Raw genomic sequence first — 57,671 nt, forward strand, 5'->3', positions numbered from 1 at the left:
TTCGCGAGCATCGGTGCTTATGGCGTAACCGTAAGTGCTACAAAGGTGCGGGCTTGCTGCCGGTGGCGCTGAAGATGAGCGCGCGGTGCTCGGTGCAGAGCTCGAGTCCGTATTCGAGGCCGAGCTCGAAGATGATTTTCTTCAAGTCCCGGAAGGTGGTGAAGGAGTCTGGATACACGTAGATGGTCAGGTAGCGATCCTTGCCGAGGAGATGCGGCAGGAGCTCGCGCAGGCGGCGGGCATCTTTGGCGGGGTTCAGACCCTGGCCCTGCTGGACCATGGCGGTGAAGGTGCCGTCCGCCGCCGTCGCCTGCTTCACGTAGGGGGAGGGGCTGCCGTCTGGATTGTAGAGCGGGAAGACCTGACCGTAGCGCAGGATGACCGGGGCCGGAGGCTTGTTGACCTCACGCTCACGCGGGAAGCGCAGCTTCTCAACCTTCAGGTCGTTCACGCTTTCGAGCTCCAGCTGGAGATCTGCGAGCTCCTTTTCCAGCGCGGCGTGGCGCTGGCGCGCGGCCTCGGTGTCCTTGTTCATGATGCCGAGTTTTCTTTCCAACTCCTGATCCTGCTCTCGCAGACGGGCGATCTCACTGCCGGAATCCCGCAATTTTTGTTCGGCCATCTTTCCTGCCAGCTCGTCCTGCCGCGCGCGCTCCTGGCGCTTCACCTCGGCGGTCTTTCTGAGCGCGAGCAGCTCTGTGATCAAGGGGCGCGTGGATGGATCGTCCTCGCTCTGAAGCTGGGCGCGCAGCTTCTGCAGACCGTCCAGCTCCGCGCGTGCGTGCTCGAGACGCTTCTCTTCCAGGATGCCGGCCTCGGGCTCGACCGGGCCGGTGCTTTTCTTGACATCGCCCTCGCCATCTTCCTGCATGGTGACGACCAGCAGGCAGGCGATGAGCACCAGGGTGCCCAGGAGGTCACACAGGGTATCCAGAAGGAGATCCATGTTATCGGAGGACAGCTGCTGGAACTTCCTCATGGCTTTTTGATGACAGGTGGAAGGTTGCTGAACTCGATGTCGGCGTCCTCAGGGACGACATCATAACCGATCTGAAAGCCCTCTGTGCGGGCGCGCTTGGTGAGCATCTCAAAGTGCGTCGTGCCGGAGGGTTTGAAGTAGAGCACGACGTAGTGCGTAGCCGGTGAGACCGCGCGGATGTATTTCACGAAGTCATTGATGGACCCTGAGGCTGCCGGCGCGCCATCTGAACGCTGCATGCGGATGAGGGAGCCCTGGACGAGCACGAGCACGGGCTCCTTGCCGCTGCCGTCTTTCTCAGGGATCAGTGAGATGACGTTCCTGCGGTTGTTCTGACGCTGCAGTGAACTCTGCGCGTCCACCAGCTTCTTCTCCATGTCCAGGATGTCCTTGTTGATGCCGGAGGAGAGTTTTTCGCCGTTGTGCATGGAGGCGCTCATTTTCTCCAGGCGTGAGAGCAGCTTGTTCTTTTCCGCGCGCAGCTCGCGGTCGCGGCCGGTCGCGTCCGCATCACGGTCCAGTCCTGGCAGAGGCTTCGCATCAAGCTCGGCGATGGTGCTGGTGAGCTGGCCGATCATGCGGCGCAGGGTGGCCTCGTCATCCGAGGGACGGCTTTGATAGTCCGCCACTTCGTTTTTGAGAGATTCGATGGTGGACAGCATCGATTTCAAATCACCATCGCGCTTCGGATTCGGTTGCGGTGAGGTGGCCTCTTTCGGAATGATGTCCTTCACACACAGCGCCAGGAACAGCGTGAGCACGATGATGAAGCCCACGGTGCCCGTGATCACGGACTGGAAGCCGAAGAAGCTCACGCCTCCCGTTCCGTGGTTGCCGAATCGCTCTCTCATGAAACGTGTTAGTGGGCGGCGAGGCGCAGTTTGCCAGCCACGTTCTTATGGCAGATTTCGTTGCAGGCATCGAGGAACTCCGACTCGCGTGTCTGCAGCCAGCTGATGATGAGCTGCAGGACGAGGGCGCAGAGGAGGGCCACAAGCGTGGTTTCAAAGGAGGTGGCGAGACCGGCGGTGACGGACTCAAGAGATTTGCGCAGCGCCACCATGTCACCTCCGGCACGCAGCGTGGCACCGAAGGCGCCGATGGCCTGGCCGAGACCAAGCACGGTGCCGATGAAGCCGAGCACCGGGATGGCCCAGAGGAAGCCCTGAGTGAGCGCGTAGCTGGAGGAGATCTGCGCCTCGTCATTCTCCGCCTGGATCTTCAGGATGGCGGCGACATCCGCCGTGTGGCCGATGTTGTGGAGATTGGCGAGCGCGAGGTCGATGCGGTTCAGCAGGATGAAGTGGTTCGGATTGTCCACGATGCCGCTCATGCGCTCACGCAGAGCGCGGGCGGTGGCCGGAGTGAGCTCGAAGTCCGGCTGCTGAGGCATCAGTGGAAGCGCCAGGGCCTGCTGCTGGACGGCGAGCTTCCGCCATTTGAAGAACATCATGGAGAGCGCCCAGAAGAAGAAAAACATGGTGGGGTAGGGGCAGGGGCCGCGCTTGGTGAACATGTCCAGCAGCCACTGCAGGTCCGCGGAAATGGTGACCGACAGGTAGAGCCCCGCGTAAAAGACCACCGTGGCCACCACGCCGATGATCATGGAGAGAAGTTTGTTAGGTGCGGTGAAGCGCCCTGGGGAAAAGCCGATCCGGCGCTCCGGGTCCTGGCGTGACCAGTTCAGGAGCAGCATGGGGGATGAGGCAAAGGGGTTGGCGGACGGCATTTCAGGCATGTTGCGGCGGAGGAAAAAGGGTGGCCCAGACTAGGAGTCTCCGATGGGGAAGACACGATAAAAAAGCGCGGGGGCAAAAAGCGAGCTGAAGGCGGCCAGGGCGATCAGGGCATAACCAATGATCAGGGCACCGATGGCCAGGCCCCGGCCTTCCAGCGAAGGCTGACGCCGGATCTGCCGCAGCGCGAGGTGGCCCAGGATGATGCTGGGCAGCCAGCTCACCAGGTTCAGATAGGGGACGAAGCTGGCGCAGCTGATGACAAAGGCCACGACGGCGAGCCAGCAGGTGAGCGGTGTGTTTTCGGCCGGCAGGTCAGCGCTGAGCTCCACGCGGCCTGGGGTGGCGCCTTTGACGAAGACGGGCGGCGGCCTGCCGAAGAGGTTCGGCTTCTGCACCTGGATCTCGAAACCGAGCGTGCGCTTCTGCGCCAGGGGCACGAACTCGGCAGGCTTCTGCGCTTCCTTCTGGCGCAGGCTGGTGCCGAGCTCCGCCGCGCGGCGTGCCAGGTCCGCAGCATCCACTTCCTCCAGGTAGTCGCGCAGAGACATCCACTCACCCTCCACGCAGATGCGGTAGAGGGAGTGAATGGTTCCGGCCTCGAGCGCCTCGCGGATCTGTGCGAGAGACCACGGGCCGACTGCGCGTCCCCGCCATTGAAGCTGATGCTGGGTTTCGCTCATGGCTTCATGAAGGGGGCCTCGATGACTGCGGATGGAGCCTGGGCTGGAGCGGTGGCGGTGCTGGAGAGTGTGCTGTGGTAGGTGCTCAGGAGCTGCTCGCGGTCCAGGGGCAAATACAGCACCGGGCTGAGGGGCAGGGCCTCGGCTGGCGCTGTCTTGGTGGCGGCGGGAACGAGCACCGGACCGGCCTTCCCCAGCAGCCAGAACTCTTTCGCGCTGCGTGAGTTCGTATTCAGCGTGAGGGTGCGGTCCACCTCCACGTAACCGCCGAATCTCACGCCTCCGGCCACCACCTGGGAGATCAGCACACGGCGTGCCTGCGCCTCTTTTTCATAGGTCCGGTCGTGACGTGACTGGAAGAAGGCCTCCAGGCTTGCACCCAGCGAGCCGCGAACTTTGGGGATCATCCAGTCCTCGCCGCGCAGGGGATAGGCGCCTACCAAACGATGCAGCTCCATGAGGTCGGCGCGCAAGGTCGGCGCGAGGTGCATGCCCCAGGCGAACGGGCGGTCCCGGGTGAGACGCTCCAGCTCGAGCATGACATAAGCCTTGGCCAGCGCGGGGGAGGTGGTGTCCGCCATCAAGCGGTCAAACACGGAGAGGATGTTGCGCTCGAAGCGCTCGCCATTCGCGTCCGTCATGCGGTCGATCTGCAGGTTCTGGATGAGCGTGCTCACGGCAGCGGGTTTGGAGGAGACAACACTCTGGCCCTGCGCGCTGCCACCGCCGATCACGAGGCGCTTGTATTCACCACTCACGAAGGCGGCTCCCGTGTCCTGCGGATGAGCATCATAGACCTTGCCGTTCCAGCGGTGCTGCGTGTCACCCACGCGGCTTTCACTGAGCTGCCCGATGGACCAGACGCTGCGCCTGCCACGGCCGGTCGAGTGATCCTGCACGATGTGTTCCCACACGTTATTGAAGCTGCGGTCATCCCGCAGGCTGAGCAGGACCTTCAGATCGTTCTCCTCAGGTGTGTCAGGGTGGAGCCGGGCTCCGGCCACGTCTTCCACGCCTGCCTTCCAGGTGGCAAGATCACCGCCGGTGAGCAGGTTCGCCAGGAACTGCTCCTCGGTCGGCAGCGCGGTGTGCGTGCTGGCCGCAGGTGCTGCCTCGACAAAGCGGATGGACTGCCATTTGCCGAGTTCACGGCCGAAGTCTGCCAGCGTGGCGGAAGCCAGGGTGGCCTCACGGAGGCTGGCAAAGTTGCTGACCTCTGCCTTGAAGTCATCCACCCGCTGACGTGCGGACTTGAGCTGGGCCAGGAGGTCCGCAGGAAGCCGTGTAGTGGTCTCCGTGGCGGCCTGGGATTCCAGCTCGGCGATCTGGGTGTCCAGTGTCTGAACGGCTGTGGCGACCTCGGCCGAGGGGCGCTCATAGCTGAGTTCTTTCTTGGACATGGTGGCGATGGTTTCGAGCTTGCGGCGCGCATCCGTGCTGCGTGTCTCACCCAGATTCACGACCATCAGCTCAGCCTTCGTCTTCAGCGTGGTGAGTCTCTGGCTGGCGGTGACGGCGAGATCTCCGGGAAGCTGGCCGATGAGCTCACGTGCGGCTTCGAGACGCTTCAGCACCTCTGCGGGCTGGAGGCCGGAAAAGTTCTGCGCGGCAGCCTTTTCCAGTTCGGAGATGGTTTGATCGGCATGGGAGGCCACGCCCTGGGACTGCCCGACCCAGGCTTCCGTTTCCTCGATCTGGGTCTTGAGATAAGGCCAGTGCAGAAGCGTGGGATGATCCTGCTTCAGGCTGGTGGAGAGCTTGGCCGCAGGCCCGGCCAGCTGGCGCACACGGTAGCTGATCAGGTCCAGCGCATAGGCGCGGGCCTGCCAGCCATGCCATGCCAGGGCTCCGATGCCTAACAAGAAGGTGAGTAATGCGGCGGTGGAGAGCAGGGTGCGGTTCCGGCGGCCTTTCTGGGCGCGCTCCAGAGAGGTGCGGATGCCCTGGCCTGTCTGGCGCAGCTTGGTGAGAACATCATCAGAGACCGGCAGCGCATAGCTCTCCAGCTCACGCCAGCGGCGGATGAAGTTCTCATCCAGCTTCGAGGCTTCTCCGAGTCCAGGCTGTGTGCCGGTCATGAGGCGTGTGCCGGCCTCCTGGGCAAAGCTGACAAAGCTGTTCAGCGTGCGGTTGAAGGCGCGCTGGCGCTCGGCGGCGGCGCTTTCACGGCGCGCATAGGCGGCGGCGGTCTCCATCTCGGTCTTCTGGCCGGTGGTGAGCTCCAGTCCGTGGGCCTCGATGAGCTCCTGCAGTCTCTCGCAGGTTTCCTTGGTGGCCTGCCAGTCACTCGCCTGCCGATGCTGCTCTACCTCTTCGAGCAAGGCTGGCACCTTCTCCCCGGCCTGACGTTTGCGCAGGGCGCGGCGGATGCCTTCTGCCTGCGCGATCTCGGAAGAGACGGTGTGTTTCTCCGGCGGGAAGGTGGCGGTGATTTTCTCTGCCAGCGTGGCGATGCGTTCCTCATCATCCGTCTTCAAGGCGGAGCGCAGCAGTTCCAGCGTGTCCTGCCAGTTTTTGTTCTCCAGACGCTGCAGCTCGGAGCGCGCATTTTCGTCACCGGGATTGAGCCTGAGAATGGTGCGGATGATGCGCAGGGCCTTGTCATCCTCACGGGAAAGCACGGCGGCGCGGAAGTCCTTGTAAAGGGGATGGTTGGCCGTGACTCCCTGGGCATAAAGGCGGTCCAGGGCCTGCACTGTTTTGGAGTCCAGCTTCGGAGCGATGGGGAGCTGATGCGCCTGGCAGAAATCCATCCACGCCTTTTCGCTGCCAAAGCTGAGCACGGCGATGAGGTCCAGCAGGGGCGGTTCCTCCTCGGCAGCCTGGATGGCCTGATAGTCACTGCCTTTCTCCAGCATGGCAGAGATGCGGTGGAGGCGGGTGGAGGCCTCTGTGCAGAGACGCGCATAGGCTCCGGCAGCATTTTCCACAGCGCTGGAGACGATGCCCGTCTGCAGGGTGGAACGCAGAATGTCGATGATGTCAGAGGGAAGCTTCACGGCTGGTAGGGGGAAGAAAAGGGGGCTGGACCATCATGGCGGGGCTGGTGCTAGGGGCCGGAGAGGATCTTGATCTCACAGAGGCGGCGCCTGCCCACGGAGAGGGAGTAGATGCCCGCAGGCACACCCAGGAATGAGGTGTCCTCAGGCGCGGCGGCCTTGCGGTCTTCCTCCAGCTGGAGGAGGCGCTGCTGGCGCGCGGTGAGGGAGTCATCGAGACGGCGGAGAGAGTCTTCCTTCTGCTGTTTGGCGAGGTTGCCTGAGTCGATCATGGCGCGGCGCTGATCATCAATGCGGATGCCCTGGCGGAGGGACTCGATCTCCCTGTCCAGCTCAACCAACTTTGTGTTTACGGCGCCGTTTGGCGCGGTCGCGGCCTCGGATTCGACGGCCACGTTCCGGCCGTCATCCCTCAGCTGGAAGCGGCGGGTGGGATCCTCCACATGCTGGATGCGCAGGGGCGCGCCGCCCGCGATGATGATGCGCTGCAGCCAGCGGGAGGAGGCCTCATCCAGCAAGGTGCGGGTGCCTTCACGGCGGTCACGGAAGGTGAGCTCGGGTGAGGAAGGCCAGGCATCCACCAGTGGTGAGGCCATGGGGAAGGCGATGACCTCGAAGAGCACCCTGACACCGCGGCCGTCCCTGGCGATGAAGCGCGTGGCGGTGGTTTCATCCGGCAGCTTGCTGAGGCGGAACTGCCGGAACTCCAGGGTGCTGGAGTCATTGAAGCTCTTCCGGAAGACTCCAGGAGCTCCCAGCTGCTTCCAGCGAACGAGCTCTGACTCGGCGCTGCCTGCCGGGCCGATGTGAATCTGCATGTCTGGCAGGATGGGCAGCGTGGGCAGGGCATCCAGCGCCTTGGCCAGAGGCATGGAAGGGGTCTCGATCACGATGTAGCGGATGTGGGTGGAGGCCAGGCCATCCGCAGGCTGCGCGGGTTCCTCTGGTTTCGCCGGCGCGGGTTCGGCGGCGGGCATGACAGGCGCGGGTGCAGGGGCCTTGGCAGCCGCCAGCGCGGCATCCAGCTGCTTCTGCGTGAGCTGGCGGAACCACACGGGTGCATCTGCGGACTTGGTGGCACGTTCGAGAAGGTCGCGGTCACTTTGGACCAGGGCGGCGGGCAGCTTGGAAACGGCGCGCCAATGTTCGACCCAGGCGGCGTTCTCACCCGTGCGGGTGAAGTCGATCAGCTCCAGCCAGTCATGGGCCTCACCTTCAGGCGCAGCGGGATGGGCCAGGGTCCTCAGCACCTGCTCATGGATTTCCCGACGCAGCACGTCAGGCTGCTCCGGTCTCATGGCGAAGGCGGGGGTGAGCTTTTGCCAGTGCTGGTCCAGTGCGACGGATGCAGCCTGAGCCGCATGGAGGATCTCAAGCGGCTGCCTGCCTGACCAGGCGCTGTCACGCACGGCGCGCTGGAGCTCACGCTGCCAGGAGGTGAAATTCTGGAGCATGTCCATGAACTCGTCCTGGGTGTTTTCAGGGCGGGGAATGTCCAGCATGCGCAGCGGCTCGCGGATGGCGATGGTGAGCTGCTGGAGAGCCTTGGTATGGGAATCCAGCAAGGCGGCACTGCCCTCGGCCTTCAGCCAGTTCCGGGTGACGGAGAGGTTGAGCCTGTGCTTCTGCCAAAGCTCATCCACGGATCGGGCGACGCTGACGGCGTCTCCCCCCTGGGCGCCGGAAGGCGATGAGCTCAGCGAGGGCAGCTGCGGCACCAGAATAAAGGCGGCGATGCCTGCCGCGGCGATGAGCACTGCCGTGACCACGAACGGCCACGGCGAGCGTGATGGACGTGCTTTTGGTTCGGCAAAGATGGGCGGCAGGGGACTGGCGGGAGCCGCGGTGGCGGACGCAGGGGCGGCGGCTGATGCCATGACTGGCCGCAAGGTGCTCGCGGCGGAAAAAGCGGTGCTGGCCCTGGCCTCGGAGAGCTTCGGCGCGGGCAGGCTCTGCGGGTCCGTGAGATCAAAGGTGGTGCGCACTGCCCCCTCCGCCTGCTGCCTCAGAGGCGAGGCCGAGCTCAAGGCCACCCAGCGCAGTTCCGCGAGGTCATCCGTGGGTTCGAGATGGGTGGTGAAGGTGACGAGCCAGGCGGCGGTGCCGCCGATGGTGGCGAGGGATTCCTGGTAGAGGTCCAGCGCGCCATCCTCACCGGGAAGCAGCAGGCAGCAGCGCTGGGCCTGCGCGGGGAGGAGAGCGTTGGAAGCATCCTTGGTTAGGTTTTGCCAGGCTCCGGTGGCAGGGCTGCGGCGGAAGCTGGTGAGGGGGACCTCCTCATCGGGCTCGAAAAAGCGCGGTGCGTCACTCCAGGCGGTGCGCCAGCGCATCTGGCGCAGGATGTCTACCGGTGTGAGGCCTGCCTCTGCGGCGGCGCGGGCCTCACGCGCATCGGCGATGAGGTGATGCGCCAGATGATTCGTCCGCCCGGTGTAGTCAGAGCCCGCATCCCGGATGCAGCTGAAGACATGATAAGAAGCTGCGCCGGCATTGATGATGCGATGACTCAGCACCACACGGCGGGCGCTCAGGCCGGAAAGCCGCGCAAACTGCGAGACACGCTCCACCGCCGCCATCAGCAGGCCGCTCACCGCGCGATGCCGCGCCACCGTGCCGAAGCCGGTGCGGCCAGCCTCGATCAAACGAGGCGCGCTGGTGTAGATGAGCTGGGAGGCCATGGGGAAGTTAACGGTGGTTTACAGTGGTTGACGATTGTTTACGGTTGTTGGCAGAGGCTGAGAAAGGTCGTGGTGGTGATTTTGGTTAGGCTTCAGGGGCTTGGAAAACTACTGTCAACCATCGTCAACAACCGTAAACCATTGTAAACTTCTCTACTTCTTGGTCACCACCTCAGGCGCGAGCTGGGAGAGGACCCAGAGGGAGGGGACCTCGACCTGCTTCGGCTGGATGGAGCTGGGATCTGGGCCGATGCGGACGTGGCCTTCACTGTCCGTGAACTGAACGGGGGAGCAGCCGAGCGGACTCACCGCGAAGTAGGCGACGTTTGATGAAATGGCCTCGGCATTCGCGACGATGGCCGGGCAGAGGTCTAACAAAAGATCACGCAGACGGTTGGAGTTCTGCTGGACGTTTTCAAGCAGCAGGGCGCCTTTTTCCACGGAGGGCAGGAGGGGGGCTTCACCGAGCAGGTGCTCCCAGGTGTCGCTCTTGCCGATCATGACCGCGAAGGGAGTGTCGATGGTCTGGCGCGAGTCGAGGCCTAACACGTTTTTGATGCGCACTTCCGTCTCGGCAAGGATGACGTCCTGCTGGTCGAGCCGGCGGCTCTGGATCTGCGGGTCACGGATGCCGCGCAAGCGCTGGCGGAACTCGGTGTTATGCAGCGGATCAAAGAGGAAGAAGATGCCCGATGCCACGGCGATGTGCTGCGCGCCGGGGGAGTCGGCGCTGTTGCGCGTGGGCTCGAAGTGCTCACCGGCATTGTCATAGAAGACGAGGGCGAAATCCGTGTCGTGAGCGCGGCTGCGGGTCAGCTTGAAGACGAAGGGTTTCGGCAAACGAACTTTGCGTCCCTGGCGCGGCAGTGTCTCATAGAGCATGCCTTCCAGTTCGGTCTTGGCCAGGAAGGCATCTTCCGGCGTGGAGGCGGAGAAGAGCTGCGTCCGCATCTGGGTGAGGATGACATTTTCGGAAGGGTCCGCATCCCGGAAGGTCACGCCGAAGTTCTGGTAAAGGCTGGTCTGCAGGGTGCGGGTGAGCACGCTGAGGTAGTAGCTTTTGCCCGAGGAAGGTGCGCCGACGATGGAGAAGATGTGGTGCGGCGTGTCCATGAAACCGGGAGGCAGCTTCCGGCGGCAGTGAGGGCAGGCGAGATCGGGGGCGGAGAGGCCCATGGCATCCAGAGCCTGTCCTCGGTCATTGAAACGGGTGGCATGGAAGCGCTGCATCGCATCCTCTCCCAACAGCGGATCTCCGCGCAGGGTGGCATGCACGGCGATGTTCATGGCGTCTCCACGGTCGAATTTGAACCAGCAGACAGGGCAGGTGAACTCACCATACTCCATGTTCACTGGCTCGGAGTGCACGGCCTGCACGAGTTCCTCCTGCTGGACGGGGGCGCTGTTTGCCGGGAAGACGTGGCGGATGTCCTTGACGAAGAAACCCACGTCATGGAGGCCGCCAGGCATGGCGATGTTGTCCTCCGCCTGCTCATCGGACTGGCGGCGGATGTGCTGGCCCATCTGGTCATGATCAAAGGGGCCATACCACTGGCGCGCCTGAGAATCGTAAAAATGCCAGAAGGGGTCGATCCCGAGATCACTCCACTCCGAGGCATCTGCAAGCGCCTTGAAGGCCAGGGCCTCACCGCAGGAGAGGAGGGTGTGCTCCTCCCCGAGGTGAAGGGTGAACTGGGTTCCGGGAGCACCATCCACCAGGGAGGTGCCTGCCGAGTCGGCATGGAGGGTGATCTCAAAGATGTCTCCACGCTGCTGCACGGTGCCGAGCACGGGAGGGCAGGCCGGGGCGTGGGTGCGGAAGTCTGCGGCGGCACTGGCCCCGAGAATGAAAGGCGTGGTGGCGACGACCGTCCGCTCCCCCGTGGCGCAGTTAAGAATCCCAACACGGGGCGTGAGCGAGCGTGGACGAAGGCTGGTCATGACTTGGGGGAAAGGTTGTCAGGAGGGAAGCCTGAGAGGGGCTCAAACTCACCGAATTTATTCACATCCTATTTTCGCCGAGGGCAGCCGGTTGTCTGCCCTGGAAGTGTTAAGGGAAGGTAAAGGTTGGCTTACAAAAGTGGCGCGGAGCGCTACCTGGGAGGCTTTTGAATAGCTAGAACGAGTGAAAAAGACTTGAAGAAGGACCTGTTTCAGGGAATTATTTAACTTATCTGAATTATTAACATCAGGCTAGAATCCCCATGAAAATCACTTCGCTGCTCGTCTTCCTGGCTCTCGGTATCACCACCGCGACCTCCTTTGGGCAGTGGGGTGCACCTGCGGCGGGCTCCGGTCTGAGCGGTGCGCCGACGATGCCTGCGCCCCCCACGCCGCCGACTCCGCCTCCAGGCATGGATGGCGGTGCTTATGGTGGCATGTCTCCCACGCTTTCCGCTCCCACCATGGGCTCCCCCTATGCCGGGCCGACCATGGCTGACCCGTATGCGAACTACAATGGCTACCAGCAGCCGGCCCAGACAAACAGCTGGGGCAGCACGGTGCAGCAGAGCATGGGTGGCAATGGTTCCTCGATCCTGAACTACCAGTATGCTGAGGCCTTCTACCGCTATGTGTCTCCGAAGGAAGACAAATACAACGGTAGCCATGGTCTGGGTGTGGCTCTCGTGATGCCGCTGCCGACCATCTTCTTCCTCAAGGGCACCTTTGCCTGGACCAGCGGCAGTGGCGAAAAAACGGCCAAGGCTGCAGCGAACGCCGACTATGAACTGTCAACGATCACCATCGGTGGTGGTGCCTACATGCCGATCACGCAGAAGCTGCACTTCGTGGGTGAAGTGGGTCTCGTGTATGCCAACTTCCAGGCTGATGGCGTGAACGCGAGTTACACCGACGGCGGCATCTATGTGCGCCCGAGCATTCGCTACCAGGTGGTGGACTGGATGGAGTTGCAGGCCGGTGTGACGGTCTCGAGCACGGATGACTATGACTCGAAGGTCTTTGATGTGCTGGGTTACTTCCGTGTCTTCCCCATGCTGGACCTGAACATCGGCGCTGACTTTGGCGATGTCACCCGAGGCTTCCGTGCCGGTGCCCGTCTCCGCTGGTAAACAAACTTTCCGTTCTGAGTTTTCTCCCGACTCACCTCAAGAACAAAGTGGCCCGCCTGGTGCATCCCAGGCGGGTTTTTTGTTGGGGTGTTGGTTAGGGATGGAGCGAGTTACGCCATACGCCTCTTACCGCGCCACTGCCTGCATCCGCTTGTCAGGCGTTTCGTTTGTGGATGCCAATTCTATTGCCATCTGGATCGAGAATGAAGGCTCCGCGACAGATAGGACTCTGAAACGGCTCTCCTAGAAAGGTGACATGGTGCTGTTTCAGATGAGCGATGGCCTCGTCAAAATCCGCTACTTCCAAGGCGAGTGCGGGGCCGTCACTCGACGGCTTTAGCATGGGTCCGCAGCCGAGAAGGAGCGTGTGTGGGCCGACTTCAAACTCGCATGACATCTGACGCTGCGTTACACATGTGAGTCCCAGAACTCCCTCATAGAAAGCTCGGGCTCGGTTCATATCCGTGACGGGGTATCCGATGAAGGCAAATTCTGTGATCTTCATAATGGTGCATGGTTTAAAACGACTGCTGTTTATACGACCAGCGAGGCTTCTCGGCTGTGGGTCCAGCATGAGGCCACCAAGTCACTGCTGCATTCCTTGCCCAACGTTCCAATCACCCCAGACCTCGGCAGTCTGACGACATGCCGCTACCTCACCAGTTTCGTGGGTTGATAGTGACTGTCATGGCGTAGATGAATTTACGGGTAGCTCAATTTCCGGAAGTTTGTCAGAAAGCTTTCGACGAACATTGGGCAACAGTGTGGCAAGTGAGTATTGAGCGATTACCTCGGTGTCACGAATAATAGCAATATGGCCGCTAATGCCGTAGTGCCCTCGTTTGACGAATAGACTTTTATGACCTCCAGCAGGAAACATTCCTCTTAAAACAACACGACCTTCATGATCCGTAATCGCAGAGAGACGGTCGGTTTCTGCAGATTCGAGCAACACCCTCCGACTGTTATTGTCCTGTGCCAGGAAACTCTCGAAGTTGTTGTTCATCATCAACATCACGCGCACGCCTGACTTGGCGGATCCGCCTGGGAAGGTCACAACACGAATTGGAACATCCTTCCAAATCGCTCCATCCCAAATTAGGACAGTTCCGAAAGAACCAAGCCACACTAGGAAGGCCAGGCTTAGTAGGCAAAGAATTGTGCTGATGGGGTGTTTCATGGAGCGTCATGTGATGACACGCTCACGTCGTTAGTTTCGCCCCACCAATCGTCTTCGGAGCGAGCCGAGCTCGCCAGATGTAACGTTGGAAGAGGACCTTCACGCTGGCGGTCATGGGGACGGCGAGGATGGCGCCTAACAAACCACCTAACAACAGGCCCCAGACGAGGACGCTGGCGATGACGGTCATGGGGTGCAGGCCCACGGCCTCACCGACGATGCGCGGGGTGATGAAAAAGCCATCAATCTGCTGCACGACGATGAAAATGACGGTCACCGCGAGCGGGAGTGCCCACCAGGGATCTCCGGGGATGAGGGCGCTGCCGCCCTGCACGGCGCCGATGATGACAGCGGGGATCCAGCAGATGGCGATGCCGAGATAGGGGATGATACCGAGAACACACAAGGCCAGGCCGATGAGCAGGCCAAAGTCGAGCCCGATGACCATGAGTCCCAGGCCGGTGGCGATGCCATTGATCACACTGACAAAGAGCTGCCCGCGGAAGAAGGCGATGAGGTAGCGATTGATCTCCGTGAGACAGGCCACGACCTCGTCTTTAAAAGCACTGGCCCGCAGTGGCAGGTAGTCCGACCACTGGCGCTTGATCTTCGCGCTCTCGATCAGGAAGTAATAAAGATAAAGCGGCACGATGATGAAACCGAGCATGAAGCCGAAGATGCCGAGGAAACCACCCACGCTGCTGCTGACAAAGCGCCAAATATTTCGAAGCACGGTGGGCAGGGTGGTCTTCACCCACTCGCCGGTGAGCAGCGTTTTGAAGTCGATGTCAAACCCCGCGATGGCACTGTCTTCGGGGGTGGATGCAGGCTCGGCTGGTGATGCCGTGGCGGCAGCAGCGAGGGTGGCTTCAGGAACTGTCGGCGTCGTGGTCGATGCCGGAACGATGGGCGGCGGAGTGGTCGTGTCCGTGGAGATGTGTGGAAGCTCGATGCCATACTCCTTCTCGAGTTTGGTGGCGAAGCTCAGCGCTGCCTCACGCGCCTTGACCGTGTAAGCCGGAATCTTTTTGGCGAGATTCGAGGTCTGCTCGCCGATCTTCGGCAGGATCCACAGTCCCAGGCCCACGATGGCCGAGGTGAATAGGATGAAGACCAGCAGCACAGCATTGTGACGCTTCACGCGCTTCCGTTCCAGCCAGGCCACTCCGGGCTCCAGCAGATAGGCCAGCACACCGGCCACGGCGAAGGGCACAAGGATGGGCTGAAGAAAGGCCAGCACCTGGGTGCTGAGGTAGATGAAACCGATCGCGAGTGCGCCGATGATGGCGATGGAGAGGGCCGTGACGGCCGTCCAGAGCATGTTTCTTTGAAAAGCCGTCGGGATATTTTTCATGCGGGGAGAGTGCGCTGCAAATAACGTGCCCGTTCTACGTGACCAGTGGGCGGAGGCCCATTACAATTTCAAGCTCTTCTTGCACCCGACTCATCCCCGGGTCACGTCTCATCACCCTCCATGCTTCAAGTTCCTGACCAACCCTTCAGCGGCCTCATCTTCGACTGTGACGGCACTCTCGTGGACTCCATGCCCTTGCACTACAAGGCCTGGGTGGCCTCGCTGGATCATCATGGCGCCACCTTTCCATTCACGGAGGACTACTTCTACTCGAAGGCCGGCATGCGTGAGCAGGATGTGGTGACGCTGCTGAATGCGGAGCATGGCACGAATGTGGATGCCGAGGCCGTGGCGAACCATAAGGCCAGGCTGTTTGAAGAAATCATCCCGCAGGTGGAGGCCATCCGCCCCGTGGCTGAGTTTGCCCGCTACATGCATGGCAAAGTGCCGATGTCCGTGGCCTCTGGCAGTGAGGAGCACATCGTGCGCGGCTGCCTGAAGGCGAACGACCTGCTGCATCTCTTTGATGAGATCATCATCACCCCGCGCCTCGTCGCAAAGGGCAAGCCAGCACCGGACATGTTCCTGCTCGCCGCCGAGCGCATGGGCGTGCCTGCGAAAGACTGCCTCGTGATTGAAGACGGCCAGTCTGGCATCGACGCCGCGAAGGCCGCCGGGATGAAGTGGGTGTTCGTGCCGCGGACGCTGAGGTGAAGGTGGGGCAACCATCCTGGTTGCCGGCTTGTCTCTGCCAGCTGGAAGCTTGCACCACCTTCTGAAAAGGCTTTACCTCGGTGGTTCGACTGTTCTTTAAGTCTTCAGTGCTTTCGTTCGCCCTCATCAATCCACTCGCGCATGTCAATCCGCTGGGCGTGCTGGCTGTTATCACGAGCTGTGTCGTCTTCGTGGTTCTCTACCGAAAGGTGAGGCATCTTCCCGAGAAGGTGCGCATGCTCTGGCTGGCGGTGCTGGCACCGCTTTCGCTGCCAGCGATCAGCTTTGCTGTGTATTACAGTCACAAGCTGCCTGAGTGGGAGTGGTTCTACACTCTGCGCTCGTATCCCGGCACGGAATTGCTCGCGGTCTTTCTCGGAGGTGCTGCCGGTGTTGTTGCAACGTTGGTTGGGCGACGGTTGCGTCTCGTATTCCTGCCGTTGCTTCTCATTGTTACCGCCGTGCCTTACATCAAGCCGCTGATCGGCCCCATTCCGGAAGCCATGTTTCAGGAGCGTTCGTTGAAGGGCGCTGCACTTCAAAGCACACCTTCCACCTGTGGTCCGACCAGTGTGGTGAACATCTTGAACCGTCTCGATATGGCCGCCAGCGAGCGTGATATCGCCCGCGCAGCCTTCAGCTACATGGGCGGGACAGAGGCGTGGTATCTCGCCCGTTATGTAAGGCAGCGTGGACTGACACCACGCTTTGTGTTTGAGCCAACGTTCACTTTGGAAGCTGGGTTGCCGGCCATGATGGGTGTCCGCTTCCCGGGAGGAGCGGGGCATTTCATTGCGGTCCTAGATCTTGAGAATGATCACATCACTTATGTGGATCCGCTGAATGGTGAAGCCAGACTGCCGTTGGAAGAATTCCTGCGCAGCTATGAGTTCACCGGGTTTCACATGGTGGTGAGACGTGAGTGAGCAGAGCGGGCTCGTCCTTTTCAGGGATGCCTGACGAGTCGATATTTCTGCTGCGGACTGTTAGGCTTGTCCGGCAGCGTGGGCTCGACGAGCCTGGCCGCGATCGCGGGTTGCAGATAGTTTTGGCGGAAAGTGGGACGATGAGAAAGCTCCAGATGCTTCATGCATTGCTGGGTTGTCATCGGACCCTTGGCCAGGCATTTGAGCAGTGCCTTGACTTGATCGGTAACTTGATCGGTAACTTGGTCGGTTGAGGTAAGTTCTTCGAGGGCCTGAAGCAGCGCGGACAGCAGGAACTCGATGAAGATGGTGGAATTGCCTGTCTTGTCCGAAGCCGCAAGAGCCGCATAATAAGCGGATTGACGTTCCCGGATGACTGTCTCGACTGGAAGCCAGGCGAGCAGAGGCTTCCATCGGCTCAGGATCAGAGTCTGCCAAAGACGGCCCATGCGGCCATTGCCGTCTTCAAAGGGGTGGATAAACTCGAGTTCGTAGTGAAAAACGCAACTGGCGATCAGCGGATGCTCGTCCGTTTGCTTTAGCCAAGAAAGCAGATCATTCATCAGTCCGCGCACTCGATCAGCCGGTGGAGCCATGTGAACCAATTGGTCCCCCTGGGCGATAGCCACACCTTTCCGCCGGTAGGCTCCTGGATGGTCCACCAAACCGCGGGTCAGCAAACCATGCGCGGCCAGCAGGTCCTTTGAGGACCATGGCTTCCAGGTTTCCATCGCTTCGTAGGTGGTGAAGGCGTTGCGCACCTCCTGGATGTCTTTTGGAGGACCCAGCACCCTTTTACCAGCCAGGACGGACGTTACCTGATCAAGAGTGAGCGAGTTATTTTCGATGGCCAGCGAGGCATGGATCGTCTTGAGGCGATTTGCCCGTCGAAGAGCAGGTGGCACAGGCTGCCCATGCCGCTCGGCCAGTTGCCCCATTTTCTCGCCGATCTCAGCCACCAGCGCCAGCACGCGTGTATTCAGGGTGTAGGGAGGCTGGTATGTCTGGCTCATTCAGTCAGAAGAAATGTTGGGCACACGTTGGTCTTTGCAAGCTCACCACACAGACGGTCTTTGGACACACGAACTGTGGCAGCTCAAACACATCCATACAATTCGTTATACGAATCCTTGATCATGCCCAGCCACTCGCCCTGGTCCATGGACCAGTAGCGGTTGGAGAAGATCTCCACCTCGCGGTGACCGGTGAAGCCGGTGGCGTCCACCCAGTCAGAGATCTGGCGGATGGGGATGCAGCCTTCACCCATGAGACCGCGATCATTGAGGAGATCGGTGGTCGGGGTCTTCCAGTCACAGATGTGGAAGGCGAAGAGACGGTCGTTTGCGGCGGTGAACTGAATCTGGTGCTGAAGCTCCGGGTCCCACCAGATGTGATACACATCCGCGGCGATGCCCACCTGGGCAGGGGAGCCGAGCGCATCACAGATGTCATTCGCCTGGCGCATGGTGTTCACGGCGCTGCGGTCGTCCGCATACATGGGGTGCAGGGGTTCGATGCCCAGTTTCACCCCTGCAGCCTCAGCGTCTGGCAGCACGGCGGCGAGACCGTCCGTGATCTGTTTACGCGATTCCTCCAGCGACTGTCCGGGCACGGCGCCGCAGACTAGCACGATGAGCGGAGCGCCGAGCTTATGCGCCTGTTCGATGCAGCGGCGGTTGTCATCGATGGCTTCCTGGCGGGAGGCGGCGGTTTTGGCCGGGAAAAAGCCTCCGCGACAAAGGCTCACGATGTCCAGCCCTGCATCCTTGGCCTGCTTGCCCACGGCAGCGGGATCGCGACCGTCCAGATTGTAACGCCAGAAAGTGATGCCTCCGGCTCCAGCTTCGGCATAACGACGAATGCAATCCTCCGTGCTCCAGGGTTTGGTCGTGATGGTGTGGATGCAGAGGCGCTTCATGGGAGAAAGAGGTTGGGGGAAGGGAACCGAAGCGTCGGCGGGACGGGGTGGAGTTTAAAGTTTAAAGTTACAGGTTCCAAGTTTTGCCGGGAGTCATGCCGCATGAGCGGCTCCCTCCGGGAACTTGAAACTTTCAACCTGAAGCTTGTAACCCCCCGTCCTATTTACCCACCGGGTTCTGACTTCTTCCCCGGCGCCAGCCTTGGCGATGTTTGCCCACCCACTCGGTGAGAGCGCGCTCGAAGCCGATGTCCTGTCCTTCCTTCTCACTCACCAGCCACTTGTGGCGGTGGATCTCGGCCAGTTCGGCCTGAAATTCAGAGTAGGGGGAGGATTCTCGGTTCGCGTTCGAGTGGGGCATGAGGGCTGGGGGGCTTAACAAGAAAACGTCTGGTCGGCGAAAGTCATGCGCAAGTTTCCTCATCCGCCCCGCCAAAAATTCTCCCCTTCCTGGAGAGAAAGAAAATGACAAGCCTCTGCGTGCCGCTATATCGTTTGGCTCGTGTTCCCCTCGCACGGGCCGAAGTAGCTCAGCGGTAGAGCAGCGCATTCGTAATGCGCGGGTCGCGGGTTCGATTCCCGCCTTCGGCTCCATTTTCGAGAAGAGAGCCATGTCCGACCGTCCAGCACCGTCCCGATCCAGCCGCCTGCGGCAGAGAGAGGCTTTGCTCAACGGCATCGCCAAATTGATCGGTTGCGTGGCTCTGGTGGTCACAGTGGCTGTGGTTTTTTATGTGACGGTTACCCAGTTGGACCGGCAAAGCCCGAAGATTGATCCGGCCTATCTGGATCAGACCGATCCCGTGACGGAGCATTCCTGGTCAGGGACAGGGCAGCCGCCGTCGGCTCAACAGAGCAGCCTGTCCCGCCCGGTGCTTTCCAGTCCTGAGCCCCTCTCCGTGGGGAGGTCGGCGGAGCCTTCGGGCATGGCCGTTCCAGCCCCGGTGCGCGGGCCGAGTCTGACGGATGCTCTCCCAGGTCCGCAGGCCAGCCCGTCCCCGGCGGGGCTGATGGACATTGAGAAGAAGCGTTCCAAGATCGAGGCGGCCACCCATCGCTTTTTCGCCGCCACCACGGTGACGGAGAAGGCGGCAAGCTCCCGTGACACCGCCCGTGTGGCACCCTTGATGGAGGTCTACTACCAGAAGCATATCCTCAGCGTGGGCAAATGGCAGAGCCTAGGCTGGGTGACTCCCATGGATGAGCCCGGTCACCGCCTGGCCTATGCCCAGACCCTCTTTACAGACACGGAACCTGTCTGTGTCATCATTGAGGAAACGGAGGACGGCACGGTGCTGGTCGACTGGGAAAGCAGCGTGCGCTACGGTGAACTGGAGTGGAAGGACTTCCTCTCCAAGAAGCCCGGGCAGCCCACCCTTTTCCGCGTCATCGCCTCCAGGCCCGCTCCCAATTCTGAGGCCCAGCCACAGGGCAAAGAGGAGGTCATCGAGCTGAAGCACCCGGCCGGGCAGGGCACCGTGGATGCGTATTTTAACCGCGACGACCCGCAATTTCATTCACTTCTGGAGCAATTGAGGCTTGGCAACTGGACGAACGTCCCGCTAACCTTGCGACTTTGTTACCCAGGACCGACTTCCAGCGCGAGGGCCGTCCGGATTGCAAGCATCGAAGGAAAAGGCTGGTTGATACTTCAAAACAGAAGGAGCTAATGTGAGCAAGACACCACTCAAAAAGTCGTCCAAGGCCGCCAAGCCGGCCCCAAAGAAGCCATCGTCCAAAGCTCCCCCCGCCAAATCTGCCGTCAAAAAGCCCGCGCCGAAAAAGCCTGCACCCAAGAAACCTGTCCAAGTGGCTAAAAAACCGCAGCCAGCTCCGAAAAAGCCGGTGAAAAAGGCCGTGCCGGCCCCGGCGAAGAAGAAGCCCGCGCCAGCCCCTGTGGCTAAAAAGGCCCCCAAGGCTGCTGCCCCGGCCAAAAAGCCAGCCCCGGCTCCCGCCAAGGCCCCGCCAGCTCCGGTGAAAAAGGCCGCACCTTCCGCACCCGCTGCAAAGGCTCCCGTCAAAGCCGCTGCTCCAGCCCCGGCACCCGCTGCCGCCCCTAAAGCGGCCGCTGCTGCGCCTGCTCCCGCTGCGAAGGTAGTCGCCACTCCGGCCCTGGCCCCTGCCGTGTCAGTGGCCGCTCCAGCCCCCAAGCCAGCACCAGCGCCAGCTCCCAAGCCCGCCACTTCGCCTGCGAAGAAGGGGGCGACGGCCAAAGGCGCTGTTCCTGCGATTCCGAGCGAGCCCATCGCTCCGCCGAAACCACCCGTGATTTCGTCTGAGAAGCCCGTGGCCACCAAATCGGGCGCTCTTTACTATGACTCCCACATGCACACCCCGCTGTGCAAGCATGCCTGGGGTGAGCCTGAAGAATACTGCGCCCAGGGCGTGAAGGCGGGCCTCAAGGGTATCATCTTCACCTGCCACTGCCCGATGCCGGATGGCTTCTGGCCCACGGTGCGCATGAGCGAGAGCGAGTTCGACGTCTATCTCGGCCTCGTCCAGCGCGCCAAGGACGCCTACAAAAACAAGCTGGATGTCTGTCTGGGCATCGAGAGCGAATACTTTCCCGGTTACGAGAAATATATCGAGAACCTGCATCAGCGTGCGCCTTTCGACTACTGCCTGGGTGGCCTTCACTGGCAGTCCAAGGAGTATCTGAACAAGTTTGAGCAGGGCACCATCGAGGGCTTCCGCCGCACCTACTTTGAGCATCTCGCCGTCAGTGCTGAGACCGGCCTCTATGACTGCGTGGCGCACCCGGATCTGGTGAAGAACTACCACCCGGATTCCTGGTGCTTCGCCATCATCAAGAACACCGTCTCCAATGTGCTGGACCGCATCGCCAAAACCGGTGTGGCCATGGAACTGAACACCTCCGGCCTGAACAAGAGCTACTCCGAGATGAACCCCGGGAACGAGATGCTGCGCATGATGGCGGAGCGGAAGATCCCCATCGTCGTCGGCAGTGATGCGCATCGCGCCCCGCGCGTGGGCGAGCACTTTGTCACCGCCCTGAACAACCTCGCTGAGGCTGGTTTTGAAGAAGTCAGCTACTTCAAGAAGCGCGAGCGCCACGACATGAAGATCAGTGACGTGATCTCCAGCATCAAAAAGGCGGCGGACGCGAATTCGTGATCGGGCGGGAAGGGGAAGTATCCCATGACCGTCCGCACTCATTCCGAAGCCGGGAGCAAGGTTCAGAACGAAGACTTCGTTCTGGCGAAGTGGCATCCTGGAGATCCATCGATCATGATTTGTGCCCTCGCGGATGGCCAGGGTGGTCGCTCCCATGGGGCCGAAGCTGCGAGAGCGGCTTGTGAGGCTGTGTGGGAAGCCGCCGCAAACTTGCCAGCCCAGCAACTCTTCATGGATCGCACGTGGATACGCATCATCCAGGAGGCGGATCGGAAAGCTGCAGCGACGGGTGGTTTCACCACGCTGATCGCTCTCGCTATCAGCGATGACTTTGCCGCAGGTGCCTCCTGTGGAGATTCTAAAGCGTTCTTCCGTCTCGCTGGGCACACGGAACTGGCCGAGTGGACTGTTCATCAGCGGAAGAACCCTCCTGTCGGCAGTGAGTGTGCGGATCCTGAACCCTTCATGTGTCATGCCATCGGTGGCAGCAGGCTGCTGATCGTGTCAGATGGAGTTTGGAAATTCTGTGGCTACGAGGCGCTGAAGACAGCTTTCGAGATTCCGCCGGATCAGGTGGCGGAGCACTTGAAGAGCGCGGTGTTGAGCAGGGCAGGCTCCTCACTTCCCGATGACTTCAGCTTGATCACTGTGGATTTAGCCTGATTTGAGGCCGGGATGCACGATTCCGAAACTGACACGACTTCGAGGCAAGAAGACGCAGGTGATGCCACCCGTTCAGAAACCTTGAGCGATGGTGATTTGCCGCTGCATATGCGTCCCCTGCCGCAATGGGCATGGATGCTGTCTGTGCTGGTCTTTCCGGCATCGGTGTTCCTCGCGTTCGGGGCGGCGCGCCTGTTGTCATGGAGCCGGGCGCTGGTGCTGGCGGTGGTGTCCGGCGTTAGCAGCATCGGTTTCGTGCAGCTCATGGTGTATCTGGAAAGTCACGATGTGAGCTGGTGGATTACCGGACTGACCAATCTGGCGGGTTTCGTGATGTATTTGGGCTGGGGTTTCCTGATCTATCGGATCGGTCTTCGACATGGATTGTGGACACCTACAGCCCGGAAACTATGGCGTGCAATCGGGTGGGGCATGGTGGGCATGATCATGCTGAGTGCGTTTCTGCATTTGATCCTCGCTGTGCTCACGCTGGTGCGGGCTTGGAGAGGGGAGTGAGAGGTGGATCTGGGGCTAAGATAGAGAATCTACGAGGGCGCCCCGATCCCTTGACTTCTCACCCCTATGAAAGTCCTGATTTGTTCACAGCGTAGGTGTGGCACCCCCTTTTTTCGAAATCATGCCCACCCGCTTCGTTTTTGCTTCGATCACCGGCTTTTGCCTCGCCTCTTCCGCCAGCCTCTTCGCGCAGGACGCGGAAAAGATCACCTACGAGGACCACATCAAGCCGCTGCTGGAGAACAAGTGCTTCTCCTGCCACAATCCTGATAAAAAGAAGGGCGATCTGGACCTGACCAGCTTTGGCGCGCTCATGACCGGTGGCGGTGGTGGAGCCATTGTGGACGCGGGGAATCCAGATGGCAGCCGTCTGTGGACGACCTGCGCGAAGAAGGAAGAACCCTTTATGCCGCCGGAAGGCGCGCCTCTGAATGCCAAGGAACTCGAGATCCTGGCCAAGTGGGTGACCGGTGGTGTGCTGGAGACGAAGTCCAGCGTGGCCAAGAAATCCAGCAAGCCGAAGGTGGATATGGCCGTGGCCGTTACCAGTGGCCGCCCTGAGGGACCGATCGCCAAGCCGGAGCACGTGCTTTTGGAGCCGGTGATCGTCACTCCGCGCACCACGGCCGTCACGGCCATGGCTGCGAGTCCCTGGACCTCCCTGGTGGCCATCGCCGCACCGAAGCAGATCCTGCTTTATGACACCGACACCCGCCAGCTCGCGGGTATTTTCCCCTACACGGAAGGTTATGCACGCACCCTGCAGTTCAGCCGCAATGGCAGCCTGTTGGTGATGGGCGGCGGTCGGGGGGGCAAGTTTGGCCACGCGGTGGTTTGGGACGTGAAGACCGGCAAGCGCATGATCGAGGTCGGCAAGGAGTTTGACCAGGCCATGAGCGCGGACATCAGCCCGGACCACAAAATGGTCGTCGTGGGCTGCACCTCGAAAAAGGTGAAGTGCTATGACAGCGCCACGGGCGAGGAGCTCTACACCATCGCCAAGCACACGGAGTGGATCCTGGGCACGAAATTCAGCCCGGACGGCGTGCTGCTGGCCACCTCTGACCGCAACGGCAACGTCATGGTTTGGGAAGCTGCGAACGGCGGTGAGTTCTACATCCTCGGCCAGCACAAGGGACCCTGCACGGATCTCGCCTGGCGTGCAGACTCGAACCTTCTGGCCTCCTGCTCCAAGGACGGCACCATCTCTGTCTGGGAGATGAACGAGGGCAAGCAGATCAAGAACTGGGCCGCGCATGGCGGTGGTGTGCAGTCCGTGAGCTTTACGCCGGATGGCAGCATCGTTTCCTCCGGTGACGACGGCCTGGTGCGTGTCTGGGACGTCAATGGCAACAAGAAATCCGAATCGGTGAACCAGGGCGATATCGTCGCCAAAGTGGTCGCTCTCGCTGACTCGAAGTCCTGCGTGACCTCCAACTGGCGTGGTGAGGTGAAGGTGCTGACGCTTCAGGACAAGATGCCTGAGATCGGTCAACTGAGCAGCAACCCGCCGCTTATCGCCCAGCGCATTGTCGAGGCCGAGAAGCGCGCTACTGAACTCGTGGCAAAGCTGCCTTCGCTTCAGGAAGCGGTGAAGAAGGCTGAGGAAGATGCGAAGAATCGTCAGGCCAACCTGCCCAAGGTTCAGGCCGAGGTGGCGGAGAATGATCGTCGTTCCAAAGCCTATCCAGCGGAGATCGCAGCGGCTGAAAAGGCCCTCGGTGAGGCTAAGGCTGCTCTGACCAAAGCGCAGGCAGATCAAAAGGCCCGTGGAGAAGCCATCAAGGCTCACGCGGACAAGGCCGCCAAGGTGGCCCAACTGGAAAAAGATCTCGCGGCAGCGAATGCCGAAGCTCCGAAAGTCGCCGCAGCTGACAAGGCCGTGGCTGATGCCAATGGTGCCCTGGAAGGCGCGAAGAAGGAACTCGCCGCGAAGGCTGGCGATGCGGCTCTCACAGCGAAGGTGAAGGATCTGGAAGGCAAAGTTGGTTCGGCAAAAGCTGAGCAGGAGAAGCTGGCGGCGAGCAAGACCAAGATCGACCAGGCCACCGCTGCGGTGACCAAGGCCAAGGCTGAGCTCGGTGCTGCCCCAGGCCCTGTGGCCGAAGTCGACAAGGTGATCGCGGACACCAACGCCAAGATCAAAGAACTCACGGACACCATCGCTGCGAAGAAGGCAGAGCTGCCGAAGCTGCCAGCGCTGGTCAAAGCCGGTCCAGATCGCATCAAGGGCGCGGAGTCTGATGTGGCCACGGGCAACTCAAACCTCGCTGCGGCGCAGATGAATGCCAAGCTGGCTGCGGATGAGATCAATGTGCTGCAGAAGCTGCCCACGGTGCTCAAGGCTGCGCAGTTCAATGTCGGCGTGCTCGCGGAGAAAGAGACGCTGGCAAAGCTGGAAGGCAGCTTCAACGACTACACCGCCGCGAAGAAAGAGAACGAAGAGGCCAAAGTTTCCAATGCTTCGAAGATCGAGTCTTCGAAGAAGGCTATCGCTGAAGCGGTGAACCTGCTTCCACAGAATGAAGCCACGCTGGCCAAGCTCAAGGCTGAGCTCGGCGGTCTGGAAGAAGCGGTGAAGCCCACCAGGACCACGGACGGCGCTGCCTCTGCCAAGCTGGAAGAAGCGAAGAAGACTCTCACGACACGTGAGGCCGAACTCGCTGCACTGGTGAAGGCTCGTGACGAAGGCACCGCCGCAGCGAAGAAGAGCGCGGATGACATCGCCAAGGCCATCGAAGGCTTGAAGAAGAAGCTGGGTGAAGTCGCCACGAAGCTGAAGAACCCTGACGAGCAGGTGAAGAGCAAGCAGGCCGATGTGACCCAGCGTGAAGGCAAGCTCGCTGAGGCGAAGAAGAGCGTCGCTGATCTTACCGCGGCACTTCCTGGTCAGGAAAAAGCGGCCAAAGACGCTGAGGCAGCACTCGCCAAAGCTGCGGCTGATTTGCAGGCCGCCGAGAAGGCTCTCAATGAAACGCAACGCGCGAACGGCGAGGCTGAACGTGGAGTGAAGGTTGCTCGTCAGGCTGTGACGAGTGCTGAGAAAGCTGTGAACGATGCCAAGGCCAAGAATGCCGTCACTCCTGAACTGGAGAAGGCTCTCGCCGAGGCCCAGGGGAAGCTGGCCGCTGCTGAGAAAGCTGGCGCTGATGCTACCGCGAAGGTCACCGCAGCGAAGACTGCCAGCGACAGCCTTCGCGAGGCCCGCAATGCCGCTGAGAAGGCACAGGGTGCTGCACGTCAGGTTGCTGGCAAGAGCAAGAACGACCTGAACAACGCCAGCAACAGCGCCAAGCAGCTTGAGACCGCGCTCGCCAAATCCAAGGGCGAGCTGGACGCTGCGAACAAGGTCGCGGCTCCTCTGCGTGGTCAGCATGACAGCATCTCCAAAGAGATCGCCGCTCAGGACAAGGCCCGCGCGGACAAGCTCGCCGTGCCTGCGGCTCTTGAAGCTGATTTTGCCGCCAAGTCGAAGCCTGTGAATGAGCAGATCGCCGCCATGAAGGCCGCTCTTCCCGAAGTGGAGAAGGCTTTCGCCGAGGCTCGCGCCAAGCTGGAAGGTGAGATCAAGATCGTCGATGCCAAGAAGGCGGAAGTCGCCAAGGCCACAGAAGAGCTCGAAGGCACGAAAGCCAAGAAGGCCGGTGCTGAAGCCGCTATTGCCGCTGCTGAGAAGGACACTCCTGTGCGTGACAAGAACCTCGCTGAGATCAATGCGGAGCTGACGAAGCTTACGCCTCAGCTTGACCCTGCCCGCGCCAAAGTGAAGGATCTCGAAGCGAAGTATCTGACCATGCTGCCGAAGTAATGCTTGTTAGGTGCGGCGTGTGGTAGTCGCGCCAGCGTCCTGGATTGCGCCGGTCCTCCGGCGCTCTGAATGACAAGCGAGGATATTTGCGCAAGCTGTCAGCGAAGGTCGAATGAGGTTGGATCATCTTCCGACGGAAGATGATCACTCGCTTCGTCGGAAAGCTCCAGGGGGCTGGAGCACTCCAAGACGCTCCGCGACTTCGGCGCCACATCTGGAACGAAGCGCCGATAGGGTCGACATGGATCAAACCTTGATCACGATCTTCCCAAAGTGCTGGCCGCTGCCGATGCGCTCGAAGGCGGCGGGGGCATCTTCAAACTCAAAGGTGCTGTCGATCACGGGATGCATCTTCTGCGCGGTGATGTGCTCCAGCATGCCGGCGAACATGGTCTTGGAGCCGACATAGATGCCATCAAGGCGGATGCTCTTGCGCAGGATGCCCACAGTCTGCACATCGCCTGAGGTGCCGGTGAGCACGCCGATAAGAGCGATGTGGCCGCCGAAGCGCGTGGCCTTGATGGACCGGTTCAGCGTTTCAGGCCCGCCGATCTCGATCACGCGATCAACACCCAGCTTGCCGGTTTGCGCCAGCGCCCAGTCATCCCACGCAGGATCAGTCTTGTAGTTGTGCACGGCATCCGCACCGAGTTCGCTCAGGCGCGCTGCTTTGGCATTACTGCTGGTGGTCGCGAGCACCTTGGCCCCCACGCTTTTGGCAAACTGCAGCGCAAAGATGGACACACCACCGGTGCCGAGCACGAGCACCGTTTCACCGGCCTTCAGATCACCGCGCACGAAGAGCGCATCCCAGGCCGTGACAGCGGCGCAGGGCAGGGTGGCTGCCTCTTCCATGCTGAGATGATCTGGCACACTGAGCAGGCATGTCGCAGGCAGGCAGGCGAGTTCACGCAGCAGACCATCCTCAGCACCACCGAGAGCCTTGCTGGCGTGCTGCTGGGTGTAGCCGCCATCGATCCATGTGGGCATGAAGGGGATCACGACCTTCTGGCCCACGCTCCATCCACTCACCCCTTCACCCAGGGCCACGATCTCTCCCGCGCCGTCAGAGCATGGGACTCGCGGGATGGGGCCGGTCACACCTTTGATGCCCATCACATTCATGTAGTCGCGGTAGTTCAGGCAGCAGGCACGGATGCGCACGAGCACCTCTCCAGCCTTGGGCTCTGGATCAGGCAGTGTGACTTGCTTCAGGGAGGGCAGACCTTCCGTGCCGGTGATTTGGTAGGCTTTCATGGGTGTGTGATATCTACTCTCGAAGAGACCGACAAGACTCAAGTGGGGCCGTGTTTTGGCATGAAAACTTCACAAAAATCAAAACTCCATTTGCATCCATCAGCACCCCGATATACTTCCCGCCCTGCAAAAACGCAGCCCTGCTCGGGTGGCGGAATTGGTATACGCGCAAGACTAAGGATCTTGTGCCGAAAGGCTTAAGGGTTCGAGTCCCTTCCCGAGCACCATCTCTCTCAAAAGAGATGGCTTATGCCCTCGAAAAACGAGGGCTTTGTTGCTCTGACGAACAGAAGCACACCTGGGCCTCAAACGCGGTGTATTCCATCGACCACCGGAGCAGTTCACCGTTCGCGCCCGGCCCCAGCCATCCATGGACGATCGTGATCAACAGCCCAAAGTTCAGGAGCTTTGATGAAAACATTTTGCCCGGCCTCTCTCAGCTCAAATCAGAGCGAGCGGGGCCGGGCAAATCGTTTGATCAGCGACGGACGTTACTGAGCCGAGACAACGGGCTCGAGGATCACCTGTCCAGAGAGGATCGGTGTGGTGGTGCTGACGGGTGCGGTCTCGCCTGGCAGCTGCGGCAGCAGGAAGTAGCCATAGGCGCGTGTCACATTACCCTCTGGAATGGCGATGCCTTCGAAGGTGACCGTGCGCTTGATCAGCGCAGGCTTGCCATTGGGCACCGGATTGGCGTCCTCAAGATTGAACGAACCTTTGATTAGGCCAGATTTGTCCGTGAGGGTCAGTGCAGGCTTGCGCGGGTTCACCGTGGCATTGGCGGGAAGCACTGCCTTGCTCTTCGCGGCGATCGTGAGGGAGATCTCCGGTGTGGGAACCGGCACCTCGATGCCACCATCCGCAAAGACCAGCCTGGCTGCCGAGCCTGCATCCACGTTCAGGAAGACCTTTCCGGTGGTGAGACCATAGCGGCCGCCTTTGGCAGTGAGATCCACGACCTGCGGGAAGCCATTGCGATAGGTGCGATTGCTCGCAGCAAGATTGGCCGGACGCCACCAGGTCAGCGAGCCTGCAAGCGTTTGTGCATCGAGGTCAAAGGCGCCTGCCACGGAGCCTTTCAGTGCGGTGGTGTAGTGGATCTTGAAGTAGGCGAGCTGGCCGTCAGGACCCAAAAGGCTGCTGCCTGTGATGAGCTCACCATCCGCAAGCTTGCCCGCATAGGTCGCCTTGCCATCGGCCGTGAGGGTGATGGAGCCGAAGCCATTGCCTTTCGGCACGCCAGCGGTGTTTTTCAGCGCCTCTGGAATGTCCAGCGTGAAGGTGTGATAGGCGGTGTAGGTCGTGATCGCTGAATCGGTCTTGCTCCACTTGTTGCGCCAGCCGGTGAAGGTGATGGGGGCTGTGCCATCCGTGATCTGCGCGGTCGAGACACGGTTGGTGGCTGCATCCAGCGTGAAGGTGAGCACCAGCGCAGTCAGCGGAGCCTTGCGCGGGAACTCCTGGCGTCCCTGCACCAGCAGGCTGCCGGCAGTGGCATCCAGCACACCTTTGAGCGGATAGAGGGTGGTGCCCAGCGTGAGCTTGCCGGTGAAAGTGCCGGTGATGGTCGTGGTGAGCTCGAACAAGCCACCGAGATCCGCATTCACCGCCCCACGGCTGACCGGGGCCACGAAGCTGCCGATGGCATTGGCAGGGAAGGCGGAGACAATCAGACGACCACTCACCTCAGACTTGCTCTTGGGACCATTGGAAGCGGTGAGCTTCACCAGATAGCCGAGCGGATCTTTGGAGACGGCGGTAGGTTTGCCGGTGATCAGACCTGTCTTGGTATCGAGCTTCAGACCTGGAGGCAGGCCGGTGGCTGCATAGGCAGTCGGAGTCTTCTTCGAATCAGGATTCACAGGAATCTGATAGGTGAAGGTGCCGCTGACGATGGCAGGATCAAACTCGGGCGGGTTCTCCAGGATCTGGGGAGCCTCGCTGAAAACGGTGAGCTTGTGCACACCACTGGTTAGGCTGCCGCCTGGGCCCGTGATGACCAGGGTGTAGTCACCAGTGTCCTCGGCCTTGAGCGGCTTGATCTCCAGGATCTTCTTGTTGTCCAGGCCCTTGATGCGTGTGCCGTCGGCAGCGACTGGTTCGTTGTTGTTGTTCCAGACATAGGTCAGGGAAGCCCCCTCAGCTTTCACTTCGATCTTCGCGGCCGTGCCTGCGCCCAGGAGCTGGCTGGTGGCATTGCGCTGCACCACGGCGAGCTCCGTGTTGCCGCTGGTCACGGTCGTGGCCGCGGTCACTTCGACCTTGTAAGTGCCAGCATGCGTGAGGGCCACGTTGTTGATGTTCAGGACGGCGGCAGTGGCTCCGTTGATCTTCGCGTTGTTCCGATACCATTGATACTTCAGTGTGCCCTCGCCAAAGGCCAGCACGCTCAGGCTGACGTTGGTTGTGGTGGCCACGATCTGGGAGGCGCTGAGTGTGGCGACGACTGGCGTTCCATTCGCCACGACCAGGCGTGCCTCATTGCTGGTGGCACTGCTGAATGAATTGCTGACGATCACGGAATAGAGTCCGGCATCTTCGAGCTGGAGGCTGTTCAGCGTGAGGCTCGGGCTGTTGGAAGCCGGGATGTTCTGGACACCCTTGCGCCATTGATAGGTGAAGGGGCCGGTGCCGCCAGGCGTGACCGTGAAGGTGGCGGAGCCATTCTGCAAACCACCCTGAAGCTGCGGATGCTGGGCGATGGAGGCCGCATCATTCACGATGAGCTGCGCAGCAGTGCTGGTGACCGGGCCGACGATATTGGTCACGACCACGTCGTAAGCAGCTTGGTCGGCTTCGGTGATGTTGGTTAGGCTGAACTCGATGCCGGTGGCACCTTCGATGGGCTCACCGCCTTTGCGCCACTGATAGGAAAGGACACCTGTGCCTGTGGCCGCGACGCTGAAGGAGACGTTGGTGCCCGGGTTCTGGGTGCGGTTCTGTGGATGTGCGGTGATCTGTACCTGATTGTTCACGTTCACCACGGCTGAAGTGCTGGTGGTGGGACCTGCGGGGTTCGTCACGGTGACCGTGTAGGTGCCTTGATGGGCCTCGGCGGCGGTGAAAACATAGGTCGGCTGGGTCGCGCCCACGATGGGGAAGCCATCGAGCTTCCACTGATAGGAGTAGGGCTCCAGTCCTGTGACTTCCGTGCTGAGCGTGACTTCCACGCCAGGGTTCACGGTATCGCCCGGGGTGACCAGGATGGCTCCGACGACGGGCGGTTCAGGGCTGATGAAGAGCAGGCCGTGGCTGGCGAACAAACTGCGGTTCCAGAAGAGGCCCACAGGCAGCTCAGGCAGCTCGAGATTCACCGCCAGAGCGGGATCAAAGGGAGTGCCATCGGCCGTGGCATCGAGGTTCAGGGTGGTGAAGTCGAGGATGTTGAAGACATCGCCATTCGCGGGGACGTAGCCGCCCACGAGATCAATGCGGATCGTGCTGCCTGCGTCCAGGGCGAGAGTGCCGCCGATGAGGAGCGAGTCATGCTCAGCGGAAACCGTGCTGCCGAAGGCTTCGACAGTGGCTGTATCAAGCGGGTTTTCGACGGTGGCGGTGGGGCCTGCAAGGCCGAGAATCAGACGCGGGACACCTGGCTGGGCTGCTGCCGCGAGGGTGAGATTACCACCGAAGGTCAGGCGGCCCACGCCATCTCCCACAGGGAAGACATTGGTATGAACACCGCTGTCACCGGGGCTGATGATGCCGGCGCTGTTGATGATGAAATTGCCATTCAAGGTGCCGCGACCGCTGATGACGCGGGCATCGGTGATGTTGCCGCCGAGCGTGAATCCTGCGGTGAGTGCCTGCACATCAAAGGTGGCACCTTCGTCCACTTCGATCCAGCGGGTGGCATTGAAGCGACCGGTCGCCCCCAGGACAATGGAGCCGCCGCTGATCTTCACCTTGCCCTGAAGGGCGTTGACGGTGTTGATGGTCAGAGTGCCGGTTCCGGTTTTGGTTAGGCCGGCGTAGCCGCCGATGCCACCGCTGCCGCTGAAGGTGTAGTTCTGGCTGGAGTTCACGGTCACGGCGGAGGGCAGGAGAGTTCCAGCCAGGGTGACGGTGGTGTTGGCAGAGCTGTCGTCAAAGGTGACGGCGTCCGTTTGGAAGAAGGTCTCCACGCCAGTGTTCCAGGAAGCAGGTGTGGTGTTGTCCCACACATTGGTCGTGCCATTGCCAGACCAGGTGAGGTTTGCCAGGCTGCCGCCGACCACGAGATTCACCTGACCAGGGGTGGTGGTATCAAGTGAGAGAGCATAGCGTGTGGGATTTGTGAAGCTGAGCGTGCCCAGGTCACCGACGAGCGCGCCGGTGTAGTTGAAGAGACGATAGCTGCCCGTGAGCGGATGACCGGTCGGCGTGACATCGATGATTGAAGGTGCGCTGACGGTGAGGTCACCGCCGACATTGATGACGTCGTCCACTTCCGCCGTGGTGGTGGTGGGTGAGTTGAAGTTCACCTGCACGCGGCCGCCTGCAAGCGTGAGGTTGTTCGTGAAGTTAAACGTGCTGGCCACTGCGGCAGTGCCGGGGGCAAAGGTCGAGCCAGTAGGAAGCGTGGTGGCTCCCTGGACGGTGCCGTAACCACGCAGGGTCTGACTGGCGGCGAGAGAAAAGCCGCCGGTGACGTCACTGACATCAAGTGTGGCAGGAGCCAGCACATCAATGGTCGGGGTCTTGGCGATGGAGGCGAGCGGGCCGAGCTTGAGCTTGCCTGCATTGAGGGTGGTGGCTCCGGTGTAGGTGTTCACACCATTCAGGGTCCAGGTGCCGGTGCCGTCTTTGATCAGCGGGAGCACACGTGTGTCGTCCAGCAGCTCAGGGCCACGGATGACACCATTGATGGTGCCACCGACATCGCCATCCAGCTGTAGCTGGCGGTTGCCCGTGGTGGCGGCATGATCCGCCACCGGAATGAGGCGGATGTCACCATTCAATGTTAGGCTGCCGGCATCACCACGGATGCGTCCGTGACCGCCGTTTTGATTGAAGAGATTGATCTGTCCCTGGATGACATTGTCACCGGCGATGTTCTGGATGCCGCCCTGGGGGCCATCACTGCTGAGGCGGAAGGTCAGGTCACTGCTGAGGGTGAGATTGCCCAGGCTGCCGTCCAGGATCAGTGTGGGGCGACCGCCCTGGATGTTGACCAGCTTGGCCCCTTGTCCCAGCGCATGAGAGTGGGTGATGCGCAGCGTGCCCCGCGCATGGGTGACAGCACCGGTGAATGTGTTGTCTGCTGTCAGCGTGACCTGCTGGGGAACGGTGTAGGCCACGTTGCTGATCTGGAAGCCGCCAGCACCGGAGAGGGTCTGGTTCAGGGTCAGCTCACCCCAGCGACGAACGATCAGATTGCCTGCGCTGATGATGATGTTACCCGCTGGCACGGAACCTGTGGGGCCGTCATTGCCGATCCACAGGGGGCCGGCGCTGATGGTGGTGGTGCCCTGGTAGTCGTTCTGGTCGTGGGTGAGCTTTAGAGTTCCACCCGTGGTTTTGGTTAGGCTGCCAGGTCCGCTGATCTTGCCGCTGAGCACGATCTCTGTGGATGCTGCCACATTCACGCTGCTGTCTGTCTGCAGGGTGATGGGGCTGGCCACCACGTTTGTGATGCCAGCCAGCGCATTGATCTGGCCGCCATTAAGGATGATGGGCTTGGTGTTGTTCACCGTGTTGTTTTCAAAGCCGAGCTGGCCACCGAAACCCACGGTGATGCTGCCGGGCTGGTTCCCCAGTGTGGTGTCGCCTTCAAAGGTGAGACGGCTGCTGGTGCCGGTGATGGAGAGACTGCCGATGCCTGTCTCGCCCAGGTTTGCGAGGGCGATGGTATTGCTGCCCACTTTGGCGAGCTCATGACCATGCACTTCCAGACCGCCTGGAACATCGCGGATGTCCCAGCGTCCGGTGCCGCCGATGGAGCTCGGACCGGTGAGGATGAGCTTCTTCAGGCCCACATTCGCGCTTCCAGATCCGGTGTTGAGGATCACGCCGCTGCCATCGATGCCATGGCCTGAGGCGGAGACGACCTCACCTTCAGAAACCAGCTGGCTGCCGAGATCCAGAGCCGCGCCTTCAGCCACGGTCGTGCCTGCTTCAATGCCACCCAGAGCACGTCCATTACCGAGACGGAGGGTGCCTTCATTGATGTTCACGAGTCCGGTGAAGCTGTTGTTTCCGGAGATCGTCGTTGTGCCGGCGGTGAGCTTGGTGAGGCTTCCGGTGCCGCTGATGTCTCCCACCAGGGTGTAGCTGTCAGGACGATTCAACACGATCGATCCGTTATTGATCACAGGGCCGGTGCCGAGGCTGCCTGAAAGCGCCTGGATGCCATCACCGAGGCGGACAACGCCTGCCTCAATGGTGGTGGTGCCGGTGTAGGTGTGGTTCGTGCCATTGACGATGTGGAGCGTTCCTGTGCCACGTTTGGTCAGGCCGCCAGTGCCTGTGAGATTGCCAGTGCCGGTAAAGGTGTAATCCTTGACGCTGTTATCCACGACCACCTGGGATGGGGTGAGAGCGGCTGTCAGATTGACGAGAGTGGGGCCCGACGCGGAGTCATCAAACAGGACTGAGTCACTGCCCGTGAGTGTCTGCAGGTAGCGTGTGAGGCTGCCGCTGGCGACTTCACGCCAGTTCAGTGTGCCAATGCCGGTGCCATCATTTGCATCCCAGTCACCATTCACCTCCCCGGTCCAGCGCGGACGGTCGATCGCGCTCACATTCAGCACCACGCGTGTGTTCACTGTGTCGTCGACGAGATTCGCCACCACACGGGCGGGCAGCTCGGACAGGATCAGACCCGCAAAGCCAGCACCACCCAGGGTGCCTGTGTAGTCGATCAAAGGGATCTGACCGGTGGTGATGCCGCTGCCTTTGACGGCGATGCCGGCCGTGCCGGTGATGCTGACGTTCTGAGACGAGATTACCGGGGCTGTGGGATTGCCAAAGGAACCGACATCCAGATCAAGCGCCGTGTTTGAGGTTCCCTCGACGGTGAGACTGGTGGTGTTGAGCGACTGCCCTGCCGCAGCCACGTGCACACTGACGGAAGCATTGTTCGCAATGGCAAGGGAGCTCAAGGTGGAGCTGCCTGTCTTCAGATTGAGACGACCTGCCTGGACCGTGACGCCGCCGGTGAAGGCATTCTGGCCTTCCAGGCTCCAGGTGCCCGTGCCCGCCTTGATGATGCTGATCGCATTACCCCCGACACCGATGGCTCCGTGAACGGTGCCAGAACCCTCGCCACGAAGTGTGAGATTCGTGGATCCCGACGCTGTGGTGTAGCCGATGGCTCCATCGAGGTTCAGGGTTCCTGCCGTGCTTTCAATAACGTAGTCCGTGCCGCCTGTGCCGAGACCGATCGTGCCAGCGATGGTGTTGCTGCCACTGACGTTCGCGATAGAGGCGGATGTGGCATCTGCACGCGCGCCGAGCTGCAGGGCCTCGTTCACCACGATGTTAGCGGCCAGCTCCAGCTTACCGGTGGCGGTGCCGCCTGCGACGGAAGTGTCTGCAAGGACGGAGCCGAGAGAGGCTGGCTTGTTGATGCGCAGCGCGCCGTTATTGATGAAGATTCGGCCTTCCCAGGCCGGGCTGGCGCCATTCAGGAAGAGAGTGCCCGAACCATCTTTGATGAGATGACCACCTGCAGTCGCCTGGGTGCCGGCTCCTTGAATGAGGGTCTCAAAGGTTGTGTTGGCAGGCCCGGTCACCAAGAGGTTGCGGTTCGCTGTTGCCAGGCCGCCGCCGATGTTCACGAAGCTGTCAGAGCTCACGTAAAAGGGTGAGACTGCCGCATTCAAGGAACCGAAGTTAAAGAACAGGCCGCCGCTGGTGGTGAAGGTCACCGTGGCCTCGGAATTGTTTGTGATGGTGCCCGTGTTTGGCTGGACGGTGCCTGTGAAGTTGTCTCCGAGACGCAGGGCGAAAGCTCCACGGAAGTCATAACTGGTGTTCTGACCCAGGATCACAATCTTTTGCGGACCGCTGACGGTGATGCTCTTGGCGGTGGCATCCACATTCACGTTCACCGGGCCTGCACCCGCTCCTGCATACACCAGCGCATCCGTGCTTTGATCCGCAGGGAAGGTGGGCCGGGTGTTGTTGTTCCAGTTGCCCACGGCATTGAGGGCATTGCTGGCGGTGCCGGTCCATGTCTTGATGACATCGGTGGCGAGGACGGGCGTGGCGCTCAGCAACAGAAGCGCGCGCAGCAGAGAGTGACGGAGAGGGGATTTCATGACAAAGAGACGAAGCGGCCTTGTCGCTTTTTGGAGAGCGTGAAGGCCTGGGGGGCAGGGGATGGCTGGCCTTCCAGGGATGGTTGGATCGGCCTCTTGTGCGCTGGCCTCGTAGCCTCACCACACTTAACTCATACTGATTGAGTGTGGTTTTATTCGTCTCTAATTCCTACTTGGCAAGAAAGAATTGAATAATTCTGAGCACAGCCTGTCTCTCCGGGCTGATTCAGGAGCACGAATGGATGTCTGATGGGCTATTTCAAGGCCCAGCGCAGCTTGGCGGGAGATGAGCGTGGATTCGCACGCTGCTCGTCCATGGAAGCGCGAATGACCTCGTCTGACACCTCGCGGTAGATGCCTGAACGCAGGCCTTCCTGAAAGGCCTTCTTCACGCGACGATCCTCGCCTGAGTGAAAGGTGAGAAAGGCGACGCGGCCGCCGGGTTTAAGGGCTGCGGGGATGGAACGCAGCAGACTGTCCAGGGCATTGAACTCTTCATTCACCGCAATGCGCACCGCCTGGAAGACACGGCGCACCGCATCATCTGCCTCTTCAGCGCTGGTGCGTGGAGGCAGGGCGCTTTTGACGGCTTCGGCGAGCTGCCGTGTGGATTGTGGCACGCTGGTTTTCAGCCTGGCCGCGATGGGGGCGGCGTGCGGTTCGTCCGAATTCTCTTCGAGCGCTGTCACAAGCTTTGCCTCGCTGATGCTGGTGAGCCACTGAGCAGCCGACACGCCGCGTTCAGGATTCATGCGCATGTCCAGCGGGCCGTCTTGTTTGAAGGTGAAGCCACGCGATGGATTATCGATCTGCATCGAAGAAAGGCCGAGGTCTGCGAAAATCACATCGACTCCGTCATGCCAGCCTTGCTCCGCGAGAGCTTTGGTGAGTCCTGCAAAATTGCAGCGGCGTGCGGTGAAGCTCTCCTCATTCATGCCAAAGGCACGCAGGCGTGCTTCTGTGCGCGCGAGCTCGATGGGGTCGGCATCCAGGCTCATGAGATGTCCGCTGGGCTGTACGGTCTGCCAGAGGGCCCGGCTGTGACCGCCATAACCAAGAGTGCAATCAACCACACGGTCTCCGGGCTGCGGCTGCAGGCACTCGATGACCTCTGTGACCATGATGGGCACGTGCTGGCCTGCGGGGGTTTTTCCAGAGGCGCGCACCTTGGCGATCACATCCGGATGGCTGTCGGGATTCAGCTCCTTGTATTTGTCCTCAAAGCGGCGCGGGTTCTTGCCACGATAGCGAGGGCGGCGCTTGTGCACGGGCGGGACCGATGCGGGATCAGACTCAGGCTCCGAGCTCATTGTATTTCAGATTGTTTCCGCGTGCCTTGTCCACGGGGTAGCGCTTCTCATTGCGGTCCAGCTTGGCCTGCATGGCCTCGGTGAGCGGGATGTCGAGGTTATGCGCCAGCTCAAAGAGCAGGATGGCCACATCGGCGATCTCATCTGTCAGTTCAGCGCGCTTGACCTGGATGACCTCAGGGATCTGGTCGGGCTGTTTCCAGACGAAGTGCTGCATCAGTTCCCCGGCTTCCGCCGCAATGGCCACGGCCATGTCCTTGGGATTGTGAAACTGCATCCAGTTCCGCGCATCGCGGAAGGCGCAGATGCGCGCGGTGATTTCTTCGATGGTCATGATCCTTCATGAATGCCGCCTGAGCCTCCTTTTGGCAAGACGAGACGGCACTGCTTGTCAGATCAGAACCAGTGCCAGTAACCCAGGGCCTTTAGCAGCGTGCGTGCGCTCATGAAGATGACCAGGATGCCCACGGTGATCATCATGGGGCGATGGGGCAGTCTCTTCGTCAAAAAGGCACCGAAGGGAGCGGCGATCACACCGCCAGCGGCGAGACCGGCGATGACCTGCCAGTGATCCAGGCCCAGGGTGAAGAAGAAAGTGATCGAGGCGGACATGGTCACGAAAAACTCCACCGCATTCACACTGCCCACGGTTTCACGGACGGAATTGCCACGCACGATGAGGTTCGTCGCCACGATCGGGCCCCAGCCACCACCGCCGACGGCATCCATAAAAGCACCGAAGAGAGCCAGCGGGGTCAGTTTCGTGGTCACTTCACGGGGAGGGAAGCGCTTGAAGGCCTTGATGATAATGACCACACCCATGAGCAGCAGGTAACCGGCGATGTAGGGCTTGATGACCTCACCATCGAAGGAGCTAAGCACATACGCGCCGATGGCCGCACCGATGATGCCGGGGATCAGCAGTCGGCGGAAAAGATCACGGCTGATGTTTCCGAAGGCATGGTGGGAGATGGCGGAGGCACCCGTGGTGAAGCACTCTGCGGCATGCACGGTGCTGCTGACCACGGCTGGAGGCACACCAAAGCCCATGAGCAGGCTGGATGCAGAGACGCCATACGCCATACCGAGCGCTCCATCGATGATCTGCGCGATGAAACCTGCGATGATGTAGATGATGATATCGTGATCCATGAAAACGGCGCCAAGGTGGTGGGCTGGCGCGCTCTTTCTCGGGAGAATGAAAAGGATGTCAAGTTAAAGTATACTTTGCCGGTGGGATAATGAGGCTTTGCCTTGATTGTTCAGGCCTTTCCAGGCAGTTTCCGCAGCCATGCTGCGCCGCTTCTTTCTAACCCTCTCGCTTCTCTCGTTCGCCTCGTTGTCCGGAGCCCAGGAAACGGCGCCGCCAAACATCGTCTTCATGCTCATTGATGACATGGGCTGGACGGATCTGAGCTGCTACGGGAGCAAGTATTACGACACTCCGAACATCGACAAGCTCGCGAAGGACGGGATGCGTTTCACGAATGCCTACTCTGCTTGCACCGTGTGCTCGCCCTCGCGTGCGGCGGTGCTCACGGGGAAGTCACCCGCCCGACTGCACATCACGGACTGGATCGCCGGTCATGAGCGGCCGAATGCACGGCTGAAGATTCCGGATTGGACGAAGTTCCTGCCTTTGGAGGAAGAGACGCTGGCTGAGCGGCTCAAGACTCGTGGTTATGCCACGGCCAGCATTGGCAAATGGCACCTGGGTGGTCCTGAGTATTTTCCGGAGAAGCAGGGGTTCGACACCAACATCGGCGGAAGCGAGCGCGGGCAGCCCCCCAGCTACTTCTCACCCTACGGGATCGACACGCTGAAAGACGGCCCGAAGGATGAGTTTCTCACGGATCGCCTAACCAATGAAGCGATCGGGTTCATCGAGCGCAACAAGGCCAACCCCTTCTTTATTTATCTGCCGCACTTTGCCGTGCACACGCCCATCATGGGCAAGCCGGAAGTCATCGAGAAGTATCAAAAGAAACGCCCTGCCGGAGGTCATGCGAATCCGGTGTATGCGGCTCTTGTGGAGAGCGTGGATGACAGTGTGGGTCGCATCCGTGCCGCGCTCGAAAAGGAAGGGCTTTGGGAAAACACGATCTTTGTCTTCACCAGTGACAATGGAGGTCTCAGCCAGCTCGTGAGTGCCAAGGGATGGGCGCGTGGTCCCACGGACAACAGCCCCGCACGTCTTGGCAAGGGCAGCGCCTACGATGGGGGCGTGCACATTCCGCTGATCATGACCTGGCCTGGGAAGATCAATCCGGGCAGCGAGTCCGATGTGCCGGTGATCAGCTATGATCATGTGCCGACGCTGCTCGAAGCCACGGGCACGAAGCTCAAGGGGAAGCAGGTCGTCGACGGTGAGTCACTCATGCCGCTGCTGACGGAAAAGGGACACCTCACGCGTGATGCGATCTACTGGCACTACCCGCATTATCATCCTGGCAGCGCCACGCCCTACAGCGCGATCAAAGAGGGTGACTGGAAGCTTATCGAGTTTCTCGAAACGGGCCGCGTGGAGCTCTACAATCACCGCCGTGATCCCGGTGAGATGCAGGACATGGCGGATATCGACGCGGACATCGCCCAGCGTCTGACCGAGAAGCTGCATGCGTGGAAGAAAGCGGTCGGTGCGCAGGACCCCACGCAGAATCCGGACTATGATCCAGAGACCGCCTGGCAAGGCGCGGCGAAGAAGAACAAGGAGTAACCTTCAATCACCGCCGCCGCAGCCTCCGCCGCATCCTGAGGAACTGCATCCGGAGTCTCCTCCGCCACCGGAGTCGCTGCTGCCACCGCCGCTGTCTCCATCGTGAGAGGAGGAGTGGCTGTCGTTGTCATGTGAGTGATTGTGGTCATGACCATGATGATGGCTGTGACCGTGGTCATGGTCGCGATCATGGGAATGATGCGTAGGGCTGCTGGATGAGCAGCCTGAGCCCAAGCCAACGCCACTACAGCCTGAGGTGCCGCTGGTGTCGTTGTTGGATTGTCTGTTAGACTGAGGTTTGCGGTTGGCGAAGTAGGAGTAAAGTCCGGTGATGCCGAGCACGCCGATCAATAACCATCCGCCAATGCCAACGCCATCAGATCCGCCTGAACAGGCCGCCAGCACGCCGCCGAAGATCACACCGCCGGCAGCCATGGAGGCAAGCCTGCGGGTCTTGTTTTTCGGCACCAGCCAGTGGGCTGCCGTGTTGACCCGTTGCCAGCGGATCTTGCGAGAGAAGCGCTGTGCAGAATCGGGCCAGATGTCCGTTGGAGCCTCGCGGCCAAACACGCGTGCATAGCTCTCCAGGGTCTTCGCATACCAGTCGTGATACTTGGCATCCTCCGCACGGCCTCCGCGCGTGGGGCCGTGATGCAGAGGACGCTGGAGCACCTGGGTGCAGAGCTCGTCCCAATACGAATGGGTGTAGATGAGGTGCAGGTGCCAGGCCTGGTCCACCTCGTCTGAAGGCGTCACGGGATGCCCGGCACGTATGGCGAGGTAGATGAAGCGCCGGTATTCCTCCGCGACCCGTCTGGCAAAGTCGTGAGTCCAGTCATTCTCACGGGCCAGCCGTCGGGTGAAGGTGAGGGCATCACCGGTAACATCAAGCTCGAAAGCCTGCAGCCTCGACCAGAGCGGATCGTCTGTGAGTTTCATGATGGGCGGATTGGATCACAAACCGTTTTCGATGACAAGCCTCCTGATGCTCAAATCAGGATGGGCTTCAAAACATCTCCATACACGTCTGTGAGCCGGAAGTCCCGGCCAGCGTAGCGGTAGGTCAGCTCCTCGTGATTGATGCCTAACAAATGAAGAATCGTGGCATGCAAGTCATGCACGCTGACGGGATTTTCCTGAGCGGCGAAGCCGAACTCATCCGTGCTGCCGTAGACGGTGCCGCCCTTGATGCCGCCGCCAGCCATCCACACGCTGAATCCGTAGTGGTTGTGATCGCGACCGAGCTTGGACTTGCCGCCACTGAGCTCCACGGTCGGTGTGCGGCCAAACTCACCGCCCCAGATGACGAGAGTGTCCTCCAGCATGCCGCGCTGCCTGAGATCCGCGAGCAGGGCTGCGATGGGCTGGTCAATTTGTCCCGCGAGCTTGCGATGGTTCGTCTCGATGTTGTCGTGATTGTCCCAGGGCTGCCCGGCGCCATGCCAGAGCTGCACCATGCGCACACCACGCTCCAGGAGACGTCGGGCAATGAGTGTCTGCCGCGCATGCACGCCATCGCCATACAGATCGCGGATGTGCTGTGGCTCCTTCGATACATCAAAGGCGTCCGCGGCTTCCATCTGCATGCGGAAGGCCAGCTCGAAGGACTGGATGCGTGCTTCCAATCGCGGATCACTGCGCTGCTGGCGGTGCGCTTCGTTGATCCGGCGCATGAGCTCGAACTGACGAAGCTGCACTTTTGTATCTGCATGCGGACTGCGGATGTTTTCGATCAAGCGATCCACGGCTTGATGCTGCGAGTCCACATAAGTGCCCTGGAAGGCACCGGGGAGAAAAGCAGACTGCCAGTTCTCCGCGCTCTTGATTGGCATGCCGCCAGGGCACATGGCGATGAAGCCGGGCAGGTTCTCATTGCTGCTGCCCAAACCATACGTGAGCCATGAACCGAGGCTGGGGCGTGGCTGGATGGAGTCGCCACAGTTCATGAGCATGAGCGAAGGCTCATGGTTAGGCACCTGGGCCTGCATGGAGCGGATGACGGCGATGTCATCAATGTGCGCGGCGGTTTTCTCAAAAAGCTCGCTCACCTCGATGCCGCTCTGACCATAGCGCTGGAACTTGAAAGGGGAGGGGAAGGCGGCTCCGGTCTTCCGCTCCGTGAGGCGATGACTCGGGATGGGCTTGCCGTCGTATTTGGCCAAAGCGGGCTTGGGGTCAAAGGTGTCCACATGAGAGGGACCGCCATTGAGGAAGAAGTGGATGACCCGCTTTGCCTTCGGGGCGAAGTGCGGTTTGCTGGCCAGACTCTCGGCCGCCTGGAGGTCGGTGAGCCCCAGCATGGCCATGCCCATGCCTGAACGGCGCAGAAAATCCCGGCGCGTGAGAGGTGGGTGCATGGTCTGGAGGATACGCTCCTGGTTGGAGGTGACTTGCTGCCGGCTGAGAAAGCGTAGGAATTTTTAGCGCAGATTCGGGTTTCCAGAACGGGCATCATCGCTAGATCAATGGATTCCCTGGCTCCGGCCGGACAACCCATTTCCCGTTTTCTGTGAAAAAGAACAATTCCAAGTCCATCCACGTCCTGATCGCCTGCGGCGGCACGGGGGGACACCTGTTTCCCGGCATTGCCGTGGCCGAGGTGCTGAGCGCACGCGGCCATGATGTGACCCTGCTGATCAGCGAGAAGAAGATCGACTCCATCGCCGCCTCCGGTCACAAGGACCTGCGGTTTGAAAAAATGCCCTTCCTGGCCATGCCGAAGCCGTGGTCACCCAAGATGATCGGTTTCCTTTCCGGGCTTTGGAAAGGCATGAAGCAGTGTCGCAAGATCATCAAGGACCACGAGGTTGATGTCGTGCTCGGCATGGGCGGCTTCACTTCCTTTGCGCCACTCTATGCGGGCCGCAAGGAAGGCTGCCGCACGATGATTCATGAGAGCAATGCCATCCCCGGCAAGGCGAACAAACTGAACGCCAAGTATTCGGACATCGTGCTCTGCGGTTTGGAAGCGTGCAAAGAGCACTTCTCGAAGCACGGCGATGTGCGCGTGGTCGGCACGCCGATCCGCAGCAACATGCGGCAGAATTCGAAGGAGGATGCGCATGCCTTCTTCAAGCTGGATCCGAAGAAGAAGACGCTGCTCATCATGGGCGGCAGCCAGGGCGCGCGTGGTGTGAACCGTGTGGTCGGCATGACGCTGGAGCAGTTTGAGAGGATGGGCATCCAGGTGCTGCACATCGCCGGTCCGACTGACTATGAAGAAGTGCGTGACGTGTATGCGAAGCACCCGCTGCTGCCGCAGCATGTGGCTGCTTTCTGTCACCGCATGGATCTCGCGTATCGTGCGGCGGATCTCGCCATCGCGCGCAGTGGTGCTTCTTCGATGTCCGAGCTGGCTTACTTCGGTGTGCCGAGCCTGCTGGTGCCGTATCCCTTTGCCGCGGAAGATCATCAGACTCGCAATGCGGAGATCTTTGATAAAGCAGGTGCTGCGAAGCTTCTGGTCGAGAAGGATCTCAATGCGGACATCCTCGCGGACACCGTGCGCAGCATCCTGACGAACAACAAGAACGCTGAAGCGATGAAGCGCGCCGCGAACAAAGTGGCTGCTCGCAATGCGGCGGAAAAAATTGCGGATTTGGTTGTGAAGGAAGGGAAGTAGCCGCCTGCGGCGGAATGACGAAATCCGAATGAGGAATGATGAAGGTGGTGGAGGGGAGTGCGGACACTCTTGTCCGCCTCTGTCATGCTTTCTTCGGAGTAGCGTTCTGTTAGCTGAGTCAGGAGAGAGTGGTAATGCAGCGGACATGAGTGTCCGCGCTCCTCTCATGACAGTGACGCTGCTTGTGTGCATAGCGGTGTCGCGCCTTAGCGCTTCCCACCGCACTCCACGACGCTGCCGCGACTTCCACGTCGGCGCGAGAAACGAAAAGCGCAGAACATGGGGTGCCACATTCTGCGCTTTTGAGTGATGGAGGTTGGATTATTTTCTAACCAACAATGATTTGCCGGTCATCTCCGCAGGCTGCGGGACGCCGAGCATGTCGAGCAGGGTCGGGGCGATGTCGGCGAGGATGCCGTTGCGGACGGTGTAGTCAGCGGAATTACCAGCGACGTAGATGCCGTGGACGAGGTTCGTGGTGTGAGCAGTGTGCGGGGAGCCGTCAGCGTTGCGCATTTGCTCGCAGTTGCCGTGGTCGGCGGTGATAAAGAGCTTGCCACCGAGCTCGAGCACTTTTTCGACGATCAGCTTCACGCCAAAGTCGATGGTTTCACACGCATGCACGCCGGCCTCCACGACGCCAGTGTGACCGACCATGTCGGGGTTGGCGTAGTTCATGATGACGGCATCATAGCTCTCCAGGCGACGCAGCACTTCGAAGGTGAGGTCGGGAGCGCTCATCTGCGGCTTCTTGTCGTAGGTGGGCACTTCCTTCGGCGAGATGGCGAGGTAGCGATCTTCACCGCGGTTAGGCTCTTCAATGCCGCTGTTGAAGAAGAAGGTGACGTGAGGGTATTTTTCTGTCTCAGCGGCTCGAAGCTGCGTGAGGCCTGCATCCGCAATGACTTGGCCGAGGTTGTTGCTCAGGCTCTCGGAGCCGAAGATGACGTTTGCACCGAGGTCGGCGTAAGTGGCATCGTATTCGGTCAGTGTGTAGTAGCTGGTCTTCGGGGTGACTTCGCGATCAAAGCCTGCGAAATCAGCCTTCAAGAAAGCCTCGCTCAACTGACGGGCGCGGTCAGCACGGAAGTTAAACCACAGGATGACGTCACCATCGCGAATGCGCTGCTCATCGGCATGGGAGAAGATCATGGGCTGCATGAACTCGTCACCGCGTGGATCACCTGGATAGGCGGCCTGGACGGCAGCGCTCGGCAGATCCGTGCGGACTTCACCACGACCGAGAACGATGGCATCCCAGGCGAGCTTGTTGCGCTCCCAGCGCTTGTCACGATCCATGGCGTAGTAACGGCCGATGACGGTGGCAATCTTGGCACCGCTGTCTTTGAGATCTTCTTCGAGCTTGGCCATGTAGGCGGCACCGCCCGTGGGGGAGGTATCGCGACCATCGGTGATGGCATGGACCATGATGTCCTCGACTCCGGAAGCACGCGCGGAGTTGCAGAGAGCGGCGAGGTGGCTCTGATGCGAATGCACGCCGCCATCACTGATGAGGCCGAGGAAGTGCAGACGTTTGCCTTTGGCTTTGTGAAAGGCTTCCACGAGCACGGGCATCTTGGCGAGCTCGCCATCGCGGATGCTCTTGTTGATACGGGTGAGGTCCTGATAGACCACGCGGCCGGCGCCGAGATTGAGGTGACCGACTTCGCTGTTGCCCATCTGGCCTTCCGGAAGGCCCACGTCCTCGCCGCTGGCGCTCACGGTGCCGCGGGGGTAGGTGGCGTAAAGGTGATCATGGAACGGAGTGCGGGCCAGCAGGGTGGCATCGCCATTGGCTGCAGCTTGGGCTTTGCCGCCGGGGTTGATGCCCCAGCCGTCGCGAATGATGAGAACAACGGGTTTTTTGGTCATGGAAGGCGGGTCAATGCGTCATGTGGAGGGGGACGTCAAGGAGTGCTCAAGCTTGGAACCTGCCAAGTCCCGCTAGTCCGGAGTTCAGAAGGCGGAGTCCGGAGTTAGGAAGAGGGTGCCCCGTTGGGCATGACGAGGTTTTCAGGCTCTTCGTGGATCCGATATCGAAATCCTGGTGGGGAGCTTCCGGCCACCGGGCAGAATTTCTGACTTCGAACTCCGGCCTTGGCACTCCGAACTGCCTTGCCCTCTTGACTCCTTGCCTTCCCCCGCACAGCCTGCGGGCTGTGTCCCTCCTTGTTTCCGGGTTCATCTATCTCATCCTGCTTGTGCTGCTAGGCGTCATCTCTGCCACGGAGACGGCCATCCACTCGGCGCGCGGGCTTGAGGAGAGGCTGGAAAGGGCAGGAGAGGGGAGCGTGGCACGGAAGTTGCGAAGCATCACGGCGAATCCCTTCGCTCAATTGCACCGCACCCTTTTGCTTTCCGCCACGCTGAACCTGGCTCTTGCCGCCCTCGGACTGCATCTGGTGTCAGGCCCCTTTCTGGCGCTGGGCTGGCAGCCCTGGGTGACGGCACCTCTGCTCTTTGCTGGCACGGTATTGATCGGAGATGTGATGCCAAAGTTTCTGGCGGCTTATTCCCCCTCGGCAGTGCTTTTGGGAAGTCTGCGCATTTTAGATCCGTTTCGCTCCATCCTGGATCCGCTGACAAGGCTGGCTGACCGGGCCACGGATGCCCTGATCTCCAAGCTGGTGCCGAGCCGCGTGAAGGTGCGGGCGCGCATGACGCGGGATGAGTTTGAGACCCTGGTGGAGATGCGTGAGGAGCAGGGCCTGCTGGATGCCGCTGAGGCGGAGATCATCCGCGAGGCGCTGGACATCGAAAGACTTACGGTGCGTGACTGCATGGTGCCGCGTGTGGACCTGGCGCTGCTCAGTGCTGAGGATGCCACGGCTCGCTCGGCCACGGTGCTGGACCAATCCGCCGGGCGTTTTGTGGTGGTGTATGGAGAGACTCCGGATGCGGTGGTGGGTATCATTGATTCACTGGCCTGGAAGCTGGCTGGACGTCCGGCCTGGCAGAAGATGATCATGCATGTTCCCTTCGTGCCGGAGACCATGCTGGTGCTGGATGCGCTGGAAAAGCACCTGCAACACTCCGCGCTGCCGGTGCTCATCGTGGATGAATACGGTGGTCTGGAGGGCATGGTGAGCCAGGAGGAGGTGGGTGACTGGCTGCTCTATGAGGCGGCTCCCTGGCAGGGGGAGGCGGGTGAGATCCGAGATCTGGGTGGCGGACGCTATCTGGTGGATGGCGGCGCGCGTGTGGAAGATGTGGCGCATGAGCTAGGCCTGGATCTGCCTGCTGGCAGCATCGACTCCATCGGCGGGTATGTTTTCAATCAACTCGGCCATGTGCCGAAGCCGGGTGAGCGCATCAATGTGCCGGGGGCCGACCTCAAGGTGCGACGGGCGGTGCGTGCGCGCATTCAGCAGGTGGAACTGAGACTGCACGTGAAGAAAACAGAAAAATCCGAGGAAGCGGCCGAAGCTGCTGATCCTGGTATATAATAAGGGGATCTGGCGGCTAAACCCCCACCTTGCTTTCGGCGTCGCGAGAGACGGCGGACGTCGAAAAGTTTGACAGAGGGGCGGAAAGCATGCCCTAGATGGCCCCCTTTCCCGCCCCTCGTTCGTTCCTTTATCATGTCCAAGACTCTCATCATTGCCGAAAAGCCCAGTGTCGCAGCCGATCTAGCCCGCGCTTTGGCCAAGGCTCCCGGCATGAAGGCTTTCACGAAGGAGAAGGACTATTATGAGAACGAGACCCATGTGATTTCCAGCGCTGTCGGTCACCTGATCGAGCTGGCGATGCCTGAGGTGAATGGCAAGAAGATCGGCTGGGGCTGGACGCATCTGCCCATCATGCCGGACGAGTTTGAACTGCGTCCCATTGAGGACAGCGCGGACCGCTTCAAGGTGCTGAAAAAGCTCATCAACCGCAAGGATGTGACCGCACTCGTGAATGCTTGCGATGCTGGCCGCGAGGGTGAGTTGATCTTCCGTTACATCGTGGAGGCCATCGGCGCGAAGAAGCCCATCCAGCGACTCTGGATGCAGTCCATGACTCAGGGCGCGATCCTGGATGCCTATAAAAAGCTGCGCACGGATGCCGAGATGCGTCCCCTGGCTGATGCGGCGAAGTGCCGCAGTGAGTCTGACTGGCTGGTGGGCATCAATGCCACTCGTGCGCTGACTGCGCTGAACTCCCGTCACGGTGGTTTCCGCCTGACCCCCGCAGGCCGTGTGCAGACACCGACGCTGACGATCCTGGCGAAGCGTGAGCGTGAGATCCAAGTCTTCGTTCCGCGCACCTATTTTGAAGTCCATGCACTGTTTGAGGTCGATGCAGGCCGCTATGAAGGTCGCTGGCTAAACGAAAAATTCGTCAAAGACGAGCAGGACGAGCATAAGAAGCCCGAGCGCCTTTGGAACCGCCAGCAGGCGGAGGAGATCGTGGCCCGCTGCCGAGGCAAGCAGGGCAAGATTGAGCAGACGACCAAGCCTGTGAAGCAGGTGGTGCCGCTGCTTTATGATCTCACCAGCCTTCAGCGTGAGGCGAGCAACCGCTTTGGTTTCTCCGCACGCCGAACGCTACAGATCGCCCAGGCGCTGTATGAAAAGTTCAAGGTGCTCACCTATCCGCGAACCGATTCACGCTACCTGCCGGAAGACTACCTCGGCACCGTGTTTGGCACCTTGCAGACCTTTGCCTCGCACGATGATCGCAAGATCGACGCACTGCCTGCGGATCTCGGCAAGCATGCGGCGACTGCTCTGGACAACAAGTGGGTGCGGCCGACGAAGCGTGTGTTCGACACGAGCAAGGTGAGTGATCACTTTGCCATCATCCCCACTGGCCTGATCCCACCGAAGGAACTGCCTGAGGCTGAGCAAAAGCTTTTTGACATGGTGGCACGCCGCTTTGTGGCGGTGTTCTTCCCACCGGCTGAGTTTGAGGAAACCGTCCGCATCACGCGAGTGGCGCAGGATGCCTTCCGCAGCGTGGGCAAGGTGCTCGTGGAGCCCGGCTGGCTGGCCGTGTATGGCAAGAAAGCCGCTGAAGAAGCCGCGAGCGAAGGTCAGGAACAGCAGGCTAAACTGCTCGTGCTGGCCAAGGATGGCGACACCGCTGACACGAAAGATGCGAAGGTGGAGGAACTGATGACCAAGCCACCGGCGCGCTTCAATGAAGCCACGCTGCTCCGCACGATGGAGACGGCAGGCAAGCTCGTGGAAGATGAAGAGCTTGCGGAAGCCATGAGTGATCGCGGCCTGGGCACACCTGCCACACGCGCGGCTATCATCGAAGGCCTGATCAGTGACAAATACATCGAGCGCGTGGAGCGTAACATCGCCGTGACCACGAAGGGCCTGGCCTTGATTGATCAGATCAGCGAGATCGGTATCGAAGCACTCAGTTCTCCAGAACTCACCGGCCAGTGGGAACATAAGCTGCGTCAAATGGAGCAGCACAAGCTGGAGCGTAACAGCTTCATGCGCGAGATCCGCAGTCTAACGACTGATGTGGTGGAGAAGACACGTGCCTTCCAGAAAGCTGCGAAAGAGCGCGTCTATCCGGATTTTGAGGCTGTGTGCGGCACCTGCGGACATCGCGGCTTCAAGCAGACGGAGGACTACTACGCCTGCAAAAACGACAACTGCAACGTGCGTGTCTTCAAGACTATTGCTGGCATGGAGCTCAGCGACGCTCAGATCCGTGAACTGGTGGAGAAGAAGTTCCTGCCACCGATGGAAGGCTTCCGCAGCCGTCTGGGCAAGGATTTCACCGCAGGTCTCGAGATCAAGGACACCGGCAAGGTCTCCTTTGTCTTCCCGACTGGCAGTGATGATCCCGATGCCCCGCCGCCGTTTGATTTCAGCACGGCCACGCCGATCTGTGACTGCCCTGTCTGCGCGAAGAAGAAGCGCAACGGCAAGATCTACGAGACTTCGGTGAACTACATCTGTGATGTGGCCGCGAAGGACTCCAAGGCCTGCAACGCCAAACTGCCGCGAGTGCTCTGCAAAAAGGAAATCTCCACGGAGAACGCCATCAAGTTCTTCACCGAGGGCAAGTCTGGCCTCATTGAGAACATGATCTCGAAGAGAGGCCGCCCGTTCAGTTCCTTCCTGCTGTGCAAGGCCGGTGAGAAGCGTCTGCTCGGCTGGGAGTTCCCGCCGCGCGAACCTCGTCCGAAAGCAGCTCCGAAGCCGAAGGGCAAGTTTGCCAAGAAGGCGGAGGAAGAAGCTCCGGAAGAACCGGGGGAATAATTCAAATGAACGAGGCGAGCTAGATGCTCGCCTCGTCTGTTTTTGATGGATGTCGTTGAGGTCACTTCTCGAAGTGGCGCTTCACGAACTTCAGATACTGCTCCCAGTCGTAGCTGGTGACGTCGTGCTTTCCGGTGCGGACGTGATAGGCGATGGTATCGCCGACAGGAGTGTCGATGGCGGGCTGCTCGCGGACGCCATAACCTTTTTTGCCGAAGAGAGCGAAGACAGGCTCGGCATTCAGGCCGGAGAGGAACTCGCCCTTTGGGTCGGCCCATTCGTCCTCCACGGCGCTGGCGATGTAGATGGCGCGTGGTGCGGCGAGGGCGATGAGCATGTGCTTGTCGATCGGGCAGGAAGCTTCGTTGTTGCTGTAGCTGGTGTAGGTTTTAGTGAACCAGTGCGGGAAGGCCTTGGTGATCACGGCGGTGGTCTCGCCGAAGTTCCGGCGCATGATCGCGGCTCCGCCTTCACCGGAGTTGTTGGAGATGACGACGCCGAAGCGCTGATCCTGCGCACCGGTCCAGAGGGAGGTTTTGCCCAGACGTGAGTGACCGATGACAGCGAGCTGCTTGGCATTCACATCGGAGTCGGTTTCCAGATAGTCGGCGATGCGCTGCAGGCCCCAGGACCAGGCACCGATGGCACCCCAGTCGCCATCCTTCCATTCGGTGGCGGCGCCGTCCTTGCTCAGGGCGGCACGCAGACCTTCCTTCCAGCCATCGGCATGGTCGGGTTCGATGTCGCCATAGTAGTAAGTCGCCACGGCGCAGCCCTGGGCGATGATCATCTCCAGTGGCCAGCGGCTGCTTTCATTGCCACGGCTCTCTTCGGTGGCCTTGTTATCGATGATGTTCTTCTCTTTGTTAGGTCGCATCCAGCGGGTGGAAAGCGGCACATCCTTCTCCGTGCTCACGGCATGATTGCCACCGAAGCTGGGGCCGACAAAGCAAGGGGCGGGCTTGCCAAGGCCGTTCGGTGTGTAGAGCATGACCTCCATGCCTTTCCAGGCGGGATGCTCAGGCAGGGAGATGTGGATGAATTTGCGCGTGGCCTTGCCGCCGAGCGCGTCCTTCTTCACCTCAGTGACTTTGAAGTCCACCTTGCCCCAGGTCGATGGAGCGGGTGTCTTGCCATACACATGCTGCTCGAAGAGGGCGAGGATCTCCGGACGCCGGAGCTGGGTCCAGTCTTCTGCTGTGCTCACATGCTTGCCGGTGGCTGTCTGAAGCAGATCGGGCAGCGTGTAAGGGGCGATCTGGGACTCGTCGTAGTTGGCTTTCTTTTGCTGGGCTTCGGCAAAGTCTTCACCAAGAAGAAGGGCGGTGGTCATCAGGGCGGGGATGAGAAGTCGTGACATGGCTGGAAAGAGATGAACGTGCTGAAGCGAGCGGTTCCATCGCGAAGAGGGATCAGTCCTCCCAGACTTTCAGCAGCTCGACCTCGAAGATCAGAGCTTCATCGGCGCCGATATCCAGCCCAGCGCCACGTTTGCCGTAGGCGAGTTCTGAGGGGATGAAGAACTTGAACTTCGCACCTTCCTTCATGAGCTGCAGGCCTTCGATCCAGCCTTTGATCACCCGTTTCACCGGGAACTCCGCAGGCTCGCGGCCGGCGAGGTAGCTGCTGTCAAACTCCACGCCATTGAGCAGGGTGCCGCGGTAGTTCACCACGACCGTGTCCTTCTTCGTCGGGCTTTTGCCTTCGCCTTCACGGAGGACGAGGTATTGCAGGCCGCTTTTGGTGGTGATGACGCCGGGCTTGGTGGCGTTGTCTGCGAGAAAGGCTTGTCCGTCGAGAAGGGCTTGGGAGGGCATGGTGATGGCGCGCGATATGGCTGGAGCGATGCTTCGGAGCAAGTGGGAATCCGTGGTGCTGGGCACACTCCACAGGATTTGGCTTTTCAGAGCGAGCCGAAGGATTCAGGCTGAACAGGATATGAGAAAACCTCTCCTTCTTTTACTGGCAGGGCTGTGTCTGGTGCACTCGTCTTCCATTGCACGGGTCTGGACAGAGGCAGCCTCGGGCAGAAAGGTCGATGCGGAGTTTGTGTCATCGGCAGACGGCAAGGTGCTGGTGCAGATGAAAGGCGGCGGGAAGGTCAGCATTGATCTCGTGCGTCTGGCGCCAGAAGACCGGAGCTATGTCGAGGAAAGGGTGAAGTCTTCGGCCAAGCCCGCCGCGGCAGCCGCGAGCAAGGTGGAGGACTTTTTTGAAGACACGCCGAAGCTGAAGGCGGAGGAGATTCCCGCGAGTGGAGAGGAGAGGCCGGATCTAGCGACGGTGGATGCAGCGATCCGAAACTTCATGGTGGAGAAGGGCATTGGTGCGGTGACCTTTGCGCTGAGCAAGAATGGCAAGATTCTGCATGATCGCGCTTTTGGTTGGGCGGATCCGAAGCTGAAGGAGCCTTTGAAGCCGGGTGTGAAGATGCGTGTGGCCTCGATGACGAAGCCGGTGGTCATGGCGGCGATCAAGACGCTGATCACGGACGGCAAGCTGAAGGCTGAGGATCTGGTGTTTCCGCTGCTGGAACTGGGACAGTTCCAAGAGTCCAAGGGCTGTGATGAGCGCTGGCAGAAGGTGACCATTCAAAACTTGCTGGATCACAAGGGCGGATGGGATCGTGATGTGTCCGGCGACTTCACCGGGCTGACGACTCAGATGTGCGAGATGTATGATGTGAAGCTCAATGAACTGACTCCTGAGCACATGCTGCGCTTTGGTCTGACTCGGAAGCTGGATTTCGCTCCCGGTGAACGTTATGCCTACTGCAACTACGGCTACATCGTGCTGGTGCGCGTGATCGAGAAAGTGAGCGGGCAGAAGTTCATGGACTATCTGCATGCCACGGTGGCCAAGACCTCAGGCGCGGAGAGTTTTAGTGCCAGTGCTTCAGATGCGCGTGACCGGCAGGCCGGAGAGGTCTGGTATAGCTACCACCCGGAATACACGAAGCCCGAGGTGCCGCTGAGGTTCCGCACAGATGCTCGTGATGGCGCGGGGATCCTGGCCTGCACGGCAGCGGACTACTGCCGGTTTCTGGAGAACTATTCCGTGCTCGGAAATCAAAGGAAGCCGGGCGCGAAGTATCGCGGCAGTTTTGCCGGGAGTCATCCAGGAGTGACGGCGATTTGCTCGCAGCGAGTGGATGGCATCAACTATGCGATCATCTGCAACCGGCGTGGTGTCGGGAGCACCGATTGGAACGGGGATCTGCGCAAGGTCGTGGATGCCGAGCTGGAGAAGGTGGCTGCGGGACTCTGATTCAAACAAGCCGACGCTTATGTGCACCCACGGCTGAAAGCCGTGGGCTATTTCCTTTCGCCTCTCCGAGGCTTGTGATCCGAGCCGTGCCTTCAGTCCTTCTTGTTACCGAACTTGATGCCGAATTTGCGCTTGGGTTTTTCAGCGGGGGCTTCGGCTGGAGTGTTGGCGGGCTTCTCGGGGGCTTTGGCGTCTTCCTTTTTGGTCTTGCCCTTTTTGGGCTCTTCCTTGGGTGCGGGAGGGGCTTCCTCGACCTTGTCCTTGGAGACGGGTTTGAGGAGGGCTGGCTTGACATCTTCCTTCGCGGCTTTTGGATCAGGCTTGGTGGAGACGGGTTTGATGTCTTCTTTGTTAGCCGGAGTGTTGGCCTCTGGCTTCACCCAGGGAGCGACCGGAGGTTGTGGCGTCGAAAGGGCGGCTTCGCGGTTCTGCTGGAGCACGGCCTCGGCTTCGGCGGCCTTCAGCATCTGGTCACGGATGTCGTTAGGCACGGAGGCCTCGCTGAGCGGTGGGAGCAGGGGATTCGGGCCGCCGGTCCAGGGACCGAGGTCCGGTAGATCGGCGATCATGGTGGTCTGATTGGCCACACGATGGAGGCCGATGACCCGCAGACGCTGTCCGAGCATGTAGGCCACGGTGGAGTCATCCAGGCCCTCGATGGTGCTGCCGCCGCGCTGGAGGATGGGTTTGCCACGGAGAACGATCTCCCCGGAGCTGACCAGGGCTTCCTGGCAAAGCACCTTGGCCATGTCATCTCCCTGGCCGTTCTCGAGGTAGACCTTGCCGGTGGCCTTCACGCGTCTCGGGACACCCTTGCTGTCCTGCTTGACGATCTCAATCTTATCCGCCGCGATGCGCACGCCCATGGGCATTTCGATGCTGTTGGCAGAGATGGCCTTGGCCTCATTGTAGTTCATGCTCAGCAGGAAGGAGAGATCGACTCCTGAGCTCTGCGCGGCCTTGGCCAGGTCCCGCTCCATGGCGATGGCGCTCGCATTCATCTGCGCCCTTTTTCGCATCAGCTCCAAATCCTCTTTGCTGAGCTTGGCACCGTTTCCGACGGGCAGGTCCTCCTTGGGCTTGCCTGGGGTGACGGGCGCCGGGGTTGCGGTGCTGTTGTTGCTGGCGGCGACGCTGACGATGTCCGTCTTCTGATCGCCCTGCAGTTTCTTCAAAGCGGGGACCTCATAGTCCGCGCAGGCTGAGAGTCCGAGAGCCACAGCCACGCTGGCTGAAAACACATGGGCGGAACGCGGAAAGGGAACGGAAGACGGCATGGAAAGAGACTAGGCTGTGTTTATGAACTGGCAAGGATGTCGTGGGTAGGCGGATGCAGGATGGTAGCGGAGCTTTGGACAATCAACGCAGCGGCTCGCCAGACCTCGGGCGGCGTGTGTAGGCTGGTCTTGTCATGTCCCAGCCATCCATCCTCACCACCACCGTCGGTTCCTATCCTCTGCCAGACTGGCTCGCGGCGCTGCCGAGCGAGCAGGCGGTGATCGATGCCACGCGGGTGATCTTTGACACGCAGCGCCAGGCGGGCATCGACCTGCCGACGGATGGTGAGCTGTATCGCTTCGATGTGAATCACCCCGACACGAACGGAATGATCGAATACTTCGTGCATAAACTCGGCGGCTGTGACTCTAAAGTAGGACGCGAAGATGCGGTCCGGTTTCGTGCGAAGCAGGAGATGGGCTTTCGGGCCAAGCCTGCGGCGGTGGTGCGCTCTGCCATCACGGAAGGTGTGCTGAACCTGCCGGAGGACTGTGCCCGGGCTGCCAAGGTGGCGGGTGGAGCCTTCAAGTTCACGCTGACGAGTCCCTACATGCTGGCGCGCACGCTGCTGGATGAGCACTACCATGACTTCGGGGCGCTGACGATGGCCATCGCCGATGCGCTGGCGGCCCAGGCAGCGGATTTGAAATGTGACTGCGTGCAGGTGGATGAGGCGAACATCCCTGGGAACCCGGCGGATGCGCCTCTGGCTGCCGAATCCATCAACCGGGTGCTGGATGCGGTGAAGGGCCAGAAGGCGGTGCATTTCTGCTTCGGCAACTACGGCGGCCAGACGATCCAGAAAGGGGAGTGGTCAGCGCTGATCAAGTTCCTGAACAGTCTGCGTGCGGATCATCTGGTCCTTGAACTGGCGCATCGGCCAGCGGCGGATCTGGACGCATTGCGTGAGCTGGATTCGAAGATCGGCGTGGGGCTGGGGGTGGTGGACATCAAGGTGAACCACGTTGAGACGGCGGATGAGATCGCGCGCCGGATTGAAAGCGCTGAGAAAGTGCTCGGGGCAGGGAGGGTGAAGTTTATCCATCCCGACTGCGGTTTCTGGATGCTGAAGCGCAGTGTGGCAGATCGGAAGATCGAGGCTCTGGCGACGGGCAGGGACCGGTTTTTGGGAACGGTCTGAGGATTGGGGCGGACGGACTCGTTCGTTGTTCGTGGGCTCTTTTTACAGGATTTACAGGATTCAGGATTAACAGGATTCCAGAGAGATGAGATCGGAACCTTCTGTGGGCTGAGTCCTCTTAATCTTGTGAATCGTGTTCATCCTGTGGGAAAAAGGAGCAGAAGGTTTGCTAATTCTTGATCTCAGAATGGTAAATCCTGTCCAAAAGGGGCGTTGATTCGCCTCATCAGGTTATCACACCCATGTTCCGGACTGTTCCTTCGCGACTCATCACTCTTAGCGCCCTGCTTGCCAGCACGGGAGCCAGCATCGCCGCGCCTTCTGCCGAGGGCCTGAAATTCTTTGAGTCGAAGGTGCGCCCAATCCTGGTGGAAAGCTGCCAGGAGTGCCACAGCGAGAAGAAGCACAAAGGCGATCTGCGCCTGGATAATCTGCCGTACATCCTTCACGGCGGTGAGAAGGGGCCGGCCATCGTGCCGCACAAGCCGGACGCGTCTCTTTTGATCAAGGCAGTGAGCTACGTTGATCATGAACTGGAGATGCCGCCAGATGGCAAGCTGCCGGACGACAAGATCGCGGTGCTGAAGCAGTGGATCTCCATGGGGGCGCCCTGGCCGGAGAATGAAGTGGCGGCCGCCAAGCCACCGCGCAAGCCGGGTGAGTTCAGCGCCGAGGATCGTGCCTGGTGGGCCTTCCAGCCGGTGAAGGATCCGAAAGTTCCGGCGGTGAAGCATGAAGGAAATGTGATCGATGCTTTCATCGAGGCGAAGCGCAAGGAAGCCGGTCTCAAGGCCAGTCCTGAAGCATCTCCAGAGGAGCTGATCCGTCGTGTGAGTTTTGACCTGACCGGGCTGCCGCCATCGACGGCGGAGGTGCAGCAGTTTGTGCGTGATTGCGCGAATGGATCAGACAAAGCCAGCCTGGCTTATGAGGCGCTGGTGGACCGCCTGCTGGCATCGCCACGCTTCGGTGAGCGTATGGCGCAACATTGGTTAGACCTTGTGCGCTATGCGGAGTCGGAAGGTTATCGCCTGGACGCCTATCGCCCGAACGTGTGGCCGTATCGCGACTACGTGATCGAGGCGTTCAACCAGGACAAACCTTACAACCAGTTCGTGCGCGAGCAGATCGCTGGAGATGAGATCGCTCCCGGTGATCCCAAAGCGGATGTGGCCACGGGGTTTCTGCGTCACACGGTGTATGAATACAACCAGCGTGATGCGGAAGGGCAGTGGAAGACGATCATGAACGAGGTCACGGATGTGACGGCGGATGTCTTCATGGGCGTGAGCGTGCAGTGCGCGCAGTGCCATGATCATAAGTTTGATCCCATCTTGCAGAAGGACTACTACCGCCTGCAGTCCTTCCTGGGAAACATCACCTGGGCTGAAGACAAGAAGTATGCGACCGAGGCCGAGCAGGCCGAGCATGCGAAGCTGATGCAGGTGTGGCTGGATGCCACGAAGGAGCCTCGAGCGGTGATCGATGGCATCCTTGAGCCGCGGATTCAGAAGGCGATGATCAGCGCGATGGAGAAGTTCCCTGAGGAAGTGGTGGCCATGTGGCGCAAGCCGCGTGAGCAGCGCACGCCGTATGAGGAGCAGGTGGTGCAGCTGGCCTGGAGGCAGGCAGACTATGAGCGCGAGCGCTTCAAGACGGACAAGATCAAGGATCCTGAGGCCACGCAACTGCGCGAGGCGCAGGCGAAGCTGGCGGAGTTTGATCACCTGAAACCCAAGCCTCTGCTAACCACTTATTCGGTGAGTGAGACCGGACCGAAGGGACGTGATCCCATCTTCAAGACACGTCGTGAAGGCGAGGTGGCGACGAAGCCAGGCTTCCTGAGCATCCTGGATCCAAAGGACGCGGTGATTCCTGCGGCCAAGGCTGACGCGAAGACGAGCGGACGCCGCACCGTACTGGCGGACTGGCTGACCAAGACAGACAACCCGCTGACCACACGAGTGATCGTGAACCGCCTGTGGTCCTGGCATTTCGGCCGTGGCATCGCCGGCACGCCGAGTGATTTTGGCCGCCTCGGTGAAGCTCCCACGCATCCAGAGTTGCTGGACTGGATGACGACGCAGTTCATCAAGGGCGGCTGGAAGATGAAGCCGGTCCACAAGATGATCGTCATGAGCTCGATGTATCGCCAGAGCGCCATGCTGAATGACAAGACCGCGATGACCACCGATCCGGAAAACCGTTTGTTCTGGCGCTTCCCACCGCGTCGTTTGGATGCTGAGCAGGCACGTGATGCGGTGCTGG

General features: G+C 60.5%; 39 protein-coding genes and 2 tRNA genes (1 of these 41 running past the window's edge). 17 read left to right on the top strand and 24 right to left on the bottom strand.

Going from position 1 to position 57,671, the window contains the following annotated elements; all coding sequences use genetic code 11:
* Positions 1–37 precede the first annotated feature (37 nt).
* The 7 genes from BGE01nite_RS15930 to BGE01nite_RS15960 form a co-directional block, all read right to left on the bottom strand.
* The gene (locus BGE01nite_RS15930; RefSeq protein ID WP_146851480.1) at positions 38–946 is read right to left on the bottom strand and encodes a hypothetical protein; all 909 of its coding nucleotides are present in this window, start codon (positions 944–946) and stop codon (positions 38–40) included.
* 29 nt (positions 947–975) lie between these two features.
* Positions 976–1,830 carry a hypothetical protein gene (locus BGE01nite_RS15935; RefSeq protein ID WP_146851481.1) on the bottom strand — a complete coding sequence of 285 codons (855 nt, stop codon included), beginning with the start codon at positions 1,828–1,830 and terminating at the stop codon, positions 976–978.
* A gap of 8 nt (positions 1,831–1,838) precedes the next feature.
* The gene (locus BGE01nite_RS15940; RefSeq protein ID WP_218033005.1) at positions 1,839–2,708 is read right to left on the bottom strand and encodes a MotA/TolQ/ExbB proton channel family protein; all 870 of its coding nucleotides are present in this window, start codon (positions 2,706–2,708) and stop codon (positions 1,839–1,841) included.
* A 39-nt stretch (positions 2,709–2,747) separates the two neighbouring features.
* Positions 2,748–3,398 (bottom strand): DUF4190 domain-containing protein, encoded by a 651-nt coding sequence (locus tag BGE01nite_RS15945; RefSeq protein ID WP_146851483.1) that lies wholly within the window; start codon positions 3,396–3,398, stop codon positions 2,748–2,750.
* Positions 3,395–6,397: a coiled-coil domain-containing protein gene (locus BGE01nite_RS15950; RefSeq protein ID WP_146851484.1), complete on the bottom strand. Its 3,003-nt coding sequence runs from the start codon at positions 6,395–6,397 to the stop codon at positions 3,395–3,397. The genes BGE01nite_RS15945 and BGE01nite_RS15950 overlap by 4 nt, the downstream gene beginning before the upstream one ends.
* A gap of 50 nt (positions 6,398–6,447) precedes the next feature.
* The gene (locus tag BGE01nite_RS15955) at positions 6,448–9,075 is read right to left on the bottom strand and encodes a GAP1-N2 domain-containing protein (RefSeq protein ID WP_146851485.1); all 2,628 of its coding nucleotides are present in this window, start codon (positions 9,073–9,075) and stop codon (positions 6,448–6,450) included.
* A 153-nt stretch (positions 9,076–9,228) separates the two neighbouring features.
* Positions 9,229–11,016 carry a hypothetical protein gene (locus tag BGE01nite_RS15960; protein ID WP_146851486.1) on the bottom strand — a complete coding sequence of 596 codons (1,788 nt, stop codon included), beginning with the start codon at positions 11,014–11,016 and terminating at the stop codon, positions 9,229–9,231.
* Positions 11,017–11,279: 263 nt separating this feature from the next.
* Between BGE01nite_RS15960 and BGE01nite_RS15965 the strand changes: the two genes are divergently transcribed.
* Entirely contained in the window at positions 11,280–12,146 is an 867-nt protein-coding gene (locus tag BGE01nite_RS15965) for a hypothetical protein (RefSeq protein WP_146851487.1), read from the top strand.
* Between the two features lie 154 nt (positions 12,147–12,300).
* Here the strand turns inward: BGE01nite_RS15965 and BGE01nite_RS15970 are convergent, their stop codons facing one another.
* From BGE01nite_RS15970 to BGE01nite_RS15980, 3 genes are all read right to left on the bottom strand, one after another.
* Positions 12,301–12,720: a VOC family protein gene (locus BGE01nite_RS15970; protein ID WP_308741217.1), complete on the bottom strand. Its 420-nt coding sequence runs from the start codon at positions 12,718–12,720 to the stop codon at positions 12,301–12,303.
* A 111-nt stretch (positions 12,721–12,831) separates the two neighbouring features.
* On the bottom strand, positions 12,832–13,326 hold the full coding sequence (locus tag BGE01nite_RS15975; RefSeq protein ID WP_146851489.1) for a hypothetical protein: 495 nt from the start codon (positions 13,324–13,326) through the stop codon (positions 12,832–12,834).
* Positions 13,327–13,348: 22 nt separating this feature from the next.
* The gene (locus tag BGE01nite_RS15980) at positions 13,349–14,680 is read right to left on the bottom strand and encodes an AI-2E family transporter (protein WP_146851490.1); all 1,332 of its coding nucleotides are present in this window, start codon (positions 14,678–14,680) and stop codon (positions 13,349–13,351) included.
* 120 nt (positions 14,681–14,800) lie between these two features.
* On the opposite strand from BGE01nite_RS15980, the gene BGE01nite_RS15985 reads away from it, so the two are divergent.
* Together BGE01nite_RS15985 and BGE01nite_RS15990 are read left to right on the top strand one after the other, a co-directional pair.
* Complete coding sequence (locus BGE01nite_RS15985) at positions 14,801–15,394, top strand: HAD family hydrolase (RefSeq protein ID WP_146851491.1); 594 nt, start codon at positions 14,801–14,803, stop codon at positions 15,392–15,394.
* A 107-nt stretch (positions 15,395–15,501) separates the two neighbouring features.
* Positions 15,502–16,320, top strand: a complete 819-nt coding sequence (locus BGE01nite_RS15990; RefSeq protein WP_146851492.1) for a cysteine peptidase family C39 domain-containing protein — start codon at positions 15,502–15,504, stop codon at positions 16,318–16,320.
* 20 nt (positions 16,321–16,340) lie between these two features.
* Here BGE01nite_RS15990 and BGE01nite_RS15995 read toward each other — a convergent pair whose 3' ends face one another.
* The 3 genes from BGE01nite_RS15995 to BGE01nite_RS16005 form a co-directional block, all read right to left on the bottom strand.
* Positions 16,341–17,333, bottom strand: coding sequence for a Fic family protein (locus tag BGE01nite_RS15995; protein ID WP_146851493.1), 993 nt, complete (start codon positions 17,331–17,333; stop codon positions 16,341–16,343).
* A gap of 83 nt (positions 17,334–17,416) precedes the next feature.
* Positions 17,417–18,238, bottom strand: a complete 822-nt coding sequence (locus tag BGE01nite_RS16000) for a sugar phosphate isomerase/epimerase family protein (protein WP_146851494.1) — start codon at positions 18,236–18,238, stop codon at positions 17,417–17,419.
* A 160-nt stretch (positions 18,239–18,398) separates the two neighbouring features.
* Positions 18,399–18,599 (bottom strand): DUF4032 domain-containing protein, encoded by a 201-nt coding sequence (locus BGE01nite_RS16005; RefSeq protein WP_146851495.1) that lies wholly within the window; start codon positions 18,597–18,599, stop codon positions 18,399–18,401.
* Positions 18,600–18,757: 158 nt separating this feature from the next.
* On the opposite strand from BGE01nite_RS16005, the gene BGE01nite_RS16010 reads away from it, so the two are divergent.
* From BGE01nite_RS16010 to BGE01nite_RS16035, 6 genes are all read left to right on the top strand, one after another.
* Positions 18,758–18,832, top strand: a tRNA-Thr gene (locus tag BGE01nite_RS16010).
* Positions 18,833–18,849: 17 nt separating this feature from the next.
* Positions 18,850–19,908, top strand: a complete 1,059-nt coding sequence (locus tag BGE01nite_RS16015; protein WP_146851496.1) for a hypothetical protein — start codon at positions 18,850–18,852, stop codon at positions 19,906–19,908.
* A gap of 1 nt (position 19,909) precedes the next feature.
* Positions 19,910–21,373, top strand: a complete 1,464-nt coding sequence (locus BGE01nite_RS29590) for a histidinol-phosphatase (RefSeq protein WP_246145737.1) — start codon at positions 19,910–19,912, stop codon at positions 21,371–21,373.
* Positions 21,374–21,397: 24 nt separating this feature from the next.
* Positions 21,398–22,036, top strand: coding sequence for a protein phosphatase 2C domain-containing protein (locus tag BGE01nite_RS16025; RefSeq protein WP_146851497.1), 639 nt, complete (start codon positions 21,398–21,400; stop codon positions 22,034–22,036).
* Between the two features lie 12 nt (positions 22,037–22,048).
* The gene (locus BGE01nite_RS16030; protein WP_146851498.1) at positions 22,049–22,552 is read left to right on the top strand and encodes a hypothetical protein; all 504 of its coding nucleotides are present in this window, start codon (positions 22,049–22,051) and stop codon (positions 22,550–22,552) included.
* Between the two features lie 121 nt (positions 22,553–22,673).
* Positions 22,674–26,360 carry a c-type cytochrome domain-containing protein gene (locus BGE01nite_RS16035; RefSeq protein WP_146851499.1) on the top strand — a complete coding sequence of 1,229 codons (3,687 nt, stop codon included), beginning with the start codon at positions 22,674–22,676 and terminating at the stop codon, positions 26,358–26,360.
* 246 nt (positions 26,361–26,606) lie between these two features.
* Here BGE01nite_RS16035 and BGE01nite_RS16040 read toward each other — a convergent pair whose 3' ends face one another.
* Positions 26,607–27,617, bottom strand: a complete 1,011-nt coding sequence (locus tag BGE01nite_RS16040; protein WP_146851500.1) for a zinc-dependent alcohol dehydrogenase family protein — start codon at positions 27,615–27,617, stop codon at positions 26,607–26,609.
* A gap of 142 nt (positions 27,618–27,759) precedes the next feature.
* On the opposite strand from BGE01nite_RS16040, the gene BGE01nite_RS16045 reads away from it, so the two are divergent.
* Positions 27,760–27,844 (top strand) — tRNA-Leu (locus BGE01nite_RS16045).
* A 264-nt stretch (positions 27,845–28,108) separates the two neighbouring features.
* Here BGE01nite_RS16045 and BGE01nite_RS16050 read toward each other — a convergent pair.
* The 4 genes from BGE01nite_RS16050 to BGE01nite_RS16065 all read right to left on the bottom strand — a co-directional run bounded on the left by BGE01nite_RS16050 (position 28,109) and on the right by BGE01nite_RS16065 (position 38,322).
* Positions 28,109–35,860 (bottom strand): beta strand repeat-containing protein, encoded by a 7,752-nt coding sequence (locus BGE01nite_RS16050; RefSeq protein WP_146851501.1) that lies wholly within the window; start codon positions 35,858–35,860, stop codon positions 28,109–28,111.
* 254 nt (positions 35,861–36,114) lie between these two features.
* Positions 36,115–37,128, bottom strand: coding sequence for a 16S rRNA (cytosine(1402)-N(4))-methyltransferase RsmH (gene rsmH / locus BGE01nite_RS16055; protein ID WP_246145738.1), 1,014 nt, complete (start codon positions 37,126–37,128; stop codon positions 36,115–36,117).
* 25 nt (positions 37,129–37,153) lie between these two features.
* Positions 37,154–37,504 (bottom strand): nucleotide pyrophosphohydrolase, encoded by a 351-nt coding sequence (locus tag BGE01nite_RS16060; protein WP_146851503.1) that lies wholly within the window; start codon positions 37,502–37,504, stop codon positions 37,154–37,156.
* Positions 37,505–37,566: 62 nt separating this feature from the next.
* Positions 37,567–38,322: a sulfite exporter TauE/SafE family protein gene (locus BGE01nite_RS16065; RefSeq protein WP_146851504.1), complete on the bottom strand. Its 756-nt coding sequence runs from the start codon at positions 38,320–38,322 to the stop codon at positions 37,567–37,569.
* Between the two features lie 139 nt (positions 38,323–38,461).
* On the opposite strand from BGE01nite_RS16065, the gene BGE01nite_RS16070 reads away from it, so the two are divergent.
* Entirely contained in the window at positions 38,462–39,886 is a 1,425-nt protein-coding gene (locus BGE01nite_RS16070; RefSeq protein ID WP_146851505.1) for a sulfatase, read from the top strand.
* A gap of 3 nt (positions 39,887–39,889) precedes the next feature.
* Here BGE01nite_RS16070 and BGE01nite_RS16075 read toward each other — a convergent pair whose 3' ends face one another.
* Both BGE01nite_RS16075 and BGE01nite_RS16080 read right to left on the bottom strand, forming a co-directional pair.
* Positions 39,890–40,825, bottom strand: a complete 936-nt coding sequence (locus BGE01nite_RS16075) for a glycine-rich domain-containing protein (RefSeq protein ID WP_146851506.1) — start codon at positions 40,823–40,825, stop codon at positions 39,890–39,892.
* Positions 40,826–40,875: 50 nt separating this feature from the next.
* On the bottom strand, positions 40,876–42,243 hold the full coding sequence (locus BGE01nite_RS16080; RefSeq protein WP_146851507.1) for a DUF1501 domain-containing protein: 1,368 nt from the start codon (positions 42,241–42,243) through the stop codon (positions 40,876–40,878).
* Between the two features lie 152 nt (positions 42,244–42,395).
* On the opposite strand from BGE01nite_RS16080, the gene murG reads away from it, so the two are divergent.
* A complete protein-coding gene (gene murG / locus BGE01nite_RS16085; protein WP_170266821.1) occupies positions 42,396–43,508 on the top strand; it encodes an undecaprenyldiphospho-muramoylpentapeptide beta-N-acetylglucosaminyltransferase in 1,113 nt (370 codons plus the stop codon).
* Between the two features lie 321 nt (positions 43,509–43,829).
* Here the strand turns inward: murG and gpmI are convergent, their stop codons facing one another.
* Positions 43,830–45,380: a 2,3-bisphosphoglycerate-independent phosphoglycerate mutase gene (gene gpmI, locus BGE01nite_RS16090; RefSeq protein ID WP_146851509.1), complete on the bottom strand. Its 1,551-nt coding sequence runs from the start codon at positions 45,378–45,380 to the stop codon at positions 43,830–43,832.
* Positions 45,381–45,667: 287 nt separating this feature from the next.
* Here gpmI and BGE01nite_RS16095 point away from each other — a divergent pair, with 287 nt between their 5' ends.
* Positions 45,668–46,954 carry a transporter associated domain-containing protein gene (locus BGE01nite_RS16095; protein WP_170266822.1) on the top strand — a complete coding sequence of 429 codons (1,287 nt, stop codon included), beginning with the start codon at positions 45,668–45,670 and terminating at the stop codon, positions 46,952–46,954.
* Between the two features lie 135 nt (positions 46,955–47,089).
* On the top strand, positions 47,090–49,717 hold the full coding sequence (locus BGE01nite_RS16100) for a DNA topoisomerase III (RefSeq protein WP_146851511.1): 2,628 nt from the start codon (positions 47,090–47,092) through the stop codon (positions 49,715–49,717).
* A gap of 61 nt (positions 49,718–49,778) precedes the next feature.
* Here the strand turns inward: BGE01nite_RS16100 and BGE01nite_RS16105 are convergent, their stop codons facing one another.
* Positions 49,779–51,077, bottom strand: coding sequence for a glucuronyl esterase domain-containing protein (locus BGE01nite_RS16105; protein WP_146851512.1), 1,299 nt, complete (start codon positions 51,075–51,077; stop codon positions 49,779–49,781).
* A 52-nt stretch (positions 51,078–51,129) separates the two neighbouring features.
* A complete protein-coding gene (locus BGE01nite_RS16110) occupies positions 51,130–51,534 on the bottom strand; it encodes an FKBP-type peptidyl-prolyl cis-trans isomerase (protein ID WP_146851513.1) in 405 nt (134 codons plus the stop codon).
* A gap of 121 nt (positions 51,535–51,655) precedes the next feature.
* Here BGE01nite_RS16110 and BGE01nite_RS16115 point away from each other — a divergent pair, with 121 nt between their 5' ends.
* Complete coding sequence (locus BGE01nite_RS16115) at positions 51,656–52,984, top strand: serine hydrolase (protein ID WP_170266823.1); 1,329 nt, start codon at positions 51,656–51,658, stop codon at positions 52,982–52,984.
* 92 nt (positions 52,985–53,076) lie between these two features.
* Here BGE01nite_RS16115 and BGE01nite_RS16120 read toward each other — a convergent pair whose 3' ends face one another.
* A complete protein-coding gene (locus BGE01nite_RS16120) occupies positions 53,077–54,261 on the bottom strand; it encodes a hypothetical protein (RefSeq protein WP_146851515.1) in 1,185 nt (394 codons plus the stop codon).
* A gap of 134 nt (positions 54,262–54,395) precedes the next feature.
* Here BGE01nite_RS16120 and BGE01nite_RS16125 point away from each other — a divergent pair, with 134 nt between their 5' ends.
* On the top strand, positions 54,396–55,403 hold the full coding sequence (locus BGE01nite_RS16125; RefSeq protein WP_146851516.1) for a uroporphyrinogen decarboxylase/cobalamine-independent methonine synthase family protein: 1,008 nt from the start codon (positions 54,396–54,398) through the stop codon (positions 55,401–55,403).
* A 242-nt stretch (positions 55,404–55,645) separates the two neighbouring features.
* Positions 55,646–57,671 carry the 5' portion of a PSD1 and planctomycete cytochrome C domain-containing protein gene (locus BGE01nite_RS16130; RefSeq protein ID WP_146851517.1) on the top strand. The gene runs 1,241 nt beyond the window's last position, so only the first 2,026 of its 3,267 coding nucleotides appear in the window; its start codon is at positions 55,646–55,648; its stop codon lies beyond the right edge, outside the window.

This window comes from Prosthecobacter gellanilyticus, assembly GCF_007992435.1.
In the GTDB taxonomy this organism is placed as follows: domain Bacteria; phylum Verrucomicrobiota; class Verrucomicrobiia; order Verrucomicrobiales; family Verrucomicrobiaceae; genus Prosthecobacter; species Prosthecobacter gellanilyticus.

Coding starts and splice junctions, on each gene's coding strand:
- BGE01nite_RS15930 (WP_146851480.1), bottom strand. CDS start 946: ATGGATCTCCTTCTGGATACCCTGTGTGACCTCCTGGGCACCCTGGTG.
- BGE01nite_RS15935 (WP_146851481.1), bottom strand. CDS start 1,830: ATGAGAGAGCGATTCGGCAACCACGGAACGGGAGGCGTGAGCTTCTTC.
- BGE01nite_RS15940 (WP_218033005.1), bottom strand. CDS start 2,708: ATGCCGTCCGCCAACCCCTTTGCCTCATCCCCCATGCTGCTCCTGAAC.
- BGE01nite_RS15945 (WP_146851483.1), bottom strand. CDS start 3,398: ATGAGCGAAACCCAGCATCAGCTTCAATGGCGGGGACGCGCAGTCGGC.
- BGE01nite_RS15955 (WP_146851485.1), bottom strand. CDS start 9,075: ATGGCCTCCCAGCTCATCTACACCAGCGCGCCTCGTTTGATCGAGGCT.
- BGE01nite_RS15960 (WP_146851486.1), bottom strand. CDS start 11,016: ATGACCAGCCTTCGTCCACGCTCGCTCACGCCCCGTGTTGGGATTCTT.
- BGE01nite_RS15965 (WP_146851487.1), top strand. CDS start 11,280: ATGAAAATCACTTCGCTGCTCGTCTTCCTGGCTCTCGGTATCACCACC.
- BGE01nite_RS15970 (WP_308741217.1), bottom strand. CDS start 12,720: ATGCTGGACCCACAGCCGAGAAGCCTCGCTGGTCGTATAAACAGCAGT.
- BGE01nite_RS15975 (WP_146851489.1), bottom strand. CDS start 13,326: ATGAAACACCCCATCAGCACAATTCTTTGCCTACTAAGCCTGGCCTTC.
- BGE01nite_RS15980 (WP_146851490.1), bottom strand. CDS start 14,680: ATGAAAAATATCCCGACGGCTTTTCAAAGAAACATGCTCTGGACGGCC.
- BGE01nite_RS15985 (WP_146851491.1), top strand. CDS start 14,801: ATGCTTCAAGTTCCTGACCAACCCTTCAGCGGCCTCATCTTCGACTGT.
- BGE01nite_RS15995 (WP_146851493.1), bottom strand. CDS start 17,333: ATGAGCCAGACATACCAGCCTCCCTACACCCTGAATACACGCGTGCTG.
- BGE01nite_RS16000 (WP_146851494.1), bottom strand. CDS start 18,238: ATGAAGCGCCTCTGCATCCACACCATCACGACCAAACCCTGGAGCACG.
- BGE01nite_RS16005 (WP_146851495.1), bottom strand. CDS start 18,599: ATGCCCCACTCGAACGCGAACCGAGAATCCTCCCCCTACTCTGAATTT.
- BGE01nite_RS16015 (WP_146851496.1), top strand. CDS start 18,850: ATGTCCGACCGTCCAGCACCGTCCCGATCCAGCCGCCTGCGGCAGAGA.
- BGE01nite_RS16025 (WP_146851497.1), top strand. CDS start 21,398: ATGACCGTCCGCACTCATTCCGAAGCCGGGAGCAAGGTTCAGAACGAA.
- BGE01nite_RS16030 (WP_146851498.1), top strand. CDS start 22,049: ATGCACGATTCCGAAACTGACACGACTTCGAGGCAAGAAGACGCAGGT.
- BGE01nite_RS16035 (WP_146851499.1), top strand. CDS start 22,674: ATGCCCACCCGCTTCGTTTTTGCTTCGATCACCGGCTTTTGCCTCGCC.
- BGE01nite_RS16040 (WP_146851500.1), bottom strand. CDS start 27,617: ATGAAAGCCTACCAAATCACCGGCACGGAAGGTCTGCCCTCCCTGAAG.
- BGE01nite_RS16050 (WP_146851501.1), bottom strand. CDS start 35,860: ATGAAATCCCCTCTCCGTCACTCTCTGCTGCGCGCGCTTCTGTTGCTG.
- BGE01nite_RS16060 (WP_146851503.1), bottom strand. CDS start 37,504: ATGACCATCGAAGAAATCACCGCGCGCATCTGCGCCTTCCGCGATGCG.
- BGE01nite_RS16065 (WP_146851504.1), bottom strand. CDS start 38,322: ATGGATCACGATATCATCATCTACATCATCGCAGGTTTCATCGCGCAG.
- BGE01nite_RS16070 (WP_146851505.1), top strand. CDS start 38,462: ATGCTGCGCCGCTTCTTTCTAACCCTCTCGCTTCTCTCGTTCGCCTCG.
- BGE01nite_RS16075 (WP_146851506.1), bottom strand. CDS start 40,825: ATGAAACTCACAGACGATCCGCTCTGGTCGAGGCTGCAGGCTTTCGAG.
- BGE01nite_RS16080 (WP_146851507.1), bottom strand. CDS start 42,243: ATGCACCCACCTCTCACGCGCCGGGATTTTCTGCGCCGTTCAGGCATG.
- gpmI (WP_146851509.1), bottom strand. CDS start 45,380: ATGACCAAAAAACCCGTTGTTCTCATCATTCGCGACGGCTGGGGCATC.
- BGE01nite_RS16100 (WP_146851511.1), top strand. CDS start 47,090: ATGTCCAAGACTCTCATCATTGCCGAAAAGCCCAGTGTCGCAGCCGAT.
- BGE01nite_RS16105 (WP_146851512.1), bottom strand. CDS start 51,077: ATGTCACGACTTCTCATCCCCGCCCTGATGACCACCGCCCTTCTTCTT.
- BGE01nite_RS16110 (WP_146851513.1), bottom strand. CDS start 51,534: ATGCCCTCCCAAGCCCTTCTCGACGGACAAGCCTTTCTCGCAGACAAC.
- BGE01nite_RS16115 (WP_170266823.1), top strand. CDS start 51,656: ATGAGAAAACCTCTCCTTCTTTTACTGGCAGGGCTGTGTCTGGTGCAC.
- BGE01nite_RS16120 (WP_146851515.1), bottom strand. CDS start 54,261: ATGCCGTCTTCCGTTCCCTTTCCGCGTTCCGCCCATGTGTTTTCAGCC.
- BGE01nite_RS16125 (WP_146851516.1), top strand. CDS start 54,396: ATGTCCCAGCCATCCATCCTCACCACCACCGTCGGTTCCTATCCTCTG.